A 43,804-nucleotide genomic window follows, 5' to 3' on the forward strand; every position below is an offset into this window, starting at 1 on the left:
TGACATTGGCAGACGTGGAATCATTCGGATCCAGACCGGCAATTGCTTCTAATAGATAAGCGTTGTCCTCAACATTACGCGTGATCGGACCAATCTGATCCAGAGAAGAAGCAAATGCGATTAATCCAAAACGGGAAACACGTCCATATGTAGGCTTAAGACCAACAACGCCGCAAAAAGAGGCCGGCTGCCGAATGGAACCGCCTGTATCAGATCCTAAAGAAAATGGAACCTCGCCAGCTGCGACTGCTGCAGCGGATCCTCCTGAAGAACCGCCGGGAACGGTGTCCAGATTCCAGGGATTTCTTGTTTTGGCCCAGTGTGAATTTTCAGTTGAAGATCCCATTGCAAATTCGTCCATATTTAATTTCCCAATGGTAATTGCATCAGCAGCCTGCAATTTATCCACAACTGTAGCATTATAAATTGGATCAAAGTTGCCAAGAATTTTACTGGCCGCTGTTGTCCGGAGACCTTTTGTAACAATATTGTCTTTTACTCCGATCGGCATTCCAAACAGCATGCCCTTAGAATCTGAGGAAACCTTGGACTGAAGCTCTTCAGCCTGAAGTAGTGCACGCTCTTCATCCAGCGTAACAAAAGCCTGTACCTTTTCCTCCACCTCTGCAATTCGCTTGTAGGATTCACGCACAAGATCTGTAACGGTGATTTCTTTTTTATTTAGCTGGCCTTGAAGATCTGCCAGTTTATGGTCAAATAATGACATCTGTTTCCCCTCCCTATTCCAGAATCGTCGGCACTTTTACTTGGCCATCCTGATGATCTGGTGCGTTTTTTAGTACTTCTTCACGGGGAAGACCGCCAGTTGACTTGTCCTCACGCATGATGTTTTTCATCTCAAGAACATGTGTTGTAGGCTCTACGTGATCTGTATCCAGTTCATTCAGCTGTTCAGCAAATGTAATAATAGACCCCAGCTGCTCAGCAAATTGTTCCGCTTCCTGTTCTGTAATAGCAAGACGCGCCAAGTGGGCTACGTGCTTCACTTCATCTGTTGTTATTTTTGTCATTGTGTCAGTCACCTCCGCGATTGTTCGAACACTCACAATACTGTTTATCATACCAAAAAGCCGCTTTAGAAGGCAAACTGCACGGTGAAAAAATTCAAGCCGGATAATGTCTGATCTATTTTAGTAACTCTTTTCGGCTGCATTATTTGCTCAATCTCTTACGGGCTTCTATTTAAATAGAAGTAAATTTGTTCTTCAGCATCAAATTAACCAGACTCACGGCTTATCTGAAAAATAAAAAAGGCTGCGACAAAAATGCCGCAACCACATGCAGACTGCCAGTGCTTATTATTGGTAAAATACCCCTGTTCTCCGCTTCCTCATATCTTCTGGAGACAAGAGGGCGATACTGTTTGAGAAGGCTTTTTCTTTTTAAGAAGCCCCTACCCAAATAATCGTTTAAAGAATGACGTCTTTTCTTTTTTCTTTTTATCTTTTTTTCTTTTCGGCAGCTCGATCTCAGCTTTTTCCACTGCATCAGGATGAGCCAGGACAAGCCCATATTCAGCGTTATGCTCTTTATTGGACACCACGGTATATGACAGCTTGTGCTCATCTGCCAGCTGAATATATTTTGAATAAAAACGGTAGTTCATGTTTCCATTTAAAAAAAGCTTGAGATTTGGATGGTTCTTTGCAGCTTGTTTAATTTCCGGATAAACAGTCTCTTCCCTAACCTGATGCTGATAGAGAACAAATTCAATTCGTTCCCTGATCGTACCAAGATATTTTCTTCGTTCATCGGGCAAAGTTTCTTTTGCACCGTAAATACCGTCCTGGATGTAATCATCCACGCTTTTCTGCTGCTTGCTCATGCTGCCACCTCGCTTTGATTTGGTTCATTCTATTATCATTTATTCTATCTCATATTATGCTTCTATTCACGTCATACACCCGCACTAAACGTGACAGGACATGCAACTTTTGACCCTTCTTGGACAATTAAAGAAATGGACGCATAAAAAATGGTTTATTAGTGACAATAGATACAGGGACGTATTTGATTATTTTTTGAAAAATCTTAAAATATTCCGCTTTACAGCAGCTTTTTAGTTAATTACAAGTTTTACCAAAACTCGTCCGAAAGTATTATTTGAATTGTTAGAATAGTTTTATTTTAATTTCTTGTAAAATCCGCGTTAACCCTTGATGCTATAAGGACGTAAGTCTAAATTACCATCCATTACCTAGTTTAGCGTGCTTGAATAAAGGTTATTTGTTTGTTAGGTTATTCACCTGTAAGTGTCTAGAAGTTGTATAGACAAAAATTATGAAATACGAAAGGGGAGATATTGTGGAAGCCGTTACGATTGGATGGGAAGTTTACATCTCATTAGCGCTTTACTTTATCGGAATGCTGGGCATTGGTTATTATGCCTATAAGAAATCAACAGGAGATTTATCAGAGTATATGCTGGGGGGAAGAAAAGTCGGCCCTGCGGTTACGGCGCTGTCTGCCGGAGCATCTGACATGAGTGGATGGATGCTGCTTGGTTTACCAGGCTCGATCTATGTTTCCGGACTTTCGGGCATGTGGATTGCGGTTGGTTTATCAATTGGTGCGTATTTAAATTACATTCTTGTTGCACCTCGCCTTCGTACCTATACGGAGGTAGCAAACGATTCAATTACAATACCGGATTATTTTGAAAACCGATTTGTTGATAACACGAAAATATTGCGATTTGTTTCTGCTATTGTCATTATTATTTTCTTTACCGTATATACCTCATCAGGCATGGTAGCCGGCGGAGTTCTTTTTGAGAGCGCGTTTGGTATAAATTATTTAACCGGATTAATTATTACGGCGGCGGTGGTTCTCGCTTACACATTGTTTGGTGGATTCCTTGCTGTTAGTATCACAGACTTTGTTCAGGGCTGTATTATGTTTCTGGCACTTATTCTTGTGCCGGTGGTTGCCTTTATGGAACTTGGCGGAATAGGCCCTACTTTTGACACAATCGAAGCGGTAGACCCTACCCTTACATCTTTTTTTGAGGGAACTACAACCCTTGGATTAATTGGGTTATTGGCATGGGGGCTTGGTTATTTCGGACAGCCTCATATTATCGTCCGCTTTATGGCGATTCGGGATGTTAAGTCGTTGACGGCAGCCCGCCGAATTGGGATGACCTGGATGATCGTGGCCATTATTGGAGCACTTTTTACTGGTCTTACGGGTTTTGCTTACATTACGACAACTGGACAGGAATTAGCGGATCCGGAGACAATCTTTGTCTTCTTCTCACAAGTCTTATTCCATCCAATTATCTCAGGGTTCCTGCTTGCAGCTATTCTTGCTGCAATCATGAGCACGATTTCTTCCCAGCTTCTTGTTACATCAAGTGCACTGACAGAAGATTTTTATAATACCTTCCTGAAGCGTGAAGCTTCTGATAAAGAACTCGTATTGGTCGGCCGTATTGCTGTACTTCTCGTCGCAATTGTTGCGGTGTTCTTATCACTTGATTCAGACAGTACCATTCTTGACTTAGTCAGTAACGCATGGGCAGGATTTGGTTCTGCGTTTGGACCAGCCATTCTGCTTAGCCTTTATTGGAAGAGAATGAACCGCTGGGGCGCTCTTGCAGGAATGCTGACAGGAGCCCTTACGGTTATTCTGTGGGTATATATCTTTGATTTGAGCGATTTCCTATACGAAATGGTTCCAGGATTCTTCTTGAGTATGCTGGCTATCATAGTAGTGAGTTTGACAACTGGAAACTCCCGTAAGCCTGTACGTGAAGGCTACGATGAGTTTGAAAAAGTTCATGAAGTAGAATCAAATAAATAAACGTGCATCAACTTCAATCTGTCCGGGCTTGCTTTCGCTCAGATAGGAAAATAAATTGATCAGAAAATCCGAAAAGGAGAATATTCCCTTTTCGGATTTTTTTATCTTGTGATTAACCTGGAGAAAATAGGGGTACAGAAAGATAAAACTAATTTCTAATAGCTGCTAAATATTTGAAATGCTGTAATTGGTTATCTTTGTCTTTGCTTCCCTGCAGAAGGTCTTGCAAATACAGAATTCCATTGTGGTTTTAAGCAGCTTTTTTCTCATTTATCTCAATTTTAATGGGAGAATATTATAAAAAGTTCTAAAACGACCTCCTTGAAATCTTTTTTTACTAAAAATGCTTTTCTTTTCAAGGGTTTTACTCTCTTCATGTAGAATAGCTATTTTATAAACTCCTATGAAAGGATGAGGGCCTCTAATGATTGCTGCACCAAGCGAATACGATGTTCATTTGTTTCACGAAGGCACCCTGTATCAAGCCCATAAACTTTTCGGGGCACATTTAATAAGAAGACGATCGTCCACCTTGCTCACCCGTTTCACAGTTTGGGCGCCTCATGCTGTATCTGTATCGGTTGTAGGAAACTTTAATAACTGGAACCCTGCTTCTCATCCTCTTGAAAAATTAAACAACGAAGGAATTTGGAGTATAGGGATTGAACAGGATCTTGAGGGCGAGGTTTACAAGTATTCCATTCAGACTTCGAGTGGGGATGTGGTTCTTAAAGCGGACCCTTATGCATTTTACTCAGAGCTTCGCCCAAATACGGCATCTGTAGTGTATGACACAAAAGGGTACGTATGGAATGACAAGCTTTATCGGCAGCGCGTGCGCAGAAGACGCCCTGTTTATGAAAGACCACTTGCCATTTATGAGCTTCATTTAAATTCATGGAAACAAAAGGAAGATGGTTCCTATTTTACGTACCGGGAGCTGGTGGATGAACTCATTCCTTATATAAAGGAAAGAGGATTCACGCACATTGAAATTCTTCCGCTGACCGAGCATCCCCTAGATGCCTCCTGGGGATATCAGGGCATTGGTTATTTTTCTCCAACAGCCCGCTTCGGAACTCCTCATGACCTGATGTATTTTATTGACCACTGTCATCAGGAGGATATCGGCGTTTTGCTGGATTGGGTGCCTGGTCATTTTTGCAAGGATGAACAAGGTCTTTATATGTTTGATGGAGAGCCAACTTACGAATACGACACGTTTGCGGACCGTGAAAACATCGAGTGGGGAACTGCCAATTTTAATTTGGCAAAGGGAGAGGTCAGAAGCTTTCTTATATCCAATGCCTTATACTGGATTGAAACATTTAAAATTGATGGACTCCGGGTTGATGCGGTTGCAAATATGCTCTATTGGGCCAACAGCGAACCTTCAGCCGTAAATCCCTATACAATTGAGTTTCTTCAGGAGTTAAATACAGCCGTATTTAAAGAACATCCTCAATTTCTTATGATGGCAGAAGATTCTACTGACTGGTCAAACGTTACCTCCCCCGTTCATGAAGGCGGCCTTGGGTTCAATTATAAATGGAATATGGGCTGGATGAATGATGTGCTGGATTATATGGAACACCCTCCGTTTGAACGCAGGCATCATCATCATAAAATGACCTTTTCACTTGTGTATTCTTATTCAGAAAATTTTATTTTGCCGCTTTCACATGACGAAGTTGTGCATGGTAAGCGTTCTCTGCTGCATAAGATGCCGGGAGACTATTGGGAAAAGTTTGCCCAGCTTAGATTGCTTTTATCTTTTATGATGGTTCACCCTGGAAAAAAGCTCCTGTTTATGGGAGCAGAGTTTGGTCAATATGATGAATGGAAGTTTGTTCAAGGTCTTGACTGGTTTTTAAAGGACTATGAATCACATGCAAAAACAGATGTTTTTACCAAAGAGCTGCTTGCCTTTTATCTCGGACAAAAGGCCCTGTATCAGCTTGACCACGATCCTTCAGGCTTTGAATGGATCGATGCAGATAATGCAGAGCAAAGTATCTACACATTTATTCGTAAAGGAAAAAGAAAAAGTGACACGCTCGTGATTGCATGCAATTTCACGAATGTTGCTTACGAGACGTTTAAAGTTGGCGTCCCGATGAAAGGAAAGTGGAGTGAGGTTTTCAATAGTGATCTAGCTGAATATGGCGGATCGGGACAGCTCCATCAAACAAAAACAGAAACTGAAAACGTTTCGATTCATAACCGTGAGCAGGCGATTTCCATTTCGATCCCGCCTTTTGGAATGACGGTTTGGAAGCCATCCAAATAATCGGGCAGATAATAATTATTAAATAAGGGGTGTGACATGATGGTAAAGAAAAAATGTGTTGCCATGTTATTAGCAGGAGGACAAGGAAGCCGTCTTCAATCACTTACAACGAGCATTGCAAAACCGGCTGTTCCATTCGGAGGAAAATACAGAATTATTGATTTCACCCTAAGCAATTGCACAAATTCTGGGATCGATACAGTAGGCGTGCTGACGCAGTACCAGCCGCTTGTGCTGAATTCCTATATCGGCATTGGAAGTGCATGGGATCTTGATCGCCGAAATGGCGGTGTTACCGTCCTCCCTCCTTACACGGAAGCGTCGGAAGTTAAATGGTACAGTGGAACAGCGAATGCCATTTACCACAACATGAAATACATTGAGCAGTACAATCCTGAATATGTTCTTGTGTTATCAGGGGACCATATTTATAAAATGGATTACTCAAAAATGCTTGACTATCACATCCAAAACGAAGCTGAAGCCACTATTTCGGTAGTGGAAGTTCCATGGGACGAAGCCAGCCGCTTTGGCATTATGAATACGAATAAAGACTATGAAATCCTTGAATTTGATGAAAAGCCTGCTGAACCGAAAAGCAATCTGGCGTCCATGGGAATTTATATTTTCAACTGGAAGGCATTAAAAGAGTTCTTAGAGGTTGATAATGTAAATGAAGAGTCCAGCCATGACTTTGGGAAAGATCTTATTCCGCTATTCTTAAACGAAGACAAACGCCTGATGGCATATCCATTTGACGGCTACTGGAAGGATGTTGGTACAGTAAAAAGTCTTTGGGAAGCCAATATGGATCTTCTTAAAGAAAATCCTGGCTTGAATTTATTTGATCACTCGTGGAGAATTTATTCACGCAACCCGAATCAGCCGCCTCAATATATCTCACACCATGCAGAGGTGAAAGAATCTCTCGTTAACGAGGGCTGTTTCATCGCAGGAAAAGTACAGCACTCCGTAATTTTTCAGGGCGTGAAAACCGGCGAAGATTCTCTCATCGATGAAGCTGTGATCATGCCGGATGCGGTTATTGGCAGCAATGCAGTGGTCAGAAGAGCGATCGTTCCGGAAGGAATTCACGTGCCGGACGGAATTACGATTGAGCCTGAAGGCGATTCTTCAGACATTATTCTTGTAACGGATGAACTGATTGAGAAATTAAGAAAGGACGTGACTGCATGAGCCGTTTATTAGGAGTGATTGATGCTACAAATGTAGTTGGAGGACTGCAGGATCTTTCCCTGAATCGATCTGTTGCCTCCATTCCATTTGCAGGAAGATACCGGTTTGTCGATTTTATTTTATCCAATATGGTGAATTCAGGAGTCGAAAGTGTAGCGATATTCCCAAAACACCAGTATCGATCTCTTATGGACCATATCGGATCGGGTAAAAATTGGGACCTGGATCGAAAAAAAGATGGATTGTTCTTTCTTCCTCCTTTTTTTGAACCGAATGAAAACAGTACGGTGGGTTCTTTTGCCCGCCTGGATCAGCATTTGGACTTTTTTAAACGCAGTCACCAGGACTATGTCTTTATCGCAAACAGCTATGTTATTACCAATATCGATATTGAAGAAGCACTGGCTGAACACCTGATTCATGATCATGATATTACAGAGCTGGTGAATCATACACAGTCTCTTGATATGTATATTGTAAAAAAATCATTGTTGATTGAACTTATTGAGAACCGGAAAAACTCTCAGTTTATTTCTGTATCAGATGTGGTCAACCAGCCGCTTCATAATTTTACTATCGGCACTTACACTCACACAGGATATGCTGCCATTATGAATTCCATCGAAGCGTATTTTCATCATTCAATGAAGCTGCTTGACCCTACTGTCTGGAATCAGCTCTTCCCTGCTGACCGTCCTGTATTTACAAAAGTTAAAGATGAGCCGCCTACCCGCTATTCTTCAGCTTCCACTGTAACGAATTCCATGATTGCAAATGGTGCAGTCATTGAAGGCAGAGTGAACAGCAGCATTATCTCTAGAGCGGTTAAAATCGGGAGAAACTCACACGTCACCAATTGTGTTGTAATGCAAAAAAGTCAAATTGGAGAAGGCTGTACACTTGAGTATGTCATTCTTGACAAAGATGTCAGGGTCTTAGACGGTGTAACTTTAAAAGGCTCTCCTGAAAAACCGCTTGTCCTGCGTAAAGGAACGGTACGTGAAATGGCGGTGAGCATGTGAAGATATTATTCGCAGTATCCGAATGTGCTCCATTTGTAAAGTCTGGGGGCCTCGGCGATGTAGCCGGGGCTCTTCCTAAAGAACTGAAAAAAATGGGATCAGACGTACGTGTAATGATGCCGAAGTATTCAATGATTGCAGAAGAGCTCCGTCAAAAAGCGAAGAAAATTACTTCTATCTCCATCCCTATGGCGTGGAGAAGCCAATATTGCGGAATTGAAACGCTTGTACATAATGATGTGACCTACTACCTCATTGATAATGAGTATTATTTTTACAGAGATACGCTATACGGTCACGGAGATGACGGGGAACGATTTTCATTTTTCTGTCAGGCTGTACTCGAGGCGCTGCCCGTTATTCCATTTAAACCCGATCTGATTCACTGTCATGATTGGCATACCGGCATGGTCCCTTTCTTGCTTGATCGCAAATACCGGAACGACCCTTATTACCGGGATATGAGAACAGTATTTACCATCCATAATCTTCAATTCCAGGGCTGGTTTACTCCTGAAATCTTAGGGGACTGCCTGAATTTGGACGATTATCATTATTATTCAGGGGATCTGGAGTACAATGGCTCGGTCAACTTTATGAAAGGCGCCATTTTAAGCTCCAACGCACTGACTACGGTAAGCCCTACCTACCGTGACGAAATTCTGACTCCTTTTTTTGGAGAGCAGCTGGATGGCATTTTACGCGAGCAGTCATTTAAACTGCATGGGATTTTGAATGGAATTGACACCGAAAGCTACAATCCGGAAAGTGACCCGCTGATTGATACGAATTTCACACTCAAATCCATTGAAAAAAAAGATGAAAATAAACTCGCTCTTCAGCGGCAATTTAATCTGCCTGAGGATAAAGACATTCCCGTGATTGCCATGGTTACCCGCCTGACGGAGCAAAAAGGTCTGTCTTTAGTTCAGCGGGTCATGCATGAATTGCTTGAGGAGGAAAAAGTCCAGCTGATTGTTCTTGGCAGCGGCGAATATGAATTTGAAGATTATTTTAATTACCTTGCCGGCACCTACCCTGAACAAGCTGGAGTTTATATTGGTTTTAGCGAAGCTATTGCTCATCAGATTTATGCAGGTGCAGATTTCTTTTTAATGCCTTCACTTTTCGAACCGTGCGGATTGAGTCAGTTGATTTCCTTTCAGTACGGTACCATTCCCATCGCTCGTGAGACAGGAGGACTCAATGATACCGTCCATTCTCTTGACGAGACGGATTTCAGCGGAAACGGCTTTACGTTTGCTCATTACAATGCACATGATATGAAGCATACAATCCTTCGTGCCCTCTCTTTTTACCGGCACGAACACGCATGGCCGGCTCTTAGAGAAAATGCCATGTCAGGTGACTACAGCTGGGCAAAATCTGCTGCTCAGTACCACGAGCTTTATTCAAAGCTCAAGAGGAGGCATTAATTCATGTTCCAAAGCAAAGATGAGTTTAAAGCTTCTTTTTCCCAAAGGCTGGAACAAACAGCCGGGGTATCATTCGCTAATTCTACTAAACAGCACCAGTATCAGGCTCTAGGCATGATGGTGCGTGAATTTGTCAGTACCAACTGGATTGTTTCCAACGAAGATATTCGCAAGAGCGGCCAAAAGGAAGTGTATTACTTATCGATTGAGTTTTTGCTTGGAAGACTTTTGGTCAGTTCACTTATTAATCTTGGTGTGAAAGACATTGTAGAAAAAGGGCTGCGCGAATTAGGCATTGAATTAAGTGAACTTGAAGAAGCTGAGGCGGATGCAGGGTTGGGAAATGGCGGGCTAGGTCGTCTGGCTGCCTGTTTTCTTGACTCGATGGCTTCGCTGAAACTCTCTGGTCATGGACATGGAATCCGGTATAAGCATGGATTATTTGAACAAAAAATCATTGATGGCTATCAGGTTGAATTGCCCGAGCAGTGGCTTAGAAACGGAAATGTCTGGGAAGTCCGCAAGCCCGACCTGGCCATTGAAGTTCCTTTTTGGGGAGATGTTCAATGGATTGAAAAAGACGGAAAGCTGGTCTTTGTTCATGAGCATGCGGAAACTGTACTTGCGGTTCCGTTTGATATGCCGGTTCTCGGCTATGACACAACCCGTGTGAACACGCTTCGTCTGTGGGGAGCTGAACCCGCAAAGCATTATCCTCCTCATAAAGATTTTATGCAGTATAAAAGAGACACTGAACAAATTTCAGAATTCCTGTACCCGAATGATATGTCAAATGACGGAAAAATCCTTCGGCTGAAGCAGCAATACTTTTTGGTACGTTCGAGTTTGAAAAGCATCATCAATGACTATAAGGAAAATCACAGCGATTTATTCGATTTTCATGAGCATGTGGCTATTCATATTAACGATACTCACCCTGCACTTGCGATTCCTGAACTGATGAGGATTTTCATTGATGAAGAAGGAATGAAATGGGATCAGGCCTGGACGATTGTTACAAACACCATTTCGTATACAAATCACACCATTCTCTCAGAGGCGATGGAAAAATGGACAATAGAACTTTTCAAGCCGCTCTTCCCTCGTATTTACATGATTGTCGAAGAAATAAACGAGCGTTTTTGCAAAGAACTGTGGAGAGAATATCCCGGTGACTGGGACCGCATTGAGGAAATGGCCATTATTGCACACGGCTTTGTTAAAATGGCACACTTATCCATTGTTGGCAGTCACAGTATTAATGGAGTAGCAAAGCTCCACACTGAAATACTAAAAAAACGTGAAATGAAAAATTTCCACGAATTTTATCCGGATCGATTTTCTAATAAAACGAACGGCATCACACATAGACGCTGGCTCTTACAGGCAAATCCAGAACTTACCTCCTCCATTTCAAAGGTCATAGGAACAAAATGGATTTCTGAACCTCAGCGATTAGCAGAGCTTGAAAAGTTTGCAGACGACTCATCATTTCAGCTTGAGATAGACGAAATGAAACAAAAGAAGAAAAGAGAATTGGCAAAGCTGATCTTTGATAAGGATCTTCTTCCAGTAGATGAGCACTCTATTTTTGATGTTCAAATCAAACGGCTTCATGCGTATAAAAGACAGCTTCTAAATGTGCTGCACATCATGCACTTGTATAATCGCATGAAAGAAGATTCATCCTTCAGGCCGCATCCACGTACATTTATTTTCGGGGCAAAAGCAGCTCCGGGATACGATTATGCAAAAAAAGTCATTAAGCTTATTCATTCAGTTGCCAATATAGTCAATTATGACCCTGTTTCAAAGGATACACTTCGCGTAGTCTTTTTAGACAACTACCGTGTGTCACTTGCGGAAAAAATCATTCCAGCCACGAACGTCAGTGAACAGATTTCAACGGCAAGCAAAGAAGCGTCCGGTACTGGGAACATGAAATTTATGATGAACGGCGCTGTGACGCTTGGAACGCTGGATGGAGCAAATGTGGAAATTGGCGAGCTGACAGGTCCTGAGAATATATTTATCTTCGGATTAAAAGCTGAAGAAATTATGCATTTTGAAAAGTATGGGGGCTATCATTCTCATGACTATTATCATAATGACCGAAGAATTAAACAGGTCGTTGATCAATTAACCTCCGGATTTTTCCGAGACTCCTATTACGACTTTGAAACACTGTCTGATTCTTTATTGATGGAAAATGATCAGTACTTTTTGCTGAAGGATTTTTCCGCTTATGCAGATGCACAGGATCAGGTCGCAGCTGCATATACCGACCGGAAAAGATGGCTTAACATGAGCATTCATAATATTGCTCAGTCCGGCTTCTTCTCGAGTGATCGAACGGTCAGTGAATATGCAAAAGAGATCTGGAATGTCCAGCCGCTTTCATAGATAAACATACGGGACATACCTATGACTCTGGCAGAATATCTTTAAACAAAAAAAGGTTCATAAAAAAGAAGAAAGAGGTTGAGACAAAAGTGTCTCAGCCTCTTTGACCGGCTCACTTCGCTTCAGGCGGACGCTTTCCGCAGGGACGGCGCTGAGCCTCTTCAGGGCCTTGCCCTGTAAAGTCTCAGCTTGCCGTCATATCCTGCAGGAGTCGCCACCTTCCGCTCCGCTCTCCTCAAACTAGTAATAATACTGCCTCATTTTTAAACATTTTTTTAATTTTGTTCTGCCACTTATTTATATTGATTTTTGTTTTCCTTACATTTAGTGCTCATACAAATGAACAAATGGCTCCGTTTCCTCCGGCTCTTTTAAAATCAAGGCCTCAGGACCGTTTACCGATGTAATGCTTACCTCGATGGCAAAATAAGAAGGAAACTGATCGATCAATCTTCCTGCGATAAACTGGGTAAAGCCGACAATTTCTGCTTTTCCGTAAAATTGAATCGGAATATCAATTTTTAAATTCGTCAGCTGGTCGCCTTGATAGCGTCCGGTCCCTATTACACTATTAAAATTCGGAAAATAGGTTTCGATATCCTGTTTAAAATTTAAGAACGCTGTCTCATCATCTCTAAAGTTTTCGTTTGCTTCAGCAGAAGGAAACAAGACATAATTTTCATTCATAGCGTTCCAGTCTCCCAGTTCATCCGATCCGCCTTCAGCTGATGAATAGCCGATAAAATTACCTGGTATAACCGCATTTCTTGGCTCCTGCTTAAATAAAGCTACTGTGATCGGAACGTCAGCGAGGTCGGCTTTTTCAGGATCTTCAGCAGCCATTGTCCTCATTCGCTGAACGACCTCCTGCGCCATCCTTCTGCCCTCTTCCTCAATCTTATCCTGAGAAATAGGCTCTTCAAAGGTTGCGCCATATGGATCATTATCATCCTGGTAATAATAAACTGAATTCAGCGCTAAGCCAACGACAACACCTCCGAGCTGAACCTTGCTTTCATCCTCGCCGGATTTAGCAAAATAATTATGCTCCTGAATATGTGCCAGATAAATAGGGCTGTTTTTTGCACGCTGTTCCCTGTTTCCTTCTCCTGAGTCAATTGGATTCAACCCGACATTGTTTTCAGGAGCAATGTCATTTTCTCCAAGCTGCTCTTCATTGTATTCGCGGGAGAGCCAGCTTGTAATCGTTCCGCTGTCGAGAAATTGACCAGGCTGAAAAAAGTAATCAGCCGGATCAAAATTTTGCTGGGCAATTCTCATTAAGCCGCTTTCAAGTTCGGCAACATCAAAGTTCGATGCCACATTGTCCACAACCATTCCTCTCGAAGGAGAAGGTTCAAATGGAAGAAGCGTGCGATAGTAGTCATCTGAAATTTGGAAGTTTGGAATGATAACCGTCTGACTTTCTGCTTCTTCAGGCAAATTTTCTTGAACGACTTCATCTTCCTGCTGAAAATCAGGCACACATCCGCCTAGTACTAAAACAGCTCCAAATGCAGCTGCTGACCATTTTTTCATAGTAGCCTTACACCTCTTGTCCGTTTATTTCTTCCAGGAGCCTGTTTTCATCCCATACCGTAATTCCCAGTTCCCGGGCCTTGGACAGTTTCGAACCTGCTTCTTCTCCTGCAACAAGCAAATCCGTTTTTTTGCTGACACTTCCTGTTACTTTACCGCCAAGTATCTCTATTTTCTCTTTCGCTTCATTTCGTGTCAATTGTACTAATTTCCCAGTCAGCACTACAACCTTGCCTGAAAAAGCGGAATCAACGTTTTCACTTCGATAAAGCTTAGGTCCTTTGTAGGTCAAATTCACGCCTGCTTCTTCAAGCTCACGAATCAGTTCTTTCACTTCCTGCTGGCTAAAATAAGTGACGATGCTTGAAGCCATTTTGTCACCTATTTCGTCTATTTTAAGTAAATCTTCTTCGGATGCTGTCATAAGTGCGTCCATCGTTTCAAAATGCTGGGCAATGGTTTTGGCTGCTTTAGCTCCAACATGACGGATCCCTAGTCCAAACAGCAGCTTTTCCAGAGAATTTTCTTTCGATGCCTCTATCGCATTTAAAAGATTGGCGGCCGACTTTTCAGCCATGCGTTCAAGAGCGATCACATTCTCCATTGTTAACCGGTAAAGATCTGCTACATCCTCAATTAACTCTTCACGATACAATTGGGCTACGACCTTTTCTCCGAGGCCGTCAATATTCATTGCATTTCTGGATACAAAATGAATGAGTCCCTCTTGAATCTGTGCAGGACATTTCGGATTAAGACATCGCAGCGCCACTTCCCCTTCCAGCCGTTCCAGCTCGCTGTCACAAGCGGGGCAATGAGTTGGCATCATAAATTCCTTTTCGTCACCTGTGCGCCGATCTGTAATGACACTGACGACCTCAGGAATAATGTCCCCTGCTTTTTTGACCACCACATGATCTCCAATGCGGATGTCTTTCTCCCGGATTAAGTCTTCATTATGAAGAGAAGCACGCCCAACTGTGGTGCCTGCCACCAGAACCGGCTCCAGAAGTGCAGTAGGTGTCACGACTCCTGTACGGCCGATACTGAGCTCAATATCATTTATGACGGTCACAACTTCTTCTGCAGGAAATTTAAATGCAATGGCCCAACGGGGGCTTTTCACTGTTGTGCCAAGCTCTTCCTGCTGTGAAAGTGAATCCACTTTAATGACAATACCATCAATATCGTACTGCAAATCAGCCCGTTTTTCTGTCCATTCCTTTATATAATCAAGCACTTCTTCAATGGATGAGCATTTACGGCGTTCATTATTCGTCTTAAAACCAAGCTCCCCTAAAAGATCCAGCCCTTCACTTTGTGCTTCCACTCCCGTTTCTCCAGGATCCCCTATGCCGTATAAAAACAAATCCAGATTTCTTGATGAGGCGATCCTTGGATCCAGCTGTCTGAGAGAACCTGCTGCAGCATTTCTTGGATTGGCAAATGGAAGCTCATTGCGTTTTTCCTTCTCTTCGTTCAACGCAATAAAAGAGGAACGGGGCATAAAAGCCTCCCCTCTTACTTCTATACTAAAAGGCTCTTTTAAGCGCAGCGGGATGGAGCGGATCGTTTTTAAATTGACGGTAATGTCTTCTCCAACCGATCCGTCTCCGCGGGTAGCACCCTGAACAAAAAGGCCGTTTTCGTAGCGGAGAGACACGGCAAGTCCATCAATTTTTAGCTCACAAATGTACGATATCTTATCGCCGACCGCTTTTCGTACGCGTTTATCAAAGTCACGCAAATCCTGCTCATTAAAGGCATTGCCCAGACTCAGCATCGGATTTTTATGATTCACTTTTGAAAACTGCTCCAAAATGGACCCGCCGACTCTCTGTGTAGGAGAGTCTGGTGTTTGCAGGTCAGGATAGTCTTCTTCAAGCTTTTTTAATTCATGAAGGAGCTTGTCGTATTCAACATCCGGAACAGATGGCTTGTCCAGCACATGATATTCATAGTTATATTGCCGCAGTAAATCCTGAAGTTCTTTTACTCGCGATTCTGCCGATGCGTAATCCATTTATCGTCTCCCTTTCATTCCGTTACTTTATTAACAGGAGCAAATTTTGCTAAAAGACGTTTAATGCCGGTAGGGCTTGGAAATGCAATATCGAGTTCCATTGAATCGCCTTCGCCTTTAACGCTGACGACTGTTCCTACACCCCATTTGCCGTGGGAGGCTTTATCTCCAACACTCCAGCCAATACCGCTTCCACCTGTATCTTTAGGAGCAGGACGGCTGACTGGCTTTCTTGGTGCAGGTCTCTTTTGACCAAAGGTTCCTCCGCTTCGCCCGTTGCCAAATGGATTGGATGAGGATTCTTTTTTCATAGGCTCTTCAATCAGTTCACTTGGAATTTCGGCAATAAAACGCGATACCGGATTCATATTGGTTCGTCCAAAAAGGGTTCTCATCTGTGCATTTGAAATAAACAGCTCTTCTTCAGCTCTGGTTATTCCTACATAGGCTAGTCTTCGTTCCTCTTCCATTTCCGCTTCTTCCATTAAAGAACGGCTGTGAGGAAACACGCCTTCTTCCAGCCCTAGCAAAAAGACAACCGGGAACTCCAGCCCCTTCGCTGAATGAAGGGTCATTAGCGTTACAAGCTCTGATGATGATTCTTCCTTATCAAGCTGATCAATATCCGCGACTAACGCAAGATCCGTTAAAAAAGCAACAAGGCTTTTGTCATCGTTCGCTTCTTCAAATGCCTTGGTAACCGATAAAAACTCATCAATATTTTCGAGCCTGCTTTGCGCTTCAATTGTTTTTTCGGCTTTCAAAGCGTCCCTGTAGCCGGATTTCTCGATGATATCTTCTACTAATTCAGTGACGGATAAATACTCCTGCATCTGAGTATAATTTGATAGAAAATCACGGAATGCAATGACTGTCTTGGTGATTTTAGGACTGATGTCAATAAAATCTCCCAATCCAAGCGCATCATACATCGACATATCATGATCCCTGGCATAATTCGCAATTCGGTCCACTGAAGTGGAACCTACTCCACGCTTTGGCACATTGATTATTCTCGTTAAACTGATATCATCAGCCGGGTTCGCTACTAAGCGAAGATAGGCAAGAATGTCTTTAATTTCTTTTCTGTCATAGAATTTTGTTCCTCCAACAATCGTGTATTCGATGTTGGATTTCATTAATACTTCCTCCATTACACGGGACTGCGCATTTGTCCGGTAAAGGATGGCGAAATCAGATCTTTTTCTTTTTCCCGACATGACCAGCTCATTAATTTTACCTGCCACAAATTGAGCTTCTGCCTGTTCGCTGTCTGCCCGATAATAGGATATTTTCTGGCCATCTGAATTTTCTGTCCACAAATTCTTAGGCTTGCGGTTAGGGTTGTTTTGGATAACCTGATTGGCTGCATCCAGTATTTTTTTAGTTGAACGGTAATTTTGTTCGAGCATGATAACGGTAGCATTGGGATAGTCTTTTTCAAATGACATGATGTTGGTGATATCCGCTCCACGCCAGCGGTAAATCGACTGGTCGGAATCCCCTACTACGCATAAGTTTTTAAAGCGCGAGGCAAGCTGCTTTACCAGCATATACTGCGCGCGGTTTGTATCCTGATACTCATCCACATGGATGAATTGAAATTTGCGCTGATAAAATTCAAGCACTTCCGGGATCCGTTCGAATAAGTGAATGGTTTGCATAATCAGATCATCAAAATCAAGCGCAGAGTTTTTTCGCAGCCTGCTCTGATATTCAGTGAAAATTTCACTGATCGTCTGGTCAAAATAGCTTCCAGCCTGTTTCGCAAACTGCTCAGGGGTGGTCAGCTCGTTTTTAGCGGAGGAAATGACAGAGAGTATGGCTCTTGGATCAAATTGCTTTGGATCAAGATTCTTATCTTTCAGGATCCGTTTTATCACGGATTGCTGATCGGTAGAATCCAGAATCGTAAAATTCCGATTAAATCCAATACGGTCAATGTCTCTCCTTAAAATTCTTACGCACATCGAGTGAAATGTGGAAATCCATACATCCTCTGATGCACCGCCGAGGATTTCTCCCACACGGTTTTTCATTTCTCTTGCTGCTTTATTGGTAAAAGTAATCGCTAAAATATTGTAGGGTGCGACTCCTTTTTCTATCATTAAATAGGCGATCCTGTGGGTCAGGACTCTCGTTTTTCCCGACCCCGCTCCGGCCATTATTAAAAGAGGGCCTTCTGTTGCTTTGATAGCTTTCGCCTGTTCAGGATTCATTCCGTTAAGTAATCGATCAGTTAAAAATTGCATTCCCTCACCACCTCGAACATTTGTTCTTATTATATAATATCAAGCTGAATTTTTACAGGACTGTTTTTAAAGCCTCATTCAGGTTCTCGTAAACCAGATTGCCTACGACGATTACATCAGCCCGTTCCGCCATTTCTGCTGCTTTTTCTTTTGACGTAATGCCGCCTCCGTAAAAGAATACGGTCTTTGAAAGCTCCTGTCCAACAGCTTTTACAATGGCAGGATCTCCGTACATGCCGCTGTATTCCAAATAAAAAACCGGCAGACGAAACAGCCGTTCTGCCATTCGTGCGTATGCCACGATGTCTTCTTGTGTCAGCGCTGTGTCTGCTTGGGTCAGGCTTGCCGCTTTGCAATCCGGATTCACAATGCAATAGCCCTCGGCCATGATTTCTTCCCAGTTCATGAGATCCCCATGTTCTTTGACTGCCTCATGATGAAGTCCGGTAATCCATTTTGGGTCGCTGGCATTTAGTACAGTAGGAATAAAATACAAATCAAATCCAGGTGTAACCGAATCCAGAGTAGACACTTCAAGGACGCACGGGACAGTGTATCGGCGTACCCTCGCCATTAAGTCCAGAACATTTTCAAGTGTCACGCCATCTGAGCCTCCGACCATGACTGCATCGGTGCCAGATTCACAGATTTTTTCTAAAGCATCATCTGATAGCTCCTTATTCGGATCAAGTTTAAATACATGTTTCCATTCCTGGACGTCATACATATTGCATCCTCCATTTCACTGCGTTCCTTTTCAAACTTATCCGTCTCATTATAGCATCCTATGAAGGAAGCTTAAAGCGTGGAAAGAGTGGTCAAATAATTCGGTATTTTATGCATCAGCGCATAAAAAAGAGCCTGGGACAAAATTGTCTCAGACCCTTTGACCGGTTCACATCGCTTCAGGCAGATGTACTGAATCCCCCGGACCTGTTCCTTGTGAATCTATTCCTTATTTTCCTCAGCTTCTTCACTTGAATGGATACGCCCCAAAACGAGTGAGTACGTATCGTTGCCATAGTTCAGGCATCTTTTTACACGGGAAATGGTCGCTGTGCTGGCACCGGTTTCCGTTTCGATCTTATGATACGTCTTTCCTTCCCGGAGCATGCGGGCAACTTCCAGCCGCTGAGCCAATGATTGGATTTCATTTATTGTACACAGATCATCGAAAAATCGGTAGCATTCATCCAGGTCTTTTAGTGAAAGAACGGCATTAAAAAGCTGGTCCAATTCTTTCCCTCTGAGTTTATCTATTTGCATAATGTCGGAACGACTCCTTTTATGATTAATCATTGTTTATGGTAACGAGCTCATCAAATCCCTTTTCTTCAGGAATGATATGAATCCAGCTTAATCCTGGTGTCAACGGGGCAGGTTCTCCCTTATAATAAGGAACCATTCTTCCGTCTTCTTCCTTCCACTCCATTTTAAAATACCCGCCTCTAGTAAAAAGATGAGCACTGCCTCCTGATGAGAGGTCAATTTCCAAACGGCCCTGATCATCCACGATGCGATGTTCGGCTTCTGCTATTAAAACATTGGCAATCGAAACAGGCTCACCTGATTCTTCATCAATCGTCATTTCTCCGTCGATCTTTCTTATATAAGTGCCATCAGCGTCATACGTATAACTGCTCGTATACATTTCATTTCCGTCATAGGTCACTGAAAATTCCGAAGCAGCTTTTTCCGGCACAAGATCACTTTCAGACGAAAAGGCCATCGCTGCAGGTGCTCCTTCGAGCGAGACTCCTCTTCTCTGGGCTCCTTGTTCAAAATACCCAGAACCGCTGTAAGAATTGTGAGGGGCTGCACGGTCTGATGAACGAATGAACAATTCTCCATCATACTGAATCCCATTCATATGTTCAATTACACCTTGTTCAAGCATGGTAAAAGCATCCGGACTATAGCCGTGAGCAACAAAAAAGCTGTTAAAGGCTCCTGCAAGCTCTATATGATAATCTCGTGCACTTCTAATCGGCCCAACACGCTCAGGATACTGGCTTTGATAGATGGCGAGAAGGCGTGTAATTCCCCCTTCAGCCAGTACTTCATAAATCATATCCGCTTCTGCCAAACCGCTTTGGGGCCGGGCTTTAGGATGATTATTTAAAATAACAGAGATGGCTCTTTGAGTACTTACTTCATTTAATGGCTCTCCGGATAAAGGGGAAACCGGGGAAGCAGCAGGTGCATGAACTTTTTCTGTTTTATCCGGCTGCTGGGTTGCAGTGGATTGATTTTCCTGGTTATTAAGCTGATTTTCTGCTTCATGATTTCCACTGCAGGCCACCATCAAACTTGAGATCGCTACCAGTAAAACGCGCTTCATACAGTATACACCCCATAAGTAGTTTCTCTTACTTTCTCATTTTAACGCATTATCGTTGGAAAGAGTACCGTTTTCTTTTTAACATCATAGAGTCCTTTTTGAGTAATCCGGATATATGGTAAATGCGTTGATGATAAGAATAACAGTGTATAGACCGGATCCCCGTGACTGTATCCTCTTTCTCTTACAATTTCTCTTAATGTTTCTTCTGCATTCATTACTGTCTCCATTGGCTCTCTTGACATGATGCCGCCGATTGTAAGGGGAATTTCATGCAGCACTTCCCCCTTATCTACCAGCACAATTCCTCCCTGAAGATTGCGAATGCGTGAAAAAGCGGTTTGAATGTCTTTTTTTGATTTCCCAATAAAAAGTAAATCACCTGTATTTGAAAAGGATGATCCAATAGCGCCAAGGTCCTGAGCAAACCCTTTTATCACTGTGCAGATTTTCCATTTCCCATTCCGATCAATCAGCATTAAAAAGCTTTCGTCACTTTCCCGCTGCAATTCATCCACGGACGTATCACTATTTATAGAGTATGGTTTAGTAATTACGTTATTCACCATTTCAATTCCAAATGGCATTGAAAACTGCAAATCTTCTTCTGTCAGTTCCCACTCTACTTCTAATGGAGGAATTAATGACCAGTCGGGCTGTTCAATAAACTGCGTTCTTTCCCCATCTTTTTTTAGCCATTGTCCCTTTGATAGAACAGATTCAGGGGTTGGACAATCGGCAAAACTCAATACATTCAATGTAGCTTGTCTTCCGGTTGCGATCATCCCCTGCATGAATTCCATTCGGTAATACTTTGCAATCGAATAAGTGGCCATATGATATGCCTCAATCGGATTCACCCCTGAGTCAAGCGCTATTTGAATTAGCCGGTCCATAACACCTTCACGATAAAATGAAGGTGTGGAGCCATCGGTTGTCATCATCAGTGAATCAAACGATTGAAGGCCTTTTTCTTTCAGTTCATCAATAAGCTTTGGCAGATCCGGCCGGATGGAGGAGTGACGCAATGTTACTGCCAGCCCCTGCTCCAAGCGCATCCAAGCCTCATCACCGGTCATTGCCTCATGATCGCCTGTAACACCTAAAAGCGTCATTTTTGCAATAGTTTTTTCAGAAGCACCAGGCAAATGCCCTTCCACCCTCTTGTATTGAATTCTTGCTTCCTGTATCCAGCTTAAAATCATATCGTCTCCATCAGCCAATTTAGGCCAGCTTGTCAGCTCTCCAGCAAGCAGAACGCTAGGATCAGCCAGCCACTGCCGGATTTCTCCATTGGTAAACAGTTCCTGTTCATTGTCTAATTCCGTCTGAGCATCAAGTCTTGCCCACCAGTAAAAGGAAAGGGAGGATTTCTTAAACTGCTGTATAAAAGGAAGCGCTTTCTTTTTATTATTTAATAAAAGCATCATCAAGTTGTCCGATATAAACGTTGTCGTACCGCTTTGAGATGCATATTCAGCAAAAGATTGGGGATTATATAGCTGAAAAGGATGTACATGGGGTTCTATATAACCGGGTACAACCCATTTATCGGTTAAATCTGTGATTTCTGTATTCATCGTATTTTCAGGTAGTTTATCTCCTACATAGACAATACGATTGCAGTAAATCCATATATGCCCTTTTTTCCACATCTTCAAGGAAGAATTAAGATAGGTGGCATTCGTTAAAAGCTTGGTTGGGGCAAGGCTGCCGTCAAGAACAGCAGTATGTTCTCTTAAATGCTCAATCTTCCAGGGAAAACGTTGCTCCATCGTACCAATTCCTCCTGACATGTAAACAATATACCCTTATCATGCTTCTGCACAGGCTTAAAATATGTGCAGGATGAAAATAATGGTTTAATCGTATCATATTTTACATGTCACCGCATTAAAGAGCTGCAGATTTACAAAAAAGACATAGGAGTGAGAGTTCATGAGACCAAACATTGGAAGAACAAATTCTTATATTCGAACGATTGCAGGGTTTTCAATTTTAAGTATCGCCACTGCCAGAATGGCAAAAAAACCTTGGAAAAAATCGTTCATGCTGCTTGCGGTTCTTGGCGCGATGAAAGTAGCTGAAGGGCTTATGCAATTCTGTCCACTGGTTGCACTTTGGGACAAGCGGAATAGCTGGATGGACGATGCTTTGGATTGGGACAACGAAACCAGCAACTACCTCCACCACTCAGAAGTTGGAGTGGGGGAATAAGAAATATTGTGGGTCTTTTAAACCACCATTCACCCTTCATCTCCCTATCTCTATGACCAAACATCACAACTTTTTAAAAATTTGTGCGTTATAGTGTCCATTATATTAATTTATGATAAAATGGAGAAATAAGTCGAAATTTAATACTTCAAGGTGTGTGATGGTTATGATTGGTGATCGCGTAAAGGCTCTTCGCAAAGAAAAAAACATGTCACTCTCTGAATTAGCGGAACAAGCTGGCGTTGCAAAATCCTATGTCAGCTCTCTAGAGAGAAATCTCCAGCAAAATCCTTCAATCCAGTTTCTAGAAAAAATTGCTCCTGTTCTTGGGGTGACGGTTAATACTTTGCTCGATCCTGATGACAATCAAAAGGACGTCGACACCGACTGGGTTAATTTAGCTAAATCAGCAATGGAATCTGGAATTTCCAAAGAGCAGTTTAAAGAATTTATTGAATTTAACAAATGGCGCATCAATAAAAAATGACCAGTGCATATTGAGGATGCACCGGTCATTTTTTTATCCAGCTGCCACTTTTTTTCTTTCCCTTTCACGATGAAGATTTTTCCCCTTTAAAAAATCTTCAATTTCGCATTCAGAAATCCCCGCTGTAAGTGCTTCGTTAATTAGAGCCACCCATTCCAAATCCACTTCTGCCGCACGACCCATTTTCCGTCCCCTCCCAAAATACTATTTGCAGTACCTCAGGCGGCTCAGCCGTCATAGCACTCTCCTTCTAAATGCCTTAGACCCGTAAGCTTTGCGTCCCAGTTTTTCAACTGGTTTGCCCTTATCTGTTCTTGCTCGAAGCTGAAGCAATAACAATTATTCATTCCCCCATGGCCAATGTGATTTATAATTAATATTATCTTATCACCATTTATACTGCTGACATATAGGAGTTTAGAACCAAGTGTTCTGACTTTTCCGACAACAAAGGACATAAAAAGAATGTTTTAGACTATGTAGAAAGAGATATACTCTATACCCCAATTGTTCCATTTCCCTAATTAAGTAAATAGTAAACATAAGTTGGTAAAAAAATGTGAAAAAACATGGCTGCGACAGTGGTCTAGTATAAATATCACTTGTTCTTTATTAAGAAAATCATACTGTTATTATACGATTTTTCATAATAATGTTAAATAGCCATATTCCCTTTTATTCTTACATTTATAAGTCTATTTCCCTCATATGCTACATTATTCTCGTTTTTCCTAAGAATTCCTTTCTTTCTGTTAGTTGTTCTCTATAATGAATAAAAGAACCTGAATAGGTTCTTTTATTCTTTCTTTATGGCCTGATGTCCAATGTCTTTTCTATAAAATAACTGTTCTGTATTTTGCTTACTAAGATAGGTATACACACGACCCCTGGCCTGCTCAAGGCTTTCACCACTGCTTGCAGCCAGCAGGACCCTGCCCCCGGCAGAATACAAGTCATCTCCATCCATCTCGGTTCCGGCATGAAACAGCAATTCGTGCTCTTCCTTAAATTGATTCAGCAGAATTTTTTTTGTGTATGCTCCCGGATAACCTTCCGCTGCCAAAACCACTCCTGCGACGGTATTCCTATCCCATTCCAGCTCCGTTGTTTCGCGCTTTAAAAGCTTTAACAACAGGGAGGCAAGATCGGTTTTTAATCTGGGCAATACCACCTGCGTTTCAGGGTCTCCAAAACGGGCATTAAATTCAATTACCTTTGGCCCGGATTTTGTTAAAATCAGTCCTGCATATAATACTCCGGTAAAAGGTCTGCCTTCCTTTATCATAGCTTGAACAACGGGTTTAAGTACAGTATCCATTGCAATTTCTGCAATTCCTTCAGGAAGATGAGCCACAGGTGAATAGGCCCCCATGCCTCCAGTATTAGGTCCTTTATCTCCATCAAAGGCTCTTTTGTGATCCTGAGCCAGTTCAAGGGGAATAATGATGTCTTCATGTACAAGAGCCATAAAAGAAAACTCTTCTCCCTCAAGGAATTCTTCTATGACAATTTGACGGGAGGAAGAGCCGAACTGCTCTTCTACCAGCATGTCATCAATTGCTTTTTCTGCTTCTTCCATCGTCATCGCTACTACTACGCCTTTTCCTGCTGCCAATCCATCTGCTTTTATGACAATCGGCACTCCTTTTGTGTGCAGATAACGCTTTGCTGAAGCAGCCTCCTGAAAGGTTTCATATGCTGCAGTCGGTACATTGTATCGCTGCATCAACTCTTTTGCATAAGATTTGCTTCCCTCAATTTGTGAGGCCTCCTTGCTCGGGCCAAAAATAAAAAGCCCTTCTGCTAAAAATCGATCGACAATTCCTTCTGCTAATGGCTGTTCAGGTCCCACTACCGTTAACTCCACCCGATTTGTCTTTGCAAATTGGACTAGTGATTCCTGATCATTTTCGTCGATATTTATCCGCTCAGCACACGAAGCGATACCTGCGTTGCCTGGTGCACAAAAAACCTGCGTTACCGACGGTGCTTTTGCCATTGCTTTACAAATGGCATGCTCCCTGCCTCCCCGGCCGATTACCAAAACATTCATCGTTAAACCTCCCTTTTATAGAAATCAGGCCCTATGCTGCTCCTGATAAAAAGAGGCTGACCCAAAACCATATGAGTCAGCCAAAACATGGACATGAGTAAGATTATCTGGACATGGAAATCTTACGTATTCATTAGTGTTTAAAGTGGCGTATTCCTGTTAGCACCATGGTGATGCCCCATTCATTTGCTTTCTTAATGGAGTCCTCATCCCGTATAGAGCCGCCCGTTTGAATAATGGACGTTATTCCGGCTCTAGCAGCAGCTTCAACGGTGTCATCCATAGGGAAAAATGCGTCGGAAGCAAGACTCGCTCCTTTTGAACGTTCGCCTGCCTGCTCAAGTGCAATTTTCGCAGCACCGACACGGTTCATTTGACCCGCGCCGATTCCAAGTGTCATTTGAGAATCCGCCACCACGATAGCATTAGACTTAACGTGCTTCACCACCTTCCAAGCCATTTTCATTGCTTCCCACTCCTCTTCCGTGGGCTGTCTGTCGGTTACAACTCTGACATCTCCATTTTCAAGCGTAAACTGATCCTGATCCTGCACCAGCAGCCCGCCTTCTACTGAAGTAATAAGGTGCTCATGTGCCACCTTCCGATCAAATGGGACAGTTAGCAGGCGGAGATTCTTTTTCGCTGTTAACACTTCCATCGCCCCCTCGGTGAAAGCAGGTGCAATAACGATTTCCAAAAAGATTTCAGCGAGCTTGACCGCAGTTTTTTCATCCACAGCCCGATTAAACGCAACAATTCCCCCGAATATAGAAGTGGAATCACTTTCATACGCTTTTAAGAATGCTTCATAAACAGTTGAGCCTCTTCCTGCGCCGCATGGATTCATATGCTTGACAGCAACAGCGGCCGGCTCATCAAAATCTTTTACAATTTGCAGTGCGGCATCAGCATCCTTGATATTGTTATAGGAAAGTTCTTTCCCGTGATGCTGTCTTGCGTGAGCAACAGAAAACTCAGACCCGAGCGGATTGCGGTAAAAAGCAGCCTGCTGATGAGGATTTTCCCCATATCTAAGATCCTGCTGACGCTCATATGTAAGTGTGAACCTTTCCGGGCTTTCTTCTCCTGCCTGATCCGTTAAATAACGGGCAATGTGTGCATCATACGCTGCCGTGTGCCGGAAAACTTTCGCAGCTAGTTTTTTTCTCGTTTCAAGGTTCACAGACCCGTCCTTTTCAAGCTGTGAAAGGACTGTACTATAATCAAGCGCGTCTACAATTACAGTAATATGGGCATGGTTTTTAGCAGCTGCACGAAGCATAGTCGGACCGCCAATATCAATATTTTCAATCGCTTCTTCATACGTCACGGCCGGATTGCTGATGGTTTGCTGAAAGGGATAGAGATTGACACACACTAAATCAAACGGTCGAATGCCCTGTTTATCAAGCTGACTCATGTGCGCCTTATTATCCTGTTTAGCTAAAAGACCTCCGTGAATAGATGGGTGAAGTGTTTTTACTCGCCCTTCTAAAATTTCCGGGAACCCTGTTACTTCATCAACGCCAATAACTGGCACGCCTTCTTCTTGCAGCAGATTCTTTGTTCCGCCTGTAGATAGAATCTCGTACCCGAGTCGCTGAAGTGATGATGCAAATTCAACGACTCCCGCTTTGTCTGATACACTGATCAGTGCACGTTTTGCCATAGTATCAATCCTCCAACTGATCTCTGCCTGCTGATGTTGTCTTGCAGGCATTTAGTATTTAAATAGCTTTTGCAGTGTGTCTGGGTAAAGATGGTGTTCGATCTGGTGAATTTGTTTTTGAATGTGATCCAGGTTCATTTGTTCCTCTACAGAAAATGCCTGCTGCGCAATAATGGGACCTGTATCCATTCCCGCATCCACATAGTGAACGGTTACTCCCATTACTTTTACACCATAGTCCATAGCCTGACCCACTGCATCTTTTCCGGGAAAAGCCGGTAAAAGAGAGGGATGAATATTAACAATTTTGTTTTTAAATTCAGTCAGTAAAACGGTGCCGATTAACCGCATGTAGCCTGCCAGGATCAGCCATTCCACTTCTTTTTCCCTAAGCTTTTCCAATATGAGTTTCTCATATTGATCTTTGCCTTTAAATGATTTTGCCTCGAAGGAGAAGACTTCAATGCCTGAAGCTTCAGCCCGTTTCTTTACGTATGCCTCCTGCCGGTCACACACAATAAGTTCAACTTGTGCATCAAGCTCTTTTCGGGCAATTGCATCGATTATGGCTTGAACATTGCTGCCGTTTCCAGAAGCAAATAAAGCAATTTTTGTCATGAGTCTCTCTCCCTTTATTCCTTTGACTCGAACACAACACCTTCGTCAGCCGTAACCTTTCCGATCACATAGGCAGATTCATTTACCGCTTTAATTGCCGTGAGGGTCTGGTCCACTTCACTTTCCTTCACTACCGCAACAAAACCAATTCCCATGTTAAACACATGATACATATCATCTTCTGTCATAGAAGCTGCATCCTGAATGATGGTAAAGACAGGAGGAACAGGCCAGGTGCCGGGTATTATGGAAACGCCCAATCCTTCAGGCAGCATGCGCGGCAGGTTTTCATAAAAGCCGCCCCCTGTTATATGAGCCATCCCTTTAATATCTACCTTCTTTAATAAAGGCAGAATGGTTTTTGCGTAAAGTTTGGTTGGGGTTAATAGAACATCGCCAAGCGGCTGATCGAGTCCTTCGATTACATCAGAGAGCGAGAAGCCTTTTTCCTCAAGCAGCGTTTTACGCACAAGCGAGTAGCCATTGCTATGGATTCCGCTCGAAGGAAGACCGATTAAAACATCGCCTTCTTCGATCCGCTCACCTGTAACAATATTGCTTTTTTCGCACGCTCCAACCGCAAATCCTGCCATGTCATACTCATCTTCAGGGTACATTCCCGGCATTTCAGCCGTCTCTCCTCCAATTAGCGCACAGCCGGATTCTACACAGCCGTCTGCAATGCCTTTTACCAGCTGTTCGATTTTTTCCGGTACTGCTTTTCCTACAGCCAGATAATCCAGAAAATAAAGCGGCTCTGCCCCTTGAGCGATGATGTCATTTACACACATCGCCACGCAATCAATGCCGATCGTATCATGGCGGTCCATTGCAAAAGCGAGTCGAAGCTTTGTTCCAACTCCATCTGTGCCGGAGATTAAAACGGGCTCTTTATAGGGAAGGGAAGAAAGATCAAACATGCCCCCAAATCCGCCAAACGGACCCATTGCCCCGGGACGTTTGGTACGCAGCACATGTTTTTTCATTCGTTCAACGGAATCATAGCCCGCTTCAATATCCACTCCTGCTTGACGGTACGCATTCGACATCTTATTTCCTCCTAGTGTGTAAGCTCTTTTTCATAGGGGTGCAGTGTATCAGGGTAAATTTCTGTTGGATACTTTCCTGTAAAGCACGCCAGACAATGCCCTTTGTTTTCGCCGGAATCCGGCCGGCCTATTGCAGTGACCATGCCTTCAACACTTAGGAAGCTTAGTGAATCTGCTCCAATGATCTGGCGGATCTCTTCTACGGAATTTTTACTTGCAATTAATTCTTCGTGCGTGCTTGTATCGATTCCGTAGAAACAAGGATTTTTAATAGGCGGTGATGAAATCATGACATGGACTTCCGTTGCGCCGGCGTCTTTTAGCATATTGACGATTCTTCTGCTTGTTGTGCCCCGTACAATTGAATCATCCACCATGATCACACGCTTGCCTTCTACTACTCCTCTGACAGGCGACAGCTTCATTTTCACGCCTTGCTCTCTTAATTCCTGTGAGGGTTGTATAAAGGTTCTGCCAATATATCGATTCTTGATTAATCCCATTTCATAGGGAATATTTGCAGCTTCTGCATAGCCAATCGCTGCAGAAATACTTGAATCTGGAACACCTGTCACCACATCAGCCTCAATTGGGAATTCTGCAGCCAGCTGTTTACCGAGACGCTTTCTTGCGCTGTGAACATTGATTCCATCAATGTCGCTGTCCGGACGAGAGAAATAAACATATTCCATCGTGCAGATTGAGCGGTTTGTTGCATAGGTGAACCGTTCAGAACGGATTCCATCATCATTAATAATCAACAGTTCACCCGGCTCAACAGACCGGATATATTCTGCGCCGATAATATCAAAGGCACAGGTTTCTGATGCCACTGCATACCCGTCACCAATCTGACCAAGAGACAACGGACGGAGGCCATTCGGGTCAAGCGCCACCATAAGCTCCGTTTCGGTCATAATGACAAACGCATAGGCGCCTTTTAACATGGTCAGCGCATTTTTCACACGCTCTTTTACATTTTCGTATCCGCTCCGCTTGATTAAATGGGCGAGCACCTCCGTATCTGACGTCGTTTGTAAAATGCTTCCCTGACGCTCAAGCTGGTGCTTTAGTGCATTCGCATTAACAAGATTCCCGTTATGGGCCAGCGCAAGGCTGCCTGTCTGCGAGCGGAACAGAAGCGGCTGAACATTTTCATACCCGCCTCCTCCAGCAGTTGTATACCGGACATGCCCAACTGCTCCATGACCAACTAATTGATCGAGCTGTTCCTGACTGAACACTTCCGTAACGAGTCCTTCTCCTTTATGGCTGGTGATCTCACTTCCCGTGGATGCCACTATGCCGGCGCCTTCCTGTCCGCGGTGCTGAAGACTTTGAAGAGCGTAGTACGTCAGCTGAGCCGCTTGTTCATGACCCCAGATGCCAAAAACGCCACACTCTTCATTCAGTCCTTTTAATTCAGCAAGCATGCGATCGCTCCTCTCCAACTATCCTCAAAATCTTTAACAGGTTTATTAATTACCGCTTGTCCTTCATGACGAATCATGATGGCTGATTGTGCCGTTACGTGTCCGATATGCTCTGCAGTGACAACTTGTTCGAATGCTTCCTTATGTTCAGGTGATACTGATACTAAAAAGCGGGATTGAGTTTCACTATATAATGCAGTGACGACAGAACCTTTGAGATCAACTTCCACACCAAGCCCATCTGTTCCAAAGGTTGATTCAGCAAGCGCAACTCCAAGTCCGCCTTCTGCAAGATCGTGAGCCGATGAAACAAGCCCGCTTTGAATGGCTTTAAGCAGCATAGTCTGACGATTTTTTTCAACCTCTAAATCAAGCGCTGGTGCTTGTCCGAAAATCCGTCCATGAACGAATTTCTGAAGCTCGCTGCCGCCAAATTCAGTGCGCGTTTCACCAATGACATAAACTAAATCGCCGGCTTGTTTAAAGCTTTGTGTCGTAATATGCTCAATATTTTCAATTAGTCCAACCATTCCAACTACTGGCGTTGGGTAAACAGCTGTTCCATTTGTTTCATTGTAAAGAGATACATTTCCTCCGATAACCGGAGCATTCAGTACGCTGCATGCTTCGCTCATTCCATCCACTGATTTTTCCATTTGCCAGAAGATTTCTGGTTTTTCAGGGTTACCGAAATTAAGACAATCTGTAATCGCAAGCGGAACGCCGCCTGAACAAACAATGTTTCGAGCTGCTTCGGCCACAGCAATCTTACCGCCTGTCTCCGGATCTAAATAAAGATAGCGAGAGTTACAATCTGTTGTCATAGCTAATGCTTTCTCGGTTCCACGAATTCGAAGAACAGCTGCATCAGAACCTGGTGTAACAACAGTGTTTGTACGAACCTGATAATCATATTGATCGTAAACCCATTCCTTGCTTGCAATGGTTGGCTGTTTTAAGAGAGATAGTAGTGTTTCCTCTACATTTTCCACTGCCGGCTCTTCATTATCCATCGCTTGGAATTCACGATAGTAGGCAGGTTCACTTGATGGCTTATGATAAACAGGCGCGTCCTCCGCAAGAGCATCTACTGGTACATCTGCAATGACTTCACCTTTATGAATTAAACGCAGATGATGATCATCTGTTACATGACCAACCGCTACTGCATCAAGATCATACTTATGGAATAATTCCTGAATTTCAGGTTCGCGGCCTTTTTCAATGACGATCAGCATACGCTCTTGTGATTCTGACAGCATCATTTCGTAGCCTGTCATACCTGTTTCACGCTGCGGCACTAAGTCCAGATTCATTTCAATTCCAGATCCTGCTTTACTTGCCATTTCAGCTGACGAACTTGTAAGTCCTGCTGCACCCATATCTTGAATCCCGATTAACGCATCAGACTTAACAAGCTCAAGACAAGCCTCTAAAAGCAATTTTTCCATAAATGGATCGCCTACTTGAACAGCTGGACGTTTCTCATCAGACGTATCACTCAGTTCCTCAGAAGCAAAGGTTGCACCATGAATGCCATCTCGTCCTGTTTTAGCACCAACATACATTACCGTGTTGCCAACGCCTTTAGCCTGACCTTTTTGAATATCTTTATGATCAATCAACCCAACACACATGGCATTGACAAGTGGATTCCCATCATAAGAAGCATCAAACTGAATCTCGCCTCCCACTGTTGGAATACCAATACAATTTCCATATCCCGCAATTCCTGCCACTACCTCTTCAAAAAGGTACCGAACACGAGCAGAATCCAATTCTCCAAAGCGTAGAGAGTTGAGGATCGCGATGGGTCTTGCTCCCATCGAAAATACGTCACGTATAATCCCGCCGACGCCTGTTGCAGCTCCCTGGTAAGGCTCGATCGCAGAAGGGTGGTTATGGCTTTCAATTTTAAATGCCACTGCCTGACCGTCTCCAATATCAACGATACCCGCTCCTTCACCCGGCCCCTGAAGCACCCGTTCGCCTGTTACAGGGAATTTTTTTAATAAGGGTTTTGAATTTTTATAGCTGCAATGCTCGGACCACATGACAGAAAATAAGCCAAGCTCTGTCCAGTTGGGAATGCGCCCAAGAATGGACTCTACCATACCAAACTCTTCGTCTGATAAACCCATTTCTTTATAAAGCTTTTCTTCTTTTATAGTTTGAGCTGTTGGTTCAAGCAGTAATGACATTTGAGTCCCTCCAGTGCTTCACAATCGATTGAAACAAGTTAAGTCCGTCTGCGCTTCCTAAAAGTGCATCAACTGCACGTTCAGGATGCGGCATCATTCCAAGCACATTTCCTTTTGCATTTGTAATGCCGGCAATGTTCCCGAGGCTGCCGTTGGGATTAAGACCCTCATAGGTAAAAACAATCTGATTATTTGCTTTTAAATCATTATAAACAGTGTCGTCACAGTAGTAATTTCCTTCTCCATGTGCGATCGGGATTTGAATAACCTGATTTTTACCATAGGCCGATGTAAACATGGTGTCAGGGTTTTCTACTACCAGCCCAACTGTTCTGCACATAAATTTAAGCTCTTTATTGCGCAGCATAGCACCCGGCAGAAGTCCTGCCTCAAGAAGAATTTGAAACCCGTTGCATACACCAAGAACCGGCTTCCCTTCCTCTGCTGCTTTCACAACTTCTTTCATGACATTTGAAAAACGGGCAATCGAACCGGAACGCAGATAATCTCCATAAGAAAATCCTCCCGGCAGAAGAATGCCGTCATAGCCGCTCAAATCTTCCGTATCATGCCAGACATATTCCGCTTCTTCACCAAGCTCATCTTTTATCGCATGGTACATATCAATATCACAATTGGATCCGGGAAATACAATCACTGCAAATTTCATCGTGTGACGGCCTCCTCCACCTCATACTCGTAGTCCTCAATGACCGTGTTGGCAAGCAGTTTTTCACACATTTCTTTTACCACTTCGTCTACTGGGCGATCAGACGGCTCGATCATCACTTCAAGATATTTTCCAATCCGCACATCCTGCACCTCATGATAATTCATCGCATGAAGCGAACTTTTAACCGCTGTTCCTTGTGGATCAAGTACACTTTCTCTTAATGTTACGTGGATTTTAATCTTCATCATGATGAAACGCCTCCCAGTCTTTTAAAAACAGTTTGATACGCATCTGTTAAACTTCCTAAATCTCTTCTAAACACATCTTTATCGAGCTTTTGTTTCGTTTTTGAATCCCATAGCCTGCATGTATCTGGCGAAATTTCATCCGCCAAAAGAATGGATCCGTCTTTATCTCTGCCAAATTCCAGCTTAAAATCAATCAGGTCTACTTCAATCTGCTCAAAAAACTGTGTCAGCACCCGATTGATTTCCAATGCTTTTTCTTTTAAAAGGGTTAATTCTTCCGGCCCGGCAAGTCCGAGTAATGATATATGATCTTCATTAATCAATGGATCTCCAAGATCATCATCCTTGTAGTAATACTCGACAATCGTATGCTTAAGCTTAAGCCCTTCTTCTAATCCAATTCTTTTGGCCAATGTGCCAGCGGCAGTGTTTCGAACGACGACCTCAATCGGAATGATTTCCACGTGGCGGACTAGCTGCTCGTGATCGGAAAGCTTTTCAATAAAATGAGAGTCGATGCCTTCTTCTTTCAATCTCTCAAAAAGAAGGGAGGTGATTAAATTGTTAAGCTGGCCTTTCCCTTCAATTGTGGCTTTCTTTTCTCCATTAAAAGCAGTTGCAGAATCCTTGTATTCCAGCCATAAAATGCCTTCTTCATTGGTTGAATACAATCTTTTTGCTTTTCCTTCGTAGAGCATTTGCCCTTTTTCCATGTGAAGTCCACTCCCTGATCGTCGGAATTTTGAATCTTTTTATCTTATAGGGTGAATGGAAGTGCCAGGTCCGTTTCTTAAAACAACGGACTGACTGGCCTTCATTCATTTTTCTGCCATTTAATGATTAATTTAAACCCAAGCGTGTGAAGATCGTATCCACATGCTGCAGATGGTAGTGATAATCAAAGCAATCCTCAATTTCATCCGGTGTCAGCTTAGATGTAATGGCATCTTCTGCTTCTACCAGCTCACGGAAATGCACTTGTTTTTCCCAGGCTTCCATCGCTTTAGGCTGAACGGTATCATACGCTTCTTCGCGTGACAGCCCTTTATCAATAAGAGCCAAAAGCACACGCTGTGAATAAATCAATCCTAACGTCCGGTCCATATTGCGCTTCATGTTGTCTGGGAAGACCGTTAAGTTTTTCACGATATTTCCAAAGCGGTTCAGCATGTAATTTAACGCGATCGTAGCGTCAGGTAAAATGACCCGTTCTGCTGAAGAATGTGAAATATCCCGTTCATGCCATAACGGCACATTCTCATAAGCGGTCTGCATGTAGCCGCGTATTAGACGGGCAAGCCCGGTCATGTTTTCAGATCCGATTGGATTTCGTTTATGCGGCATAGCGGATGATCCTTTTTGGCCTTTTGAGAAGAACTCTTCCACTTCTCTTGTTTCACTTTTTTGAAGTGAACGCACTTCTACTGCAAATTTCTCAATAGAAGTAGCGATGAGAGCCAGTGTTGCCAGGTACTCTGCATGCCGGTCACGCTGAAGAGTCTGCGTTGAGATCGGTGCGGCCTGCAAACCTAGTTTTTCACAAACATATGACTCTACAAAGGGGTTAATATTTGCATATGTTCCAACTGCTCCAGACATTTTTCCGAATTCAACACCGGATGCTGCGTGTTTAAAGCGGTCAAGGTTTCGTTTCATTTCTTCATGCCACAGCGCAAGCTTCAATCCAAATGTGGTCGGCTCGGCATGAACACCGTGTGTACGCCCCATCATGACGGTCATTTTATGTTCTTTTGCTTTCGCTGCAAGAATATCCACGAAATTTTCAATGTCCTTCAATAGGATCTCATTGGCCTGGCGCAATATGTAGGAAAGCGCAGTATCCACGACATCCGTTGATGTAAGTCCATAATGCACCCATTTTTTCTCTGCTCCGAGTGTTTCGGATACCGCACGAGTAAAAGCGACGACATCATGGCGTGTTTCTGCTTCAATTTCTTGAATGCGGGCCACATCAAAAGACGCATTTTCGCGGATTTTTTTAACGTCTTCTTTTGGAATGTCACCAAGTTCTGCCCATGCTTCACAAGCCAGGATTTCTACTTCAAGCCATGCCTGAAAACGATTTTGTTCTGTCCAGATAGCTCCCATTTCAGGGCGGGTATAGCGTTCGATCATTGTGGTACCTCCAGTTATGTTGTCTTCCAAATAGGTGATTCGTGCACTTCTTTCAGTGTCATGTCTATATCATCTGTAAGGATGGTGATATGACCCATTTTCCTGTTGTGTTTTGCTTCAGCTTTTCCGTATAAATGAAAAGACCAGTCGGGATGGCGGCTTATTGCATCATAAGCCGGCTCTACATGCTGACCAAGAAGGTTGATCATAACAGCCGGCTTCAGCAAACCGGTTTTTTTAAGCGGCCAGTTGCAAATCGCCCGGATGTGCTGATGGAATTGGGATGTTTGACATGCCTCAATTGAGTAATGTCCGGAATTATGAGGCCTTGGAGCAAGTTCATTTACCCAGATTTCACCTGAATCCGTTACAAACATTTCAACTGCCAATGTGCCAACCAGCTTTAGTTCATCTGCGATTTGAAATGCAAGCTTTTCCGCTAGCTGTTTCACGTCATGCTCAATGCGTGCAGGAACAATGGATTCATGCAGGATATGGTTAACATGTATGTTTTCAGCAATTGGCAGCGTGGTGGACTCTCCACGGGAGTTACGGTGAACGATGACAGAGATTTCTCTATCAAAGGAAATAAATGCTTCTAGTACGCAGGCTCCATTTTTTCTTACAAGTTCCTGCGCTTCTTGTATATCCTCCATGGAACTGATCTTAACCTGACCTTTTCCGTCATATCCTCCTGTTAAGGTCTTCACTACAGCCGGAAAGCCGAACGATTCTATGATATCATATATTTCTTGTTCGTGTTCAATGACCTGATAAGGGGCAATCGGAACGTCAGCTTTTTCAAGCATTTTCTTCTCCAGCAGGCGGTTTTGTGTAATCTGGATCAACTCCGCTCCCTGTGGAAGATGGGCGATTGAAGATAGCCACGAAAGAGCTTCTGCATCAATGTTTTCAAATTCATATGTGATCACATCACTTTTTTCAGCGAGTGTTTTAAGGGCCGCCCGATCGTCAAATGCTGCCTGAATGACAATATCAGCTACTTGGCTGCATGGGGAGTTAGTTCCTGGGTCGAGAACTGCGACCACAAATCCTGCTTCTTTTGCTGCAAGTGCCATCATTCTTCCGAGCTGTCCTCCACCAATAATACCGATTGTTTGTCCAGGCGTAATTCTATCCATCAAGATCACCGCTGCTTTCTATTACTTTAGACTCGCTTGCTTTACGCCTTTGATCAAGCCGTTCAGCAATCGCTGAGTCAAACGCCGATAACATCTGTGCAGCAAGCAGACCTGCATTGACTGCTCCGGCATCCCCGATCGCCACAGTTGCGACAGGTACACCGCCTGGCATCTGAACAATTGAAAGAAGGGAGTCGAGTCCATTTAATGCTTTTGACTGAATAGGCACACCAATGACTGGCAGAGTCGTTTTTGCTGCGACCATTCCAGGCAGGTGAGCAGCACCTCCTGCACCTGCAATAATTACTTTCAGCCCTCTTTCTCTTGCGCTTCCTGCATAATCAAACATTAAGTCCGGTGTACGATGCGCACTGACTACCTGTTTTTCATACGGGATTTCCAGTTCATCGAGCAGCTCACATGCTTTTTTCATTGTGGGCCAATCCGAAGTACTTCCCATAATTACACCAACTGCTGCATCCATCTTCTCACTCCAATTGTCGAATTCAATAAAGCAATAAAAAACCCAGGTCAACATTTTCCTCTATCTTTAAATAGAAGGAAAGCTGTTCACCTGGGTCCCGAATGCACCGTCTATACCTGTATAAAAAGGCATAGCGGATCCAAGGCATCACTTTCCCTCATAGTCCGGTCATTTACGGTAACCGGGTAGAAACTTTTGGGCCATATTCCCAACGATTATATGAGGTCGTATGCTTATTCGTTTTTCTCGTCTTTATCATAACAAGGTGACATAAGCACGTCAACCTTAAAACGAACAATTTTATTTCACTATAACTTATTGTTCGTTTTTCAACCCTTGAAATCGGATCCTTTGCCTGATCGGCTCATTTTTTACAGAAGATCCCTCTTTCACTTCTTTGAAAATAGGTTCTTCTATTCTTCTTACGGGGGTATAGCCTAGGTCAGCCATACGCTTTAAGCAATCATCAATTGATTCGTCTTGTTCAACTTCAAACCATTCCTTACTGCTCATTCTTTTTTTCCTCCTGCGCAATGCGTTTTCGAACACTTTTCACCCAAAATCCGCCATGAATCGCTTTTGGTTCATATGAGATAATAAAAGCTTTTGGATCTACTTCTTTTATGCGCTGATAAAGCTTTAATTCATATTTTCTGGGTGTCAAAATCTGCATCGCCCATCTTCCACCTTCAAGTCCGTTCGCCTCCCAATCCGTTACTCCGTATCCCCATTCCCTGAGTTTACGCGGAAGGTCCAAGCCGTTATCCATGGTAATAACATTGACGGTAATATAGCCCAATGCGAGTTTTTCTTCTATTTTCATTCCAATAATAACACCTAAACCATATCCTACTGCATACGCAATCAGATTCTGGATCTCATTTAAATTATCAAGAACCAATCCCAGTCCAACTACATAAATAACGACCTCCACCATACTGACTCCTGCCGCTAAGTAGCGATACCCTTTCAGCGTCAATATCATTCGCATTGTAAAAAAAGTTACATAAAAAATATTGATGACAAAGATTATCACCATCATAATTAATCCATTTTCAAGCACTGCTGTTCCTCCTTCAGCTTTTGAGAAGAGACAGGAACTTTGCGTATCGCGCCTCTTCAATGACTCAAAAGCTATCCTACTAGTGAAAAGGTAAAAAGTAAAGATGAATTGTTGTACTGCGACAAAAAACCAGGACTGGAATTCTCATCAGTCCTGGTCTAAGCTTGCTCTATTTTATCCTAGTGCTTTTACGAAAGCTTCAGCCGTTTTTTGGCTTGACTGTGGATTTTGTCCTGTTATAAATTTACCGTCCGTTACCACATGGTCTGCCCAGTTACCCTGTGCAACAAAATGAGCCCCCTGCTCCTCAAGCTTCGATTGAAGAAGAAATGGCATTAGATCATCTAATCCCGTCTCTTTTTCTTCTTCATCCGTGAACGAAGTAAGCTTTTTCCCTTTTACGAGAAATGTGCCATCAGACAATTCAACGTCTACAAATCCCGCAGGACCATGACAAACTGCTCCGATTACTTTATTATTTTCAGCAAAATGAGCCAGTCCGTCCTGAAGCTGGGGTTCATTTGGCAAATCAAACATTGTCCCGTGACCGCCTGGGAGAAAGACGCCATCAAAATGATCAAATACTACACTTGAAAGCTGCTCTGTTTTAAGAAGCTGCTCTTCTGCCTCTTTCCATTCAGCAGGCTGTTCATCCTCAAGGCTGTTCGGATCGAGCGGAATTCCGCCACCCTTTGGACTGACTACTGTCACATCAAAGCCGTTTCGTTTAAATTCAACATAGGGTTCAGCGAATTCAGATAACCACAATCCTGTTGGGTGATCCTGGTCAATTTTTTCAGTATTGGTTAACACCATTAAAATATTCTTAGACATTTCTGCATTCCACCTTTATCTTGGTTTGCTCTCTTTACTTGAATTACCCCTTTGCAATTGGAATAAACATGTAAACGCCTTCAATCAATTTGATAAAAGGAAAAAATCTCCGCAAATAAAGCCTGGGACAAATATGTCTCAGGCTCAATAACAGGTTCACTGCGCTTCAGGTGCTGTCTTACTTCAATTCAAGCATTTTATTCAATGCTTCCTTTGCATAAAATGACGTGATAGGATCCACCGTAATTTGATTGTGAATCTTTCCTTTTTCAAGAGACTCAAGAATCCATGCAAGATGCGGGAGATCAATACGATTCATCGTAAGACACGGGCACATGGTTGGATTTAAGGATTGAATCTCAAGCTCCGGATAGCTTTGTTTGAGACGGTTAACAAGGTTCATTTCCGTTCCAATTGCCCATTTTGATCCTTTCTCAGCACGAGAGATTGCATCAATAATATACTTAGTCGATCCTGCATCATCTGATAACTCAACTACTTCTCTTGTACATTCAGGATGAACGATAATATTGACAGAAGGATCTTCATTTCTCAGCTTCTTAATATGCTCTACCCTGAAATTCATGTGAACAGAGCAATGACCTTTCCATAAAATTACTTTAACATCATCAAGGTCACCTTTATATTCAAGGTTTTCCTGAATAGGATCCCAAATTGCCATGTTGTCCAGAGGAATCCCCAGATCATAAGCGGTATTGCGTCCCAGATGCTGATCCGGCAAAAAAAACAGCCTCTCTTTTTGCGTAAAAGCCCATTGTACAACCTTCCGGGCATTAGAAGAGGTAACTGTGGCTCCCCCATTTTTGCCAACAAAAGATTTAATAGCAGCAGTTGAATTCACATATGTAACAGGCAGAATCGTGTCTCCAAATAACTGTTGAAGCTGTGCCCAGCCTCGCTCAGTTTGACTGATATCCGCCATATCAGCCATTGAACAGCCTGCTCTCATATCAGGAAGCACTACTTTTTGATGATCTCCTGCAAGGATATCTGCTGTTTCTGCCATAAAATGCACTCCGCAAAAAACAATATATTCAGCCTGATGCTGTTTTGAGGCGATTTGAGCAAGCTGAAGGGAATCTCCTGCTGCATCAGCAAATTGGATGACTTCATCTCTTTGATAGTGGTGACCGGGTATAAACAGACGATCCCCCATCTTTTCTTTTACAGATTGCACCCGCATTTTCAAGTCATCAATTGAAGCTGTTTTATAAGCTGGCGGCATACCCGTCTGAAAATCCAGCATGATTCCTTCCCCCTTTTTTAATCTTTACATCTAAGCTGATATCCAGGCTTTTGACAGAATGAGTCAGATAGCCTAGGGAAATATAATCAACCCCGCATTGGCCATATGCATGTAATTGATCCATCGTTATACCACCCGATGCTTCTGTAACAATTTCCGGTGGAACCTGCTGAATCCATTCTTTGATGAGATCTGGAGAACAATTATCAAACATAATGCAATCTGCTTTTGCTTCAATGGCTTCTTTCAGCTGTTCTTCCCTTTCAACCTCTACCTCGATTTTCACCATGTGACCTGCATATGCCTTCGCTTTTTCAACCGCTTCTTTGACTGACCCCGCAAACTCAATGTGATTATCCTTTAGCATGATTCCGTCATACAGTCCGAATCTGTGATTCATTCCGCCGCCGCAGCGTACTGCATATTTTTCAAACATCCTCAGGCCGGGTGTTGTTTTTCTGGTGTCGCAGATCTTCGTGTGGGAGCTGTTTAATTTCTTAACCGCCTCATTTGTGAGTGTAGCAATTCCGCTCATGCGCTGAAGTAAATTTAAAATGACACGTTCTCCTGATAAAATGGACTTTACAGGTCCGCTGACGGAAGCAATGCAGCTCCCTTTTTCCACGCACTGTCCATCCTCTTTATGCATCTCTACTTTTACTGCCGGATCAAGCAATTCGTATACCATTCCTATTAATTCCAGACCAGCAAGTACACCGGATTCTTTTAAAATAAAATGCGCTTCCCCCACCTCCCGTCTTGTAAACAAAGCTTCACTTGTCAGGTCCTGATCGTGAATATCTTCATACAAAAAGAGCTCGACCATCTTTCTTGCCTTCATCTTGTTCATACTCCTCATTCCCCCTATCCTGATTCTTTTGCAATTTTTGAACAATCCGTACCCCATCCCATTCACTACTTTTATCAGGATAGTCCAGGCAATAATGTGCCCCCCTGCTTTCTTTTCTTTCACAGGCCGATTTTATAATCAGGTAAGCAGCGGTAACCTGATGAAGGAAGGTCAGTTCTTCCGGATGATACTCATAGATATTTTTATCAGTAAGGACAGAAAATTCTTTTTCGAGTTTCTCTAATCCCTGTTTCATTTTTTGAGTTGTCCGTTCAATGCCTGCACACTCCATCATCAGCTTTTTAAGCTCCTTCAGCGTCATCGCAGATTTTGAGCGTTTTATCCCTAATTCGTTGTACTCTTTATCTATAAATCTATTCTGCCGGTGAGGCTGACGGCGTAAAAAGTTGCCTGCAGCCTCACCGTAAACAAGGCCTTCAAGGAGGGAGTTACTTGCGAGCCTGTTCGCTCCATGTGCACCCGTACAAGCTGCTTCTCCAATTGCATACAGACCTTCTACTGAGGTTTGGCCCGTTTCCTGAACCTTGATGCCCCCCATATGAAAATGAGCTGCTGGTTTAACTGGAATTCTACCTGTTTTTAAATCAAAGCCTTCTTCCTTACATAAGTGAGTGATGGTTGGAAATTTAGTTGTGAATTCTTTCACATAATTAATCGCTAAATAGATTTTTTCTCCCTGCTGAATTCTTCTATACACCTCTCTCGCTACTATATCTCTTGGAGCTAAATCTCCCAGCGGATGATTGTCCATAATTCTTTCTCCAGTTTCCGTGATCAATCTTGCCCCTTCCCCCCTTACTGCTTCAGAAATCAGAATTGAACTTGGGTGGTCTCCAGCCAATGCTGTAGGATGAAATTGAACAAACTCAAGATCCGCTAATTCTGCCCCTGCATAATACGCAAGTGACAGTCCTTCTCCATTCGCACTTGCTGCATTTGAAGTAGCCTCAAATAAATTTCCGCAGCCACCGGTGGACAGGACGATGTGTTCAGCCCATATGATTTCTGTTTTGCCTGCAGAGCCTAATATCTTTACACCTGAGCATCTTCCTTCTTTAATGACTAGTTCAACTGCAGAGTAATATTCAATCCATTCTGCTTCTTCTGGCACCTGCTGCAACATAAAATCCGTCAGCTTTCTGCCAGTAGCATCTCCTCCTGCATGAATAATTCTTCTGTGAGAGTGAGCCCCTTCTCTTCCAAGCTTTAAAGAAGCAGCATCACAATCGAATTCCATGCCTTTTTTGATGAGTTCCATTATGGTCATTGGACCTTGGTTTACAAGAAACTCAACAGCATGCTTATCACAATGTCCATCCCCTGCCCTGAGTGTGTCCCTTATATGCTCTTTTACGTCATCTTCTTCACTGACCACCACAGCTACTCCTCCCTGAGCTAGTATAGAATTGCTCAAAGATGGCCCATGCTTGCTGAGAATAGCCACTTTTTTAAATGGAGCCACTTTACGGGCAGCAGCCAGTGCAGAGATGCCGCTTCCTATAATTACAACATCATAAGATTTCAACTAAACACCCCTTACTTTACATGTGTCTTGACACCTATCTTTACATAACATTAAACTAAATACAATAACTATTTAACAAAGATAGTAATTGAAACCTATTAAAGGAGTGTCATAATGATTTACTTAGATTACGCAGCCAGTGCCCCCATGAGGAAAGAAGCACTGGATACATATTATAAAGCAGCAACTTCTTTTCCCGGCAATGCCAGCAGCCTGCACGATACCGGCACTGCAGCTGACGATCTATTACAGGAATGCCGAAAAGAACTTGGGACTATTCTGGGAGGGGATCCAAACGGAATTTATTTTACGAGCGGCGGTTCTGAATCAAATGATTTAGCCATACGCTCCATAGCGAAAGGAAATGCTCACCGGGGGCGTCATATTATCACAAGCAAGCTTGAACACCCTTCTGTATTAGGGGCTTTCACTGTATTGGAAGAAGAAGGATTTGAACTAACCTATCTTCCCGTCCAGGATAACGGATTGATATCTCTTCAAGATATTGAAAAAGCATTAACGAATGAAACAATTCTTGTAGCGATTCAACATGTGAATCATGAAATTGGCACTACTCAGCAAATACAGAAAATAGGCTCACTTTTAAAAAAGCATTCGATCGCATTTCATTGTGATGCCGTTCAATCGTTTGGAAAGATCCCGATAGATGTTCACGAAAACTGTATAAGCAGTCTTAGTCTATCCAGCCATAAGGTGGGAGGACCGCAGGGGGTTGGCGCTGTTTACATAGATCCTTCCGTTCACTGGAAATCCACTTATAAATTTGCTACTCATCAAAAAGGCTTCCGGCCAGGGACATTGAACGTGCCTGGTATTGCTTCATTTATTACAGCTGCAGCGTGCGCAGTTAACGAAATGAAAGAGCATCATGAAAAAACCATGATGTTGCGGAATATGTGGATTCATTTGGTCACACCCCATCATGAAGCGATTCAAATAGAAGGAATTAATCAACTGCCATCCATTATTGGGATGACGAGTTCTTCTTTTCAAGGGCAATGGCTCCTGCTTGAGTGCAATCGTCAGGAACTCGCAATATCCATAGGCAGCGCCTGTCACATAGGCCAGCAAATACCCGCTACAACGATAACCGCTATAGGGAAAACCATTGATGAAGCAAACCGGTTTATCCGTATATCTCTTAGTGCAGAGACTTCTCGATCTGATTTAGAGCAGCTCTACCAGGCTCTTACTCCTTATTTGAAAAATCGATAAAGCTATCTAATGAAGCAGCCAATTAAATGAATTAGAGTATAAGAGGAAGACAGGCATGGCATGGCTGCCTGTTTTCTTGCCTGCTTTCAAACATTCTTTACAAAAAAAGAGCCATTCCCCAAAGGGAATGACTCTTTTTTTGTGCCTAGCGACGTCCTACTCTCACAGGGGGAGACCCCCAACTACCATCGGCGCTGAAGAGCTTAACTTCCGTGTTCGGCATGGGAACGGGTGTGACCTCTTCGCAATTATCACTAGACGCTATTATAG

General features: G+C 43.1%; 38 protein-coding genes, 1 rRNA gene and 2 riboswitches (1 of these 41 running past the window's edge). Of the genes, 9 read left to right on the plus strand and 30 right to left on the minus strand.

Annotated features, from left to right (window positions below):
* The 3 genes from gatA to ACQCT8_RS16780 form a co-directional block, all read right to left on the minus strand.
* Positions 1–727: the start of an Asp-tRNA(Asn)/Glu-tRNA(Gln) amidotransferase subunit GatA gene (gene gatA, locus ACQCT8_RS16770; protein WP_426873024.1), read on the minus strand. It extends 731 nt beyond the left edge of the window; only the first 727 of its 1,458 coding nucleotides appear in the window; the start codon lies at positions 725–727; its stop codon lies off the left edge, out of view.
* 13 nt (positions 728–740) lie between these two features.
* Positions 741–1,031 (minus strand): Asp-tRNA(Asn)/Glu-tRNA(Gln) amidotransferase subunit GatC, encoded by a 291-nt coding sequence (gene gatC / locus ACQCT8_RS16775; RefSeq protein WP_278242300.1) that lies wholly within the window; start codon positions 1,029–1,031, stop codon positions 741–743.
* Positions 1,032–1,414: 383 nt separating this feature from the next.
* Complete coding sequence (locus ACQCT8_RS16780) at positions 1,415–1,846, minus strand: YueI family protein (RefSeq protein ID WP_426873027.1); 432 nt, start codon at positions 1,844–1,846, stop codon at positions 1,415–1,417.
* Between the two features lie 539 nt (positions 1,847–2,385).
* Here ACQCT8_RS16780 and putP point away from each other — a divergent pair.
* The 6 genes from putP to ACQCT8_RS16810 all read left to right on the plus strand — a co-directional run bounded on the left by putP (position 2,386) and on the right by ACQCT8_RS16810 (position 12,173).
* Positions 2,386–3,825 (plus strand): sodium/proline symporter PutP, encoded by a 1,440-nt coding sequence (gene putP, locus ACQCT8_RS16785; protein ID WP_426873097.1) that lies wholly within the window; start codon positions 2,386–2,388, stop codon positions 3,823–3,825.
* Positions 3,826–4,249: 424 nt separating this feature from the next.
* Positions 4,250–6,115 (plus strand): 1,4-alpha-glucan branching protein GlgB, encoded by a 1,866-nt coding sequence (gene glgB, locus ACQCT8_RS16790; RefSeq protein WP_426873029.1) that lies wholly within the window; start codon positions 4,250–4,252, stop codon positions 6,113–6,115.
* Positions 6,116–6,154: 39 nt separating this feature from the next.
* Positions 6,155–7,312 carry a glucose-1-phosphate adenylyltransferase gene (locus ACQCT8_RS16795; RefSeq protein WP_426873031.1) on the plus strand — a complete coding sequence of 386 codons (1,158 nt, stop codon included), beginning with the start codon at positions 6,155–6,157 and terminating at the stop codon, positions 7,310–7,312.
* Positions 7,309–8,334, plus strand: a complete 1,026-nt coding sequence (locus ACQCT8_RS16800; RefSeq protein WP_426873033.1) for a sugar phosphate nucleotidyltransferase — start codon at positions 7,309–7,311, stop codon at positions 8,332–8,334. Before ACQCT8_RS16795 ends, ACQCT8_RS16800 begins: the two co-directional genes overlap by 4 nt.
* A complete protein-coding gene (gene glgA, locus ACQCT8_RS16805; RefSeq protein WP_426873035.1) occupies positions 8,331–9,770 on the plus strand; it encodes a glycogen synthase GlgA in 1,440 nt (479 codons plus the stop codon). Before ACQCT8_RS16800 ends, glgA begins: the two co-directional genes overlap by 4 nt.
* Positions 9,771–9,773: 3 nt before the next feature.
* Complete coding sequence (locus ACQCT8_RS16810; protein WP_426873037.1) at positions 9,774–12,173, plus strand: glycogen/starch/alpha-glucan phosphorylase; 2,400 nt, start codon at positions 9,774–9,776, stop codon at positions 12,171–12,173.
* A gap of 324 nt (positions 12,174–12,497) precedes the next feature.
* Here ACQCT8_RS16810 and ACQCT8_RS16815 read toward each other — a convergent pair whose 3' ends face one another.
* From ACQCT8_RS16815 to ACQCT8_RS16845, 7 genes are all read right to left on the minus strand, one after another.
* Complete coding sequence (locus tag ACQCT8_RS16815) at positions 12,498–13,712, minus strand: CamS family sex pheromone protein (protein ID WP_426873039.1); 1,215 nt, start codon at positions 13,710–13,712, stop codon at positions 12,498–12,500.
* A 7-nt stretch (positions 13,713–13,719) separates the two neighbouring features.
* Entirely contained in the window at positions 13,720–15,735 is a 2,016-nt protein-coding gene (ligA, locus tag ACQCT8_RS16820; RefSeq protein WP_426873041.1) for an NAD-dependent DNA ligase LigA, read from the minus strand.
* A 14-nt stretch (positions 15,736–15,749) separates the two neighbouring features.
* On the minus strand, positions 15,750–17,987 hold the full coding sequence (pcrA, locus tag ACQCT8_RS16825; RefSeq protein WP_426873043.1) for a DNA helicase PcrA: 2,238 nt from the start codon (positions 17,985–17,987) through the stop codon (positions 15,750–15,752).
* Positions 17,988–18,039: 52 nt separating this feature from the next.
* A complete protein-coding gene (locus ACQCT8_RS16830; RefSeq protein ID WP_426873045.1) occupies positions 18,040–18,714 on the minus strand; it encodes a heptaprenylglyceryl phosphate synthase in 675 nt (224 codons plus the stop codon).
* A gap of 221 nt (positions 18,715–18,935) precedes the next feature.
* Positions 18,936–19,253 (minus strand): YerC/YecD family TrpR-related protein, encoded by a 318-nt coding sequence (locus ACQCT8_RS16835; protein ID WP_426873046.1) that lies wholly within the window; start codon positions 19,251–19,253, stop codon positions 18,936–18,938.
* 25 nt (positions 19,254–19,278) lie between these two features.
* Complete coding sequence (locus ACQCT8_RS16840) at positions 19,279–20,328, minus strand: DUF3048 domain-containing protein (protein ID WP_426873049.1); 1,050 nt, start codon at positions 20,326–20,328, stop codon at positions 19,279–19,281.
* A 41-nt stretch (positions 20,329–20,369) separates the two neighbouring features.
* Positions 20,370–22,103: an adenine deaminase C-terminal domain-containing protein gene (locus ACQCT8_RS16845; protein WP_426873051.1), complete on the minus strand. Its 1,734-nt coding sequence runs from the start codon at positions 22,101–22,103 to the stop codon at positions 20,370–20,372.
* A 163-nt stretch (positions 22,104–22,266) separates the two neighbouring features.
* On the opposite strand from ACQCT8_RS16845, the gene ACQCT8_RS16850 reads away from it, so the two are divergent.
* Both ACQCT8_RS16850 and ACQCT8_RS16855 read left to right on the plus strand, forming a co-directional pair.
* Positions 22,267–22,545: a YgaP family membrane protein gene (locus ACQCT8_RS16850; protein WP_426873053.1), complete on the plus strand. Its 279-nt coding sequence runs from the start codon at positions 22,267–22,269 to the stop codon at positions 22,543–22,545.
* A 166-nt stretch (positions 22,546–22,711) separates the two neighbouring features.
* Positions 22,712–23,032: a helix-turn-helix domain-containing protein gene (locus ACQCT8_RS16855; RefSeq protein ID WP_278242285.1), complete on the plus strand. Its 321-nt coding sequence runs from the start codon at positions 22,712–22,714 to the stop codon at positions 23,030–23,032.
* A 33-nt stretch (positions 23,033–23,065) separates the two neighbouring features.
* Here ACQCT8_RS16855 and sinI read toward each other — a convergent pair whose 3' ends face one another.
* The 19 genes from sinI to nadB all read right to left on the minus strand — a co-directional run bounded on the left by sinI (position 23,066) and on the right by nadB (position 42,298).
* Positions 23,066–23,215 (minus strand): DNA-binding anti-repressor SinI, encoded by a 150-nt coding sequence (sinI, locus tag ACQCT8_RS16860; protein WP_426873055.1) that lies wholly within the window; start codon positions 23,213–23,215, stop codon positions 23,066–23,068.
* Between the two features lie 35 nt (positions 23,216–23,250).
* A riboswitch (cyclic di-GMP riboswitch) is annotated at positions 23,251–23,345 on the minus strand.
* A gap of 483 nt (positions 23,346–23,828) precedes the next feature.
* Positions 23,829–25,085 carry a phosphoribosylamine--glycine ligase gene (gene purD / locus ACQCT8_RS16865; protein ID WP_426873057.1) on the minus strand — a complete coding sequence of 419 codons (1,257 nt, stop codon included), beginning with the start codon at positions 25,083–25,085 and terminating at the stop codon, positions 23,829–23,831.
* Between the two features lie 133 nt (positions 25,086–25,218).
* Entirely contained in the window at positions 25,219–26,754 is a 1,536-nt protein-coding gene (purH, locus tag ACQCT8_RS16870) for a bifunctional phosphoribosylaminoimidazolecarboxamide formyltransferase/IMP cyclohydrolase (protein ID WP_426873060.1), read from the minus strand.
* Between the two features lie 51 nt (positions 26,755–26,805).
* Positions 26,806–27,372 carry a phosphoribosylglycinamide formyltransferase gene (gene purN, locus ACQCT8_RS16875; protein ID WP_426873062.1) on the minus strand — a complete coding sequence of 189 codons (567 nt, stop codon included), beginning with the start codon at positions 27,370–27,372 and terminating at the stop codon, positions 26,806–26,808.
* Positions 27,373–27,386: 14 nt separating this feature from the next.
* Positions 27,387–28,421 (minus strand): phosphoribosylformylglycinamidine cyclo-ligase, encoded by a 1,035-nt coding sequence (purM, locus tag ACQCT8_RS16880; protein WP_426873064.1) that lies wholly within the window; start codon positions 28,419–28,421, stop codon positions 27,387–27,389.
* An 11-nt stretch (positions 28,422–28,432) separates the two neighbouring features.
* Positions 28,433–29,854, minus strand: a complete 1,422-nt coding sequence (purF, locus tag ACQCT8_RS16885; protein ID WP_426873066.1) for an amidophosphoribosyltransferase — start codon at positions 29,852–29,854, stop codon at positions 28,433–28,435.
* The gene (gene purL, locus ACQCT8_RS16890; RefSeq protein WP_426873068.1) at positions 29,839–32,055 is read right to left on the minus strand and encodes a phosphoribosylformylglycinamidine synthase subunit PurL; all 2,217 of its coding nucleotides are present in this window, start codon (positions 32,053–32,055) and stop codon (positions 29,839–29,841) included. Before purL ends, purF begins: the two co-directional genes overlap by 16 nt.
* Positions 32,039–32,725, minus strand: a complete 687-nt coding sequence (gene purQ, locus ACQCT8_RS16895; protein ID WP_426873070.1) for a phosphoribosylformylglycinamidine synthase subunit PurQ — start codon at positions 32,723–32,725, stop codon at positions 32,039–32,041. Before purQ ends, purL begins: the two co-directional genes overlap by 17 nt.
* Entirely contained in the window at positions 32,722–32,976 is a 255-nt protein-coding gene (purS, locus tag ACQCT8_RS16900; RefSeq protein ID WP_426873072.1) for a phosphoribosylformylglycinamidine synthase subunit PurS, read from the minus strand. The genes purQ and purS overlap by 4 nt, the downstream gene beginning before the upstream one ends.
* Positions 32,973–33,689 carry a phosphoribosylaminoimidazolesuccinocarboxamide synthase gene (gene purC, locus ACQCT8_RS16905; protein ID WP_426873074.1) on the minus strand — a complete coding sequence of 239 codons (717 nt, stop codon included), beginning with the start codon at positions 33,687–33,689 and terminating at the stop codon, positions 32,973–32,975. Before purC ends, purS begins: the two co-directional genes overlap by 4 nt.
* A gap of 127 nt (positions 33,690–33,816) precedes the next feature.
* On the minus strand, positions 33,817–35,112 hold the full coding sequence (gene purB / locus ACQCT8_RS16910; RefSeq protein WP_426873076.1) for an adenylosuccinate lyase: 1,296 nt from the start codon (positions 35,110–35,112) through the stop codon (positions 33,817–33,819).
* Positions 35,113–35,126: 14 nt separating this feature from the next.
* Complete coding sequence (purK, locus tag ACQCT8_RS16915) at positions 35,127–36,254, minus strand: 5-(carboxyamino)imidazole ribonucleotide synthase (RefSeq protein ID WP_426873078.1); 1,128 nt, start codon at positions 36,252–36,254, stop codon at positions 35,127–35,129.
* Positions 36,247–36,738 (minus strand): 5-(carboxyamino)imidazole ribonucleotide mutase, encoded by a 492-nt coding sequence (purE, locus tag ACQCT8_RS16920; protein WP_426873080.1) that lies wholly within the window; start codon positions 36,736–36,738, stop codon positions 36,247–36,249. The genes purK and purE overlap by 8 nt, the downstream gene beginning before the upstream one ends.
* A gap of 140 nt (positions 36,739–36,878) precedes the next feature.
* Positions 36,879–36,981, minus strand: a riboswitch (purine riboswitch).
* 72 nt (positions 36,982–37,053) lie between these two features.
* Complete coding sequence (locus ACQCT8_RS16925) at positions 37,054–37,251, minus strand: NETI motif-containing protein (RefSeq protein ID WP_426873082.1); 198 nt, start codon at positions 37,249–37,251, stop codon at positions 37,054–37,056.
* A complete protein-coding gene (locus ACQCT8_RS16930; protein ID WP_426873084.1) occupies positions 37,241–37,801 on the minus strand; it encodes a DUF2179 domain-containing protein in 561 nt (186 codons plus the stop codon). Before ACQCT8_RS16930 ends, ACQCT8_RS16925 begins: the two co-directional genes overlap by 11 nt.
* Before the next feature lie 174 nt (positions 37,802–37,975).
* Entirely contained in the window at positions 37,976–38,635 is a 660-nt protein-coding gene (locus ACQCT8_RS16935) for a type 1 glutamine amidotransferase domain-containing protein (protein ID WP_426873086.1), read from the minus strand.
* 178 nt (positions 38,636–38,813) lie between these two features.
* On the minus strand, positions 38,814–39,902 hold the full coding sequence (nadA, locus tag ACQCT8_RS16940; RefSeq protein ID WP_426873088.1) for a quinolinate synthase NadA: 1,089 nt from the start codon (positions 39,900–39,902) through the stop codon (positions 38,814–38,816).
* Positions 39,865–40,752, minus strand: a complete 888-nt coding sequence (gene nadC, locus ACQCT8_RS16945; protein ID WP_426873090.1) for a carboxylating nicotinate-nucleotide diphosphorylase — start codon at positions 40,750–40,752, stop codon at positions 39,865–39,867. Before nadC ends, nadA begins: the two co-directional genes overlap by 38 nt.
* Positions 40,706–42,298: an L-aspartate oxidase gene (gene nadB / locus ACQCT8_RS16950; protein ID WP_426873092.1), complete on the minus strand. Its 1,593-nt coding sequence runs from the start codon at positions 42,296–42,298 to the stop codon at positions 40,706–40,708. Before nadB ends, nadC begins: the two co-directional genes overlap by 47 nt.
* Before the next feature lie 114 nt (positions 42,299–42,412).
* Here nadB and ACQCT8_RS16955 point away from each other — a divergent pair, with 114 nt between their 5' ends.
* Positions 42,413–43,534 (plus strand): IscS subfamily cysteine desulfurase, encoded by a 1,122-nt coding sequence (locus tag ACQCT8_RS16955; protein WP_426873094.1) that lies wholly within the window; start codon positions 42,413–42,415, stop codon positions 43,532–43,534.
* Positions 43,535–43,677: 143 nt separating this feature from the next.
* Here the strand turns inward: ACQCT8_RS16955 and rrf are convergent.
* Positions 43,678–43,793 (minus strand): 5S ribosomal RNA (gene rrf, locus ACQCT8_RS16960).
* Between the last annotated feature and the right edge of the window lie 11 nt (positions 43,794–43,804).

Origin of the sequence: Jeotgalibacillus proteolyticus, assembly GCF_050107735.1 — a bacterium.
GTDB lineage: Bacteria > Bacillota > Bacilli > Bacillales > Jeotgalibacillaceae > Jeotgalibacillus > Jeotgalibacillus proteolyticus_A.

Coding starts and splice junctions, on each gene's coding strand:
- purL (WP_426873068.1), bottom strand. CDS start 32,055: ATGTCATTACTGCTTGAACCAACAGCTCAAACTATAAAAGAAGAAAAG.
- purB (WP_426873076.1), bottom strand. CDS start 35,112: ATGATCGAACGCTATACCCGCCCTGAAATGGGAGCTATCTGGACAGAA.
- purN (WP_426873062.1), bottom strand. CDS start 27,372: ATGACAAAAATTGCTTTATTTGCTTCTGGAAACGGCAGCAATGTTCAA.
- purC (WP_426873074.1), bottom strand. CDS start 33,689: ATGGAAAAAGGGCAAATGCTCTACGAAGGAAAAGCAAAAAGATTGTAT.
- purF (WP_426873066.1), bottom strand. CDS start 29,854: ATGCTTGCTGAATTAAAAGGACTGAATGAAGAGTGTGGCGTTTTTGGC.
- purK (WP_426873078.1), bottom strand. CDS start 36,254: ATGGATAGAATTACGCCTGGACAAACAATCGGTATTATTGGTGGAGGA.
- ACQCT8_RS16850 (WP_426873053.1), top strand. CDS start 22,267: ATGAGACCAAACATTGGAAGAACAAATTCTTATATTCGAACGATTGCA.
- nadC (WP_426873090.1), bottom strand. CDS start 40,752: ATGAACAAGATGAAGGCAAGAAAGATGGTCGAGCTCTTTTTGTATGAA.
- ligA (WP_426873041.1), bottom strand. CDS start 15,735: ATGGATTACGCATCGGCAGAATCGCGAGTAAAAGAACTTCAGGATTTA.
- sinI (WP_426873055.1), bottom strand. CDS start 23,215: ATGGGTCGTGCGGCAGAAGTGGATTTGGAATGGGTGGCTCTAATTAAC.
- ACQCT8_RS16955 (WP_426873094.1), top strand. CDS start 42,413: ATGATTTACTTAGATTACGCAGCCAGTGCCCCCATGAGGAAAGAAGCA.
- ACQCT8_RS16925 (WP_426873082.1), bottom strand. CDS start 37,251: ATGAGCAGTAAGGAATGGTTTGAAGTTGAACAAGACGAATCAATTGAT.
- gatC (WP_278242300.1), bottom strand. CDS start 1,031: ATGACAAAAATAACAACAGATGAAGTGAAGCACGTAGCCCACTTGGCG.
- purS (WP_426873072.1), bottom strand. CDS start 32,976: ATGATGAAGATTAAAATCCACGTAACATTAAGAGAAAGTGTACTTGAT.
- purE (WP_426873080.1), bottom strand. CDS start 36,738: ATGGATGCAGCAGTTGGTGTAATTATGGGAAGTACTTCGGATTGGCCC.
- pcrA (WP_426873043.1), bottom strand. CDS start 17,987: ATGCAATTTTTAACTGATCGATTACTTAACGGAATGAATCCTGAACAG.
- ACQCT8_RS16815 (WP_426873039.1), bottom strand. CDS start 13,712: ATGAAAAAATGGTCAGCAGCTGCATTTGGAGCTGTTTTAGTACTAGGC.
- ACQCT8_RS16795 (WP_426873031.1), top strand. CDS start 6,155: ATGGTAAAGAAAAAATGTGTTGCCATGTTATTAGCAGGAGGACAAGGA.
- ACQCT8_RS16935 (WP_426873086.1), bottom strand. CDS start 38,635: ATGTCTAAGAATATTTTAATGGTGTTAACCAATACTGAAAAAATTGAC.
- ACQCT8_RS16845 (WP_426873051.1), bottom strand. CDS start 22,103: ATGGAGCAACGTTTTCCCTGGAAGATTGAGCATTTAAGAGAACATACT.
- nadA (WP_426873088.1), bottom strand. CDS start 39,902: ATGCTGGATTTTCAGACGGGTATGCCGCCAGCTTATAAAACAGCTTCA.
- ACQCT8_RS16780 (WP_426873027.1), bottom strand. CDS start 1,846: ATGAGCAAGCAGCAGAAAAGCGTGGATGATTACATCCAGGACGGTATT.
- glgB (WP_426873029.1), top strand. CDS start 4,250: ATGATTGCTGCACCAAGCGAATACGATGTTCATTTGTTTCACGAAGGC.
- ACQCT8_RS16855 (WP_278242285.1), top strand. CDS start 22,712: ATGATTGGTGATCGCGTAAAGGCTCTTCGCAAAGAAAAAAACATGTCA.
- ACQCT8_RS16830 (WP_426873045.1), bottom strand. CDS start 18,714: ATGTATGACGTCCAGGAATGGAAACATGTATTTAAACTTGATCCGAAT.
- ACQCT8_RS16840 (WP_426873049.1), bottom strand. CDS start 20,328: ATGAAGCGCGTTTTACTGGTAGCGATCTCAAGTTTGATGGTGGCCTGC.
- purD (WP_426873057.1), bottom strand. CDS start 25,085: ATGAATGTTTTGGTAATCGGCCGGGGAGGCAGGGAGCATGCCATTTGT.
- purQ (WP_426873070.1), bottom strand. CDS start 32,725: ATGAAATTTGCAGTGATTGTATTTCCCGGATCCAATTGTGATATTGAT.
- purH (WP_426873060.1), bottom strand. CDS start 26,754: ATGGCAAAACGTGCACTGATCAGTGTATCAGACAAAGCGGGAGTCGTT.
- ACQCT8_RS16810 (WP_426873037.1), top strand. CDS start 9,774: ATGTTCCAAAGCAAAGATGAGTTTAAAGCTTCTTTTTCCCAAAGGCTG.
- purM (WP_426873064.1), bottom strand. CDS start 28,421: ATGTCGAATGCGTACCGTCAAGCAGGAGTGGATATTGAAGCGGGCTAT.
- ACQCT8_RS16835 (WP_426873046.1), bottom strand. CDS start 19,253: ATGCAAATAGATAAACTCAGAGGGAAAGAATTGGACCAGCTTTTTAAT.
- putP (WP_426873097.1), top strand. CDS start 2,386: ATGCTGGGCATTGGTTATTATGCCTATAAGAAATCAACAGGAGATTTA.
- ACQCT8_RS16800 (WP_426873033.1), top strand. CDS start 7,309: ATGAGCCGTTTATTAGGAGTGATTGATGCTACAAATGTAGTTGGAGGA.